This is a genomic window from Neobacillus drentensis (assembly GCF_036965425.1).
In the GTDB taxonomy this organism is placed as follows: Bacteria; Bacillota; Bacilli; order Bacillales; family Cytobacillaceae; genus Neobacillus; species Neobacillus drentensis_F.
The window spans coordinates 81,872-135,638 of the sequence record NZ_JBALPP010000017.1 but is presented as its reverse complement, the minus strand read 5'-3'; the positions used below and the strand labels follow the sequence as shown (position 1 = coordinate 135,638).

The 53,767-nt window shown below is 37.8% G+C and carries 49 protein-coding genes and 1 other annotated feature; of the genes, 17 read left to right on the top strand and 32 right to left on the bottom strand.

Translation table 11 applies throughout. From position 1 onward, the window contains the following. Positions 1-55: 55 nt before the first annotated feature. The 11 genes from V7161_RS04940 to V7161_RS04890 all read right to left on the bottom strand — a co-directional run bounded on the left by V7161_RS04940 (position 56) and on the right by V7161_RS04890 (position 13,850). Positions 56-1,381 (bottom strand): YheC/YheD family protein, encoded by a 1,326-nt coding sequence (locus tag V7161_RS04940; protein ID WP_335442740.1) that lies wholly within the window; start codon positions 1,379-1,381, stop codon positions 56-58. Next, on the bottom strand, positions 1,378-2,724 hold the full coding sequence (locus tag V7161_RS04935) for a YheC/YheD family endospore coat-associated protein (protein ID WP_335442738.1): 1,347 nt from the start codon (positions 2,722-2,724) through the stop codon (positions 1,378-1,380). Before V7161_RS04935 ends, V7161_RS04940 begins: the two co-directional genes overlap by 4 nt. Next, entirely contained in the window at positions 2,642-4,084 is a 1,443-nt protein-coding gene (locus tag V7161_RS04930; RefSeq protein WP_335442736.1) for a YheC/YheD family endospore coat-associated protein, read from the bottom strand. The genes V7161_RS04935 and V7161_RS04930 overlap by 83 nt, the downstream gene beginning before the upstream one ends. Next, positions 4,065-5,135, bottom strand: coding sequence for a YheC/YheD family protein (locus tag V7161_RS04925; RefSeq protein ID WP_335442735.1), 1,071 nt, complete (start codon positions 5,133-5,135; stop codon positions 4,065-4,067). Before V7161_RS04925 ends, V7161_RS04930 begins: the two co-directional genes overlap by 20 nt. 160 nt (positions 5,136-5,295) lie before the next feature. Further along, positions 5,296-6,000 carry a hypothetical protein gene (locus V7161_RS04920; protein ID WP_335442734.1) on the bottom strand — a complete coding sequence of 235 codons (705 nt, stop codon included), beginning with the start codon at positions 5,998-6,000 and terminating at the stop codon, positions 5,296-5,298. Between the two features lie 21 nt (positions 6,001-6,021). Next, positions 6,022-6,429, bottom strand: a complete 408-nt coding sequence (locus tag V7161_RS04915) for an NUDIX hydrolase (RefSeq protein ID WP_335442732.1) — start codon at positions 6,427-6,429, stop codon at positions 6,022-6,024. Further along, positions 6,416-8,287, bottom strand: a complete 1,872-nt coding sequence (locus V7161_RS04910) for a 2-aminoethylphosphonate aminotransferase (protein ID WP_335442730.1) — start codon at positions 8,285-8,287, stop codon at positions 6,416-6,418. Before V7161_RS04910 ends, V7161_RS04915 begins: the two co-directional genes overlap by 14 nt. Further along, entirely contained in the window at positions 8,280-9,410 is a 1,131-nt protein-coding gene (gene aepY / locus V7161_RS04905) for a phosphonopyruvate decarboxylase (protein ID WP_335442728.1), read from the bottom strand. The genes V7161_RS04910 and aepY overlap by 8 nt, the downstream gene beginning before the upstream one ends. After that, a complete protein-coding gene (aepX, locus tag V7161_RS04900; RefSeq protein WP_335442726.1) occupies positions 9,397-11,001 on the bottom strand; it encodes a phosphoenolpyruvate mutase in 1,605 nt (534 codons plus the stop codon). The genes aepY and aepX overlap by 14 nt, the downstream gene beginning before the upstream one ends. 28 nt (positions 11,002-11,029) lie before the next feature. Continuing rightward, positions 11,030-12,436 carry a Mur ligase family protein gene (locus V7161_RS04895; protein WP_335442725.1) on the bottom strand — a complete coding sequence of 469 codons (1,407 nt, stop codon included), beginning with the start codon at positions 12,434-12,436 and terminating at the stop codon, positions 11,030-11,032. Positions 12,437-12,449: 13 nt separating this feature from the next. Next, positions 12,450-13,850, bottom strand: a complete 1,401-nt coding sequence (locus V7161_RS04890; RefSeq protein ID WP_335442723.1) for a UDP-N-acetylmuramoyl-tripeptide--D-alanyl-D-alanine ligase — start codon at positions 13,848-13,850, stop codon at positions 12,450-12,452. A gap of 448 nt (positions 13,851-14,298) precedes the next feature. Between V7161_RS04890 and V7161_RS04885 the strand changes: the two genes are divergently transcribed. The 3 genes from V7161_RS04885 (at position 14,299) to V7161_RS04875 (ending at position 16,989) form a co-directional block, all read left to right on the top strand. Further along, positions 14,299-14,847 (top strand): hypothetical protein, encoded by a 549-nt coding sequence (locus V7161_RS04885; RefSeq protein WP_335442722.1) that lies wholly within the window; start codon positions 14,299-14,301, stop codon positions 14,845-14,847. Positions 14,848-14,913: 66 nt separating this feature from the next. Continuing rightward, positions 14,914-16,131, top strand: coding sequence for a hypothetical protein (locus V7161_RS04880; RefSeq protein ID WP_335442720.1), 1,218 nt, complete (start codon positions 14,914-14,916; stop codon positions 16,129-16,131). 189 nt (positions 16,132-16,320) lie between these two features. Then, positions 16,321-16,989: a DUF2642 domain-containing protein gene (locus tag V7161_RS04875; protein WP_335442718.1), complete on the top strand. Its 669-nt coding sequence runs from the start codon at positions 16,321-16,323 to the stop codon at positions 16,987-16,989. Positions 16,990-17,083: 94 nt separating this feature from the next. On the opposite strand, the gene V7161_RS04870 is transcribed toward V7161_RS04875, so the two are convergent. After that, entirely contained in the window at positions 17,084-17,731 is a 648-nt protein-coding gene (locus V7161_RS04870) for a phosphatase PAP2 family protein (RefSeq protein ID WP_335442716.1), read from the bottom strand. A 40-nt stretch (positions 17,732-17,771) separates the two neighbouring features. Further along, positions 17,772-18,845, bottom strand: coding sequence for an NAD(P)H-dependent flavin oxidoreductase (locus V7161_RS04865; protein WP_335442714.1), 1,074 nt, complete (start codon positions 18,843-18,845; stop codon positions 17,772-17,774). Positions 18,846-18,991: 146 nt separating this feature from the next. Here V7161_RS04865 and V7161_RS04860 point away from each other — a divergent pair, with 146 nt between their 5' ends. Further along, positions 18,992-19,387: a thiol-disulfide oxidoreductase DCC family protein gene (locus tag V7161_RS04860; protein WP_335442712.1), complete on the top strand. Its 396-nt coding sequence runs from the start codon at positions 18,992-18,994 to the stop codon at positions 19,385-19,387. A gap of 234 nt (positions 19,388-19,621) precedes the next feature. Here the strand turns inward: V7161_RS04860 and V7161_RS04855 are convergent, their stop codons facing one another. Both V7161_RS04855 and V7161_RS04850 read right to left on the bottom strand, forming a co-directional pair. Next, positions 19,622-20,032 (bottom strand): VOC family protein, encoded by a 411-nt coding sequence (locus V7161_RS04855; RefSeq protein WP_335442710.1) that lies wholly within the window; start codon positions 20,030-20,032, stop codon positions 19,622-19,624. A 141-nt stretch (positions 20,033-20,173) separates the two neighbouring features. Then, positions 20,174-20,725, bottom strand: coding sequence for a GNAT family N-acetyltransferase (locus V7161_RS04850; RefSeq protein WP_335442709.1), 552 nt, complete (start codon positions 20,723-20,725; stop codon positions 20,174-20,176). A 427-nt stretch (positions 20,726-21,152) separates the two neighbouring features. On the opposite strand from V7161_RS04850, the gene treP reads away from it, so the two are divergent. From treP to treR, 3 genes are all read left to right on the top strand, one after another. Next, entirely contained in the window at positions 21,153-22,577 is a 1,425-nt protein-coding gene (gene treP, locus V7161_RS04845) for a PTS system trehalose-specific EIIBC component (protein WP_335442707.1), read from the top strand. 74 nt (positions 22,578-22,651) lie between these two features. Next, on the top strand, positions 22,652-24,319 hold the full coding sequence (gene treC / locus V7161_RS04840) for an alpha,alpha-phosphotrehalase (RefSeq protein ID WP_335442705.1): 1,668 nt from the start codon (positions 22,652-22,654) through the stop codon (positions 24,317-24,319). A 14-nt stretch (positions 24,320-24,333) separates the two neighbouring features. Further along, positions 24,334-25,047: a trehalose operon repressor gene (gene treR, locus V7161_RS04835; RefSeq protein WP_335442704.1), complete on the top strand. Its 714-nt coding sequence runs from the start codon at positions 24,334-24,336 to the stop codon at positions 25,045-25,047. Positions 25,048-25,099: 52 nt separating this feature from the next. Here the strand turns inward: treR and V7161_RS04830 are convergent, their stop codons facing one another. Beyond that, positions 25,100-26,650, bottom strand: a complete 1,551-nt coding sequence (locus V7161_RS04830; RefSeq protein WP_335442702.1) for an ATP-binding protein — start codon at positions 26,648-26,650, stop codon at positions 25,100-25,102. 193 nt (positions 26,651-26,843) lie between these two features. Between V7161_RS04830 and V7161_RS04825 the strand changes: the two genes are divergently transcribed. Beyond that, positions 26,844-27,521 carry an SOS response-associated peptidase gene (locus V7161_RS04825; RefSeq protein ID WP_335442700.1) on the top strand — a complete coding sequence of 226 codons (678 nt, stop codon included), beginning with the start codon at positions 26,844-26,846 and terminating at the stop codon, positions 27,519-27,521. A 179-nt stretch (positions 27,522-27,700) separates the two neighbouring features. Next, the gene (locus V7161_RS04820; RefSeq protein WP_335442699.1) at positions 27,701-28,318 is read left to right on the top strand and encodes an RraA family protein; all 618 of its coding nucleotides are present in this window, start codon (positions 27,701-27,703) and stop codon (positions 28,316-28,318) included. Between the two features lie 39 nt (positions 28,319-28,357). Here the strand turns inward: V7161_RS04820 and V7161_RS04815 are convergent, their stop codons facing one another. Both V7161_RS04815 and V7161_RS04810 read right to left on the bottom strand, forming a co-directional pair. Beyond that, a complete protein-coding gene (locus tag V7161_RS04815; RefSeq protein ID WP_335442697.1) occupies positions 28,358-28,852 on the bottom strand; it encodes a GNAT family N-acetyltransferase in 495 nt (164 codons plus the stop codon). A 135-nt stretch (positions 28,853-28,987) separates the two neighbouring features. After that, on the bottom strand, positions 28,988-29,353 hold the full coding sequence (locus V7161_RS04810) for a c-type cytochrome (protein ID WP_335442695.1): 366 nt from the start codon (positions 29,351-29,353) through the stop codon (positions 28,988-28,990). A 215-nt stretch (positions 29,354-29,568) separates the two neighbouring features. On the opposite strand from V7161_RS04810, the gene V7161_RS04805 reads away from it, so the two are divergent. The 3 genes from V7161_RS04805 (at position 29,569) to V7161_RS04795 (ending at position 31,294) form a co-directional block, all read left to right on the top strand. Further along, positions 29,569-29,766: a hypothetical protein gene (locus V7161_RS04805; RefSeq protein ID WP_335442694.1), complete on the top strand. Its 198-nt coding sequence runs from the start codon at positions 29,569-29,571 to the stop codon at positions 29,764-29,766. Positions 29,767-29,862: 96 nt separating this feature from the next. After that, on the top strand, positions 29,863-30,261 hold the full coding sequence (locus V7161_RS04800; RefSeq protein ID WP_335442692.1) for a hypothetical protein: 399 nt from the start codon (positions 29,863-29,865) through the stop codon (positions 30,259-30,261). Positions 30,262-30,403: 142 nt separating this feature from the next. Next, entirely contained in the window at positions 30,404-31,294 is an 891-nt protein-coding gene (locus V7161_RS04795; protein WP_335442690.1) for an alpha/beta hydrolase, read from the top strand. A 742-nt stretch (positions 31,295-32,036) separates the two neighbouring features. Here V7161_RS04795 and V7161_RS04790 read toward each other — a convergent pair. The 12 genes from V7161_RS04790 to V7161_RS04735 form a co-directional block, all read right to left on the bottom strand. Continuing rightward, entirely contained in the window at positions 32,037-32,756 is a 720-nt protein-coding gene (locus V7161_RS04790) for a YebC/PmpR family DNA-binding transcriptional regulator (protein WP_335442688.1), read from the bottom strand. A gap of 155 nt (positions 32,757-32,911) precedes the next feature. Next, positions 32,912-33,109: a CLC_0170 family protein gene (locus tag V7161_RS04785; RefSeq protein WP_335442687.1), complete on the bottom strand. Its 198-nt coding sequence runs from the start codon at positions 33,107-33,109 to the stop codon at positions 32,912-32,914. A gap of 21 nt (positions 33,110-33,130) precedes the next feature. Next, the gene (locus V7161_RS04780) at positions 33,131-34,345 is read right to left on the bottom strand and encodes a Ger(x)C family spore germination protein (RefSeq protein WP_335442686.1); all 1,215 of its coding nucleotides are present in this window, start codon (positions 34,343-34,345) and stop codon (positions 33,131-33,133) included. Then, positions 34,326-35,435 (bottom strand): GerAB/ArcD/ProY family transporter, encoded by a 1,110-nt coding sequence (locus V7161_RS04775; RefSeq protein WP_335442684.1) that lies wholly within the window; start codon positions 35,433-35,435, stop codon positions 34,326-34,328. Before V7161_RS04775 ends, V7161_RS04780 begins: the two co-directional genes overlap by 20 nt. Then, positions 35,383-36,984 carry a spore germination protein gene (locus tag V7161_RS04770; protein ID WP_335442751.1) on the bottom strand — a complete coding sequence of 534 codons (1,602 nt, stop codon included), beginning with the start codon at positions 36,982-36,984 and terminating at the stop codon, positions 35,383-35,385. Before V7161_RS04770 ends, V7161_RS04775 begins: the two co-directional genes overlap by 53 nt. A 202-nt stretch (positions 36,985-37,186) precedes the next feature. Then, entirely contained in the window at positions 37,187-38,452 is a 1,266-nt protein-coding gene (gene ilvA / locus V7161_RS04765) for a threonine ammonia-lyase IlvA (RefSeq protein WP_335442682.1), read from the bottom strand. 84 nt (positions 38,453-38,536) lie between these two features. Continuing rightward, positions 38,537-38,805: a binding site (T-box leader), on the bottom strand. A 177-nt stretch (positions 38,806-38,982) separates the two neighbouring features. Beyond that, entirely contained in the window at positions 38,983-40,578 is a 1,596-nt protein-coding gene (locus V7161_RS04760; protein ID WP_335442681.1) for an amidohydrolase, read from the bottom strand. 152 nt (positions 40,579-40,730) lie between these two features. Next, positions 40,731-42,365 carry an ABC transporter substrate-binding protein gene (locus V7161_RS04755; protein ID WP_335442680.1) on the bottom strand — a complete coding sequence of 545 codons (1,635 nt, stop codon included), beginning with the start codon at positions 42,363-42,365 and terminating at the stop codon, positions 40,731-40,733. Positions 42,366-42,413: 48 nt separating this feature from the next. After that, positions 42,414-43,331 (bottom strand): oligopeptide ABC transporter permease, encoded by a 918-nt coding sequence (gene opp4C, locus V7161_RS04750; RefSeq protein WP_335442679.1) that lies wholly within the window; start codon positions 43,329-43,331, stop codon positions 42,414-42,416. A gap of 17 nt (positions 43,332-43,348) precedes the next feature. Continuing rightward, complete coding sequence (locus V7161_RS04745; protein ID WP_335442678.1) at positions 43,349-44,299, bottom strand: ABC transporter permease; 951 nt, start codon at positions 44,297-44,299, stop codon at positions 43,349-43,351. Between the two features lie 30 nt (positions 44,300-44,329). Further along, on the bottom strand, positions 44,330-45,322 hold the full coding sequence (locus V7161_RS04740) for an ABC transporter ATP-binding protein (RefSeq protein WP_335442677.1): 993 nt from the start codon (positions 45,320-45,322) through the stop codon (positions 44,330-44,332). Then, positions 45,319-46,335 carry an ABC transporter ATP-binding protein gene (locus V7161_RS04735; protein ID WP_335442675.1) on the bottom strand — a complete coding sequence of 339 codons (1,017 nt, stop codon included), beginning with the start codon at positions 46,333-46,335 and terminating at the stop codon, positions 45,319-45,321. The genes V7161_RS04740 and V7161_RS04735 overlap by 4 nt, the downstream gene beginning before the upstream one ends. Before the next feature lie 233 nt (positions 46,336-46,568). On the opposite strand from V7161_RS04735, the gene V7161_RS04730 reads away from it, so the two are divergent. Together V7161_RS04730 and V7161_RS04725 are read left to right on the top strand one after the other, a co-directional pair. Beyond that, positions 46,569-47,306 (top strand): response regulator transcription factor, encoded by a 738-nt coding sequence (locus V7161_RS04730; RefSeq protein ID WP_335442673.1) that lies wholly within the window; start codon positions 46,569-46,571, stop codon positions 47,304-47,306. Positions 47,307-47,319: 13 nt separating this feature from the next. Further along, a complete protein-coding gene (locus V7161_RS04725; RefSeq protein ID WP_335442672.1) occupies positions 47,320-49,089 on the top strand; it encodes a sensor histidine kinase in 1,770 nt (589 codons plus the stop codon). Positions 49,090-49,162: 73 nt separating this feature from the next. Here V7161_RS04725 and V7161_RS04720 read toward each other — a convergent pair whose 3' ends face one another. Together V7161_RS04720 and V7161_RS04715 are read right to left on the bottom strand one after the other, a co-directional pair. Then, complete coding sequence (locus V7161_RS04720; protein WP_335442671.1) at positions 49,163-50,350, bottom strand: M20 metallopeptidase family protein; 1,188 nt, start codon at positions 50,348-50,350, stop codon at positions 49,163-49,165. A 14-nt stretch (positions 50,351-50,364) separates the two neighbouring features. Next, the gene (locus tag V7161_RS04715; protein WP_335442669.1) at positions 50,365-51,552 is read right to left on the bottom strand and encodes a M20 metallopeptidase family protein; all 1,188 of its coding nucleotides are present in this window, start codon (positions 51,550-51,552) and stop codon (positions 50,365-50,367) included. Between the two features lie 192 nt (positions 51,553-51,744). On the opposite strand from V7161_RS04715, the gene V7161_RS04710 reads away from it, so the two are divergent. From V7161_RS04710 to V7161_RS04700, 3 genes are all read left to right on the top strand, one after another. Continuing rightward, positions 51,745-52,257 carry a gamma carbonic anhydrase family protein gene (locus tag V7161_RS04710; protein WP_335442667.1) on the top strand — a complete coding sequence of 171 codons (513 nt, stop codon included), beginning with the start codon at positions 51,745-51,747 and terminating at the stop codon, positions 52,255-52,257. A 343-nt stretch (positions 52,258-52,600) separates the two neighbouring features. Continuing rightward, entirely contained in the window at positions 52,601-53,086 is a 486-nt protein-coding gene (locus V7161_RS04705; protein WP_335442666.1) for a DUF2975 domain-containing protein, read from the top strand. A 1-nt stretch (position 53,087) separates the two neighbouring features. Further along, positions 53,088-53,315 (top strand): helix-turn-helix domain-containing protein, encoded by a 228-nt coding sequence (locus V7161_RS04700; protein WP_223590153.1) that lies wholly within the window; start codon positions 53,088-53,090, stop codon positions 53,313-53,315. Positions 53,316-53,767: the final 452 nt, after the last annotated feature.

Genomic DNA, 53,767 nt, shown 5'->3' with positions numbered 1-53,767 from the left:
AAATTATGCTGCCATAATTTAAGGGCTTTTAGAAAATATCATTTAAGAGAGCCTTTTACTTGAAGCCGGAAAATGCTTTTGCATAATCAAAAGGAGCCGTTACAACTTTTAAATACAATTGCTTATCTGAATTTATTAATGCTATATGATCTTTTAAAGGACTTATAGTTATCAGCCATAATTTCTGTGTCTCATCTAAAATTATGTGAATTCCCATTTCAGCGTAGTTCCCACCAGATTTCTCTAGATTTTTACAAATATAGATACAAAGCTCGATAATTTCCTGTTCCTTTAAAAAAACCTCTCTTTCATCCATTTGAAATAACTTCCTAAAAGCATCTCTGGCATTTAATGTAAATGCTGTTTTACTGGAAAAAGAAGGTGTACTTCCAATTTCACTAAATTGAGCAGCAATATAGGAACATTTCCAATCCATCCTTGCATTTTTTTGCATCATAACAATAAAATCCAGCCAACGTTGATCGTATCTCTTAACAGGAACAGCTTGCTGAACTAGATATCCTCCATTCGATAACACGGCGTTTAGAAATTCCTTAGCTTCATCACAGCTATCAAAATTATTTTCCAATGTAAAATAATCGATGAATCGATATCTTTCACCCGTTTTTACTACCTTAAAAAAATTTTGTCCCTTTCCTGCTTCGACCGGCTTAATATATGCGGATCCAAATTCTGCTAACAGCTCATCGAGGTTTTGTATGTCTTCTAATAACACAGTAAATGGCAAGTGTTCTAGAAGTTGTTTATCATCGTGAAGCCATTCCCATAATTCCCACTTATTACATAATTTCGTGGAAACTATAGAATCTCCGAAAATCGAAACCATTTGATCATAATCCGTTTTGTTTACATCAATATGAAGGTATAAGCAATCAGGAAATGGAAATGTACCAAACTTCCAGACAACTTCTTCTCCATTACCCTCCCCCTGGTAATAAAATCCCTCGATAGTTTGATTAGAATAATTAATGCTATCAGCTGCACAAATAAAAAGGAGGCCCTTAATATGGTCATAGCTTGTAAAATAATTTAAATATTGATTTAATGCCTCAATGTTCATATCCTGTTTTTCCCTAAAAGCAAGAAAACCAATGACAGGACCAAGGTGAATATTCCTGCCTTGAATTTTCATCTCATATTGAAGCTGATCAGGAAGTTCAAAAGGTAATATTAAAGCACTAGCCATTCCAATAACATAATCCGGCAAGTCTTTTTGGAACTCAACGTTAACCTCTTGTCTCCACTTACCTATGTTCACGATCATCCTACGATGCCGGGCTTCCCCGATTTTCAACAAAGCTTCAGGAAGAAGCATTAGTTTTTCGTTTATAGTTGACATTCTTTTTATATATTGACTCATGGCAAATCCTCCGGAAAACCAGCAAGTCTTTTTGCATATAACATATTCAGCCGTTTGATTTGATAAAAAAGTGGTCTGTCATTGATATCAAGAGCGAACAATGGACTAGGATTCAAGTTGTTCATTTCAATAATCCATATGTTTTTCGAGGTGTCAATCGCGATATCTACCCCTAAATTTCCACAATGTACCCCACATTCTTCAATTCGGTCCGCAGCCTTAAGTATGATTCTATTAATTTCTTTCCGGAACCTATAAACCTCTTCATCTGACAAACCGAATATTTTTTGAATCGTAATTTCTCCAATTTCAGCAGTACCTCCAGCAAGAATATTGGTTACTATGCTGCCTTGCTGTCCATATTTTGCAACCATACACATATCTTCCCAAACTCCAGATTGGTTTTTTACCATAACAATACGGAAATCAATTTTTCTGCCATCATAGGAGATTAAGTCAAGAGCCTGCTGGAGAATAATGGTTTTCCTCTTAAACTGGTCCTTAAAATAGGAGTCAAGCTCTTGAATGCTTGAAAATTGCTTTTCATACGGAACACCATTTTGATGATATTCTAACTTCAGTCCATTTATCTCATTTTTTGATACCTTAAATATCCGGTCACCCATGCTGCCATGAACTGGTTTAACAAAGATTTCATTATACATTCCAAGGAGATAATCAATATCTTCGGCATGGTTATAAATCATGGTTCTAGGCAGATAGGGAATTATCTCAGATGATTCACTTAACCATTTATACATCTCCCATTTGTTAAACACATAACTGTTAAAATAACGACTGCCATATACAGTTTGAAAATGATTTCGCCAATCTTTATTGAGATAGATAATTTTAAAGACAGATGCAGGATAAGTGTACACTCCTGACTCCCACTTTTTCATTTCCGGATTATATAAATAACCTTCGATCGTCTTTTCAATTGGATTGATCCCTTCGAGTGAGAAGGCTAAGGCAGCTCCTCCGATATGATAATAATCATATATATAATTGGATAAATACTGTACTGTTTCATCCAAACTCGACTTTTTAGATGCTGTAAGGATTCCGATAAAAGGCCCGAGTATTATTTCGTTCATCTCCCGGCGAATCTCATAACCGCAATTCAATGGGATTCTAAAATGTTCAATGACTTCAACTGAAACTTTCAACTCGTTTTCCTCTAAAAAAGAGGATGTTCTAAGCTTTATTTCCAAAGATTGAATACCAAATCGCAGAAACCATTTCTTTCGGGCTGAAATATTATTCCGTTTTGCCATATTCGGATGCATGGTTATGCAGTTTAGTGCATTCAGGTCCGGAATGATGTTGAATTTTGTTCTCATCTTGTACCTCCCTGCCAAAACCTGCCACCTTAGCAGAATATAGAATTGGTTCGTAGCAAATCCGCTGATAAATTCTCTCATCCAACTCTTTAAATCCTTTAAAAGCTGGTCGTACATTCGATTCTATAAACCAAAAATGTTTTTCCTGGTCAAGGGCTAAATCTAAACCAAATTCAGCAAAATGATAGCCTGTTTCATCCATTATTTTGCAATACTCTAGCGAGATTGAGAAAATTTCTTTTTCGATTTGATCTATATCCACTTCCGTACCAAACGCTAGTTCCAATGCCTCATTTAGATAAAGCGCCCTGCCTCCGTTCGAAATATTTGTAATCATTCTGCCCATAGGAGCAAGTCTGCACTCGATACCATTACATTGCCATTCATTGCTCGTGTTTTTTTGCATTACAACTCTGATATCCCATGGTCTTCCATCAATTTTAGCTAATTCAATATATGGCTGGATAATATACTCATTTTGCTGGTATATACCCTTACTTAAATATTCCTCTAATTGAGTATAATGAATAATAATATCGTTATATTGTTGATGATCGTGAATTTTTATCCATCCGTTGGGCTTCTCAGTAATTATTGATATGCCTCTGCCTCTAGAAAGATTTTTTGGTTTTAGTATCACATTTTTATATAGTTGTAGAAACCTTGAAAGATTTGATAAGTTCAATATTTCGGTCTCAGGGATTATGGGACTTAGGGATTCATTATCCTTTATTCGACTGTATAACTCCCATTTATCAAATCTAACGTCATTAAAAACCTTCCAATTTAACTCATCTTTATACTGATTTACAAAATTATTCCGAGAATTAAAACCTCTTCGATAAACGACAGAAGGTAAAGGCAATTTCCCATATTCCCATTTTTGAGTAACAAAATTAAAAAATTGGCCGTAAATACATTTTTCATTCCAATCAATTGAACAAAATCGGAACGCGATGAAGAGTCCACCTACTTGTTGATAGACTCCCATGGCATCCGTAAGCTCCTTCATTCTGCGGTGATGATAATAAAAATGCTGATCACCTAACAAGAAGCCAATTACTGGGCCAATGTGAATCGTCGAATCAGTATAATACATTTGATATGTGGCCGATGTTTGAAGTAGAAGTTCTTCCATCGTTCCTAGAGACATTTGAAAGATTGCTGGATTTTCAAAATGATTTCCTGTCGAAGATAAAACGACAGGATTTGCTTTTATCGTTATAGGGATTTCTTTTTGCCCAAAGATTAGTTTAGTCTTGGTTTTTAGTTTGTTAGCCATTTCAATTGAAGTGTAAATAATATGTTGGAATTGATTTGAAGTATCTGCAGCACCTCGCTCAACTTTGATCCAATCCATCTGGCTGCACCCTTTTCGTAACAAAATTATTCCTTTGATAATACAGATAATTAAATGAATTATTTAGAAGTGTTAATTGAGTTTCGAAATCTAGGAGTTGAAAGAAGTTTTGATCTTGTTCGAAACCGCTAATATGAATCAGATAGGGGCAATTATTTTCGTCAAAAATAAAGTCAAATGTATAACTTCCAATAAATGGGATGTAAAAATCTAAAAACCTGCCGATTTGGATCGAAATGTCTGATAGTTGTTCTTCGTTTACTGGACTTATTAAATCGCCTGTCGCATCGTTAGATTTAGAATAAGACAACTCTTTTCTCGAAAAAATCCCTTTTTTAACTGCTATAACTGTACTGCACCATTCGCCCTTCTCACTTTTCTGCAAAAGTATCTTTGTCTCTAATGGATCATTTCCGATTCTCAAATGCTCGATGCCTTTAAATATGATATATTTCTTTTTGTTTATCATTTTTTTTATATAACTAACCAAATCGTCCTCTTTTCGCAATTGCCCATTTTGTCCAATGTAAATCATATAGTCATTGTTCTGAAATTTTTTGATTACAACAGCTTTTGGCGGGAGAAATGAATTTTCCGGCAGAAGGAAAAATGTATCATATTTTTGATCATAATCGATGAAGGTAGAAGTATTAAATGATTTTGATGGCAAGAGATAAGGCCGAAAGGATGGACAAGATGCTAACATTTCGAAAATGATTCCTTGTATGAATCGATTTACTGGATTTATAACAGTAATAGCCTCCAATTTCCTTAAGTTGCGCATTTTATCAATTTTATCGACTGTTGAATGAAGAGCAAAATTATAAATATAAGCTGGTACTTTACATGGTCCTTGACTAATATTGTCACCTGCAATCATTGTACCGGTAACAGCCAGTTCTTCTAGATCCAAATGACCTAATGTAAAGAGAACAATTTTTATATTTTTACTTTTTGACAAATGTCTAAATTGATCGATCATCAGCTTAAAAAGCTGCTTTTGCTTTTTTTCATGATATATGAAACCAAAATCAGCAGTCTCGAGTTGCACGGTCTACACCCCTTTTGTTGCAACGGGTAACAAAGTAAATACTTTATTTTATGAAAAGGATTCATAAATGTATGCCCAAAACCCAAAACCATTAGCAAAATCTGTTAAATAAAATCTAGGACTTGATAACGTAGAGTAATTGATTGCAATAATCATATTATTAAGGCATGATTATAGGATTTTGAGGCGGTAGAACATAACTCTTCGGAATTACTGGCCCTTTATCTTTGTGACCAGAAATTTTCAAACCAGGGGTCCACGAGCCTTCCGGAAGTATTCGTTGGGCATTATAGAAATGCTTCCCATACCAGTGTTTATATTTACTGATAATCCCTATGGCCGTTGGTGCGCCTGTTGCTGTGCAGATTACAGTTGGTTTCCCGTCAATTTGCCCCATAAATATTCCAACATGACCGATGAAATATGTTCCGTCAGCTCTTTCCTTCCACCACGTTAAAATATCTCCCAACCGCAGATTTTCTACACCTTCTAGCCCCCAATATGAACCAACCAGTTTAGGATGGACACCTTCTACTCTTCGACCGATTTCAATTGATTCATATTTTTTGGAGACCCCCGATAATTTAAAGCCAAAATCACCAAAAACTAATTTGGCAAATCCAGAGCAATCAAGAACTCCGTGGGAGTGATAGGAATTGTAGCCATTTCCATACACAGTATAGCCATGATGCATATACCAGATCGCTCTTTCCACAACTTGGTCAGCCAGACTGCCTTTTAAATTTCGAAAGGTTTCCCTATATATATCTACCTTCACCAATTCTTGTCGGACATAGTCCTTGAAATTCTTGTTGTACTTAGCGATTGCTTCTTCCGTAGATAACAAGACATAAGAGACACTCATTTAATAACTCCTTGAAATGAATTAGGATTCGATAATAAACGGATGTGTATCTTCATTTAAGCATTTAATAATTCTTTCCTTATAGGTTTTCCAGGTTACTTTATTTAGTGCCTCTTCAATTAGAAAAAAACCAGCATCCAAGGCATCATCCCCTCCCCTTACCTCGCCGCGGAAGGGGCTGCCTAAAAAAAGAACCGTACATCGGCTGTTTTTTACATCTTGAATCAGTCCGCACATTTTCAACAACTGAATCTCGATTCCAGCCTCCTCCTTCACTTCCCTTATGGCTGCTGAATGTAATGATTCCCCATTATCTACATACCCTCCTGGGAACTCCCAGCCTCTTTTCCAATTTTTCACCAAAAGAATCTCATTTTGATTATTTAGAACTGCAACTGAAACAGCTAACCTATGTTTAGGAAATGCCATTTATCTCGTTCCTTTCAGGACAATAACCTATTTTTATTAAATATTGTTCGAGAAGATATATAAATTTTTCCATGTCATTACATGTAATTTCCCCAATATTTGCAACTCGAAAGGTATTCTGTCCTTCAATCTTTCCTGGATAGATTGTAAATCCTTGATAATAAAAATAATCATGCATATCTTCAAAACGATAGCTAGGGTTATCAGGTTCAACAATCGCAGTAATAATACGGGAATGATGTTCCTTTTTCACTAAATGAGATAATCCCAGCCTTTCTATGCCTTTCATAAGAACTTCCCATGTCTTGGTATATCTCTCATACCTTCTCTCCACTCCCTCAATGATCACTTCTATGATTGCTTGTTTAAGAGCATATAGTGTCTGAACAGGAGGAGTGAACTGCATTTGCTTGGTTTTTAAAAAATGGCGATACTGTGAATAAAGATGAAGATATAAGTTCCTTGGTTTAAGGTGCTGTATCTGACCCAAATCAGCCGTGTTGGCAATAACGAAACTTACACCAGCCATGCCTTGCAGGTTTTTATTAGACGAGGCGGCAAGATAGCTAATATTCATTTGCTCCATGTCGATTGGGATAGCCGCAAATGAGCTCATAGCATCGACAATCAATTGAATGTCATAAGTTCCGCAAATGCGTCCAATTTTCCCGATATCATTTAGCAGTCCTGTTGTGGTTTCGTTATGAACCACGCATAAATGAGAAATTTTCATAGTTGCTTTTTGAATGTAGTCCTCTAACTCAATTAAATCTATCTCTTCATGTGAACTACTTTTGTATTCAAGGTAATTCATCCTATAAACTTCTGCTATCTGACACATCCTTTTTCCGTAAGAACCGTTATTAATGATAAGCACGGCTTCATCACCAATTACAGAGCTTAATATCGACTCAACCGCTGCAGTTCCAGACCCACCAAATAATACGGCATTATAATTGGTCGGATCTGCAACCAATTTTGTAAGTTCAGTTGAGATTATTTCCATTACTTCACCGAATTCTTCTTCTCTAGGACAAATGTCTGGAACAACCTGGGCAAATTTTACAGTATCAGTTGTTGTAGCAGGACCAGGATTTAATAATATGTTTCTTTTTACGGGCGGAAAATTTTTTTCTTTCATTTTAATCATTGGATATATAAATTGTTTTGCACGAAGCAAATGCGTTTCATTGTCAATTTCACACCAGATTAAATTATCCAGCTTATCAACATATAATTTAATTTGTTTCGATATGCCAATTAATGCCGATTCATAATCCAATAATTCATTTTTTATAAAACTAGACTTGGCATAGTCACACATTGCGAGAAAAGTTTGATGGGAAATTTTTGAGATTCCCGTTAACTCTGCATCAATAGACTTTAGATCATCTCTTTTTTTAGACATATTTACTAAATGCTGATTTTCATCGATTTCAAGAAAAACTTCATCATTAGAATTTGTAAAACCACTTGCTAAGATGACGTCTGGCTTTTTTTGCTGAACTAAACGATCCAAAGCTTGTTTTTCATAGATAAGGTCACTTTCCAGAAGAAGGAAGTCCTCGAAAACATGCCCCCTCACGTTATAAAGAGTATACATACTGCCCGTTGTTCTATATTTATCATTCCGTACACAGTGAATTTGTGGATATTTTGTAGTCAGCTGCTCATAGAATTCAGACAAATGCCCAGTGCCTATGATAATCGTCTCTATACCTGACGCCAGTAACTTTAAAATAGATTGCTCAATAATGGGCTTGTCATCCAATTTTAGAAAACCTTTTGGCAGGTTTTCTGTTTTTTCACGGAGTCGGGTTCCCATACCCCCAGCTAAGATAACGGCCGTTTTAACCATCCAGGAACACCTTCAATCTCTCTTTTACTTCATGTGGCTTCATTTTTGGTCTGCCTAGATTTTCTTTAGATCCTTTTGCAATGTTAATATAAAGAAAGGTTAGTTGTTTGTCTTTCTTCCAAGCATTTATTTGGGCTTCTAATTCCGTCAGGTTATGGATGTGAATAGAATTTGAGTAACCGGAAGCTGCAGCAATGTCAACGAATTGTACATTGTGGGATACCGTTAGTTGTCCGCCCGTGGAATCATGAGTATTATTATCTAATAGAATATGAAGCATATTTTTGGGAGCGTAGTATCCATTTGTTGCAAGACTTCCCATCCGCATCAAAAGGGCCCCATCTCCTTCAATGACAACAATTTCATGATCCTTTTTAGTTATTGCAAGACCGAGGCCAATCGAACTTATACAGCCCATTGAACCAACCATATATAGGTTATTGGGTAAATCCTCAACTTCATAAAGCTCTCTTCCCGTTTTTCCTGTAGTCGCTAATTGTACAGTTTTTTCTCCTTTTAAAGAATTAATTAGCTTTAATGTTTCAAATCTTGTAGGAAATTCATTTTCTTTAGTTTTCATTATTTTGATATCATTTTGGTTTGAAAGTTGTTTTTGATCATTTAAGGGTTCCTTCTCAAACGTATTTTTTTTCACAACAAAAAAGAAAGATTGATTGTTTTCGAAAAAAGCATTTGCCCTAACTAATTGCTTCTTTGCCTCGTCGAAATCACTTGATAGATACTCCCATTTAATATTCATAAGGTCCAGCATTTCTGTCGTAATACAACCCATTAACTCATGTTGTGGTTCATCTGGAATACCTGGCTCCCCTCTTAGGCTGACAAAGCCAAGAACAGGAAGCCGGAAGGGGAAATTTAGGGATACCAATGGCGAAATGGCATTGGTTAACCCAGAATTTTGCATGAGAATAACTGGTTTTTTTCCACCGAGATAAGCTCCTGCAGCAATAGCAACTACTTCTCCCTCATTGGTTGCTGCAATATAATCACAATCATTAATCGCATAGTTAATTAAATTCTTTAAAAATGAACAAGGGACGCCTGTGAAAAAATCAAAACCATGCCTTCTTAATTCATTGCCAAATTCTTTAGTGCTTATCAAACAAATCACCTGCTTTATGGAGATCTTTGATCGTATCAATATCAAGCCATGAACCCTTAATATATTTCACGGCAATTGGATATGAAAGGCTAATGTGATTAAAGAGGTCCGCCATGGTCAGTTGTTTAAAGTTTTCTCTTTCAGATAAATCTGCAAGAGCTTTTTTTACAATGTTAGAACCGTTTTTGTTTACCTTCCAAAGACCGATAAATTCTCCATGGATTTCTTTGTCTTTTAAGTCACCGGACATTTTAGTAAATTTAACAGTACTGGAATATAGCTTTTTGGAGTATGGAGTGGAAGTAGATACTAAGTCGCGATCATTGGTAATGGTTTCTACATCTGCGTCTACAATGAGGGTAATGTCACTCATATCATTTAAGAGGTCGTTAAGAATATAATTTTTAAAAATAATATCTCCATAGCTTATGATCGTATTTTCTTTAATTTTTTCCCGAGCTAGATATAAGGAATATAGTTCCTTCGTTTCCGAATATAAATCATTATCAATCACTGAAAAATTGGCTGCAGTAACCCTGTCTTTCGCAAATCCCCTGACTACGGAAATATCTTTAATACCAACATTGTTAAATTCGTCCACCTGAATTGATAGAATTGGTCTTCCCCCGACCTCTAATAAGGTTTTTGGGATTTCATCAGTCAGATCTTCCATATCCCCGCGGCTCGCTGCCAAGATGACTGCATTTACGTTCTTTCCAGAGGCAGGTAGATATCTTTTTTCCGCTCTCTTCAGCTCATCCGCTCCCTGTATTCGAAATACTTCATCAACTGAAACAACCTGTTTTTCAATATTGATTAGACTTTCTTCTTCAAAGATTTGCTTTGTGGTTTTTTGCATGGCTGTTATCGCTGACCTAAGATTATGATTTGCCCATATAACAAGGTTAGCACCCAATTCTCTAAACTTTTGGGTTGGAACTGTATAGTATTTCGTTGGTACAAGTACGACGGGCAGTCTGCCGCCCCACTCCTTCATAAAGGCCTCAATCTCAGTTATATCGCTTCTCTTGCTATGCATTAGGATAGCATCGGTTCCGGCCTGGCGATATGCCTCGGCCCTCCTAAGCGCCTCACTAAGGCCCCAGCCGGCAATAAAGGCCTCAACTCTAGAGACGACAACAAAGTCATCATCCATTTGACTATCCTTCATTGCTTTAATTTTGCCACAAAATTCTTCTATATCGGCTAAGGGCTGTGTCTCTCCGCCGATAAAAGAATTAGTTTTTGGGAATAATTTGTCCTCAATACAAACTCCGGCAATTTGTCTGGACTCTAATTTTTTTACAAGTCTTCGCGCATTATTAAAGTTACCGTATCCTGTGTCGCCATCGAGAAGAATGGGAATGGAAGTTGCTTCACTCATAAAGTCCAGCGTGTCGAGAACTTGTGTCCATGATGCTTCGTTATTATCACGGACTCCCATTGAAGCTGATATGGATAACCCGCTCCCCCAAATTCCTTTGAAGCCCGCTTCTTCTACAATTTTTGCTGATAAACCATTGTGGGCTTCCATAATATATTCCAATTCGCTGAAATTAATTAGGTTTCTTAATTTTGTTGTCTTCTTCATTGCTATCTCCCTTTCAGTTGTAAACAATTCATTGGCCTTTATCCAGGATTTTTTGCTTTAACTCTTTGAAGGAGTCCTGGACCATGACTCGGTGGGGTATTTTCATCAGAAGGGCAGTATTTTGATTTAAATACGGTTCAATTAATTGATAAATTTCTATACCATTTTTGCAAAAATGGACTTTACTAGGATCCATGCCGATTTCAAGTGCTTTCCTGCCGATTTCTGCTGCTTCATCGCCTACAATTACGAGATGATCAAGGTTCGTTTCGACTGCTTTTTCTCCCATTCTTGCATACTGCTCCAGCGCATATTTACTCTCGCCCAACTGAGGCATATAGCCCAAAAAGGCGATTTTCATTTTTGTACTTGAAGTTTCTTGCAATACTTCGAGGGCAGACGCCATGGAAAGAGGAGCAGCATTCCATGTATCATCAATTACCGTGCATCCGCCTGCTCCAATATGGAATTCCAAATGTTCGTTCATTTGTTCAAATGATGACATTCTCTCACAACAATCCTTTACATCCATCCCTGCAGAAGAAGCAGCTGCAATGGAAGCAAGGGCATTATAGACATTGGGTTTGCCGTAGCCGGGGACAAAAACAGGAAAAGTTTGATTTTGATGAGCCAGTAAGAATTTCATTCCACTTTCTTCATATTGAACATCCTTAGCCTGAAAGTGACAGCCGTCGCTCAAGCCAAAATAAATGACATGCTGATAACCGTTAACATCCAACACTTTTTTTATGTTTTCATCGTCTGCGTTCAATATGATGATACCAGTTTGAGGATCCAGCCCATTAATGATTTCTGCTTTTGCCTTCATATAGGCTTCTGGTGTTTTGCTATCTGTTAAGTGGTATACGTCAATGTTTAGAAGGATTCGAATTTGAGGTTGGAAATATTGGATTGTATTAGTTAGGTAACCAGGTGAGGCAACAGGCATTTCAAATACGGCTGCTTCTGTTTCATCATCGATTCCAAGCAAATATTTTAAATTAAGGGCTCTTTGATTATTACTTAGAAATGTAGAATGGACTTTATAGCGATGTCTTAAGATATGTTTTACCATTTGTTTTGTTGTTGTTTTTCCGCATGTTCCCGTGATACCAATAACAGGTATCTGAAAAAGTTGGCGATAATAGGAAATGAATTTCCAGTATGCTTTTTCGATATTTGAAATTTTTATGATAATAACATCCTCTGACAAATCTTTGAACTTATCAGGGAGTTCAGTCACCACCACAACAGATTTGTATTTATTAAATAATTTCTTTTCAATTTTCATATCATGATAGCGATAAAAAAGTAGGGTAAAGTCTTTTATTTTTTTAGGTCGATAAACAACATTCCGAATCAAAGGGTTCCTCGACCCATTAACATTGGTACCGCCTATCTGTTCAAGAATATCTTGGAGAAATAGAGGTTTCATACCGTTCCCCCCCTCATGATTCAATGATTTTTGATTTTAGCTCTTGAAATGAATCTTGAATCATAACTCGATGGGGAAGTTTAAGAAGTATTATCGAATCCTGGTTCAAATAGGGTTGAAGAATTTGATAGAGTTCATTCCCATCGTTAGAAAAGAATACATTACTTGGGTCCATCCCAAGTTCTATTGCTCGACTTCCAATTTTTTTTGCCTGATCGCCAATAACAATTAGTAAATCCAACTTGGCATCTAATGCCCTGCCACCCATCTTGGCATACTCTTGCTGTGCATAATCTCCATCGCCAAGCTGAGGCATATATCCTAAAAGCGCAATTTTTCTTTTGGAACCTGATATTTCATCCAATACCTGAAGGGCTGATGTCATGGAAATGGGTGTTACATTCCACGTATCGTCAATGATCGTTGCTCCTCCCACCCCATTCTTGAACTCCAAATGTTCAATCATATGGTTGAACGTGGCCAATTCTTCGCAGGCCTCTTTTATTTCTACACCTGCGCTCGAAGCAGCAGCAATGGCAGCAAGTGCATTATATACATTATGTTTTCCTCTTCCAGGTACGAAGACAGGATAGGATTGATTCTGATGGTGTAGTGTAAACCGAATACCTTTAGAGTCGGAAGTCACGTTTTCCGCTCGGTAGTGACAGCTCTCACTTAAGCCAAAATATTGAATAATTTTTGTAAACTTACTTACATCAATCTTTTTTATGTTCGTATCATCACCATTTAGGATCAGTGTTCCATTCACTGGATCTAAATCATGAAGAATTTCGGCTTTTGCTTTCAAATACCGTTCAGGTGTTTTACAACCCACTAAATGATAGACATCAATGTTTAATATCATCCTTATATTCGGACGAAAATATTTCAAATAATCCAGAATATCACCAGGGTAGTCTACACCCATTTCAATAACAGCTGCTCCAGTATTCTCATTAATTCCAAGTAAATATCTGTGACTTCGATGCCCTCCATTAAAGCTTTTATAGGTTGCTTGGACTGTATAACGTTTTTCAAGGATATGTTTAAGCATTTCCTTCGCTGTTGTCTTTCCTGCAGTACCAGTAATTCCAATTATCGGAATACTGAAAAGACTTCGATAATAATCAATGAACCTCCAGTAAGTAGCTTCAATGTCATCCACTTTAATTATCGTAATTCCATCTCCAAAGCGGGAAAAATCCTTTGGTTTTTCTGTTATAACAATTACAGGAGTTGATTTACTAAATACATTAGAGTCAATTTTAGATTTTGTATATAGGTCGATGAGAAGGGTATTAGAGCCGACCTTTGAAGGTTTCGTAACTACATTTTTTATGAGAGGATTACCCTCTCCCTTTACCAATACACCACCAATTATCGGGCTAATCTCATTTAAATAAAGTTCTTTCATCTCCTGCTCCTTTCTTCATATTTTTTTATATAGTTTAAAATTATCCAATCATTCTTTATAAATATGAGAAAGAAGGAATGCTTATGAGCAGACGTTTTTTTATTCCTAAACAGAAGATATTCCATAGGAGTTCATTTTGTGTAGGAGAATCCTTTTTTTCTATAAATTAATTAAAATACTGTATTAGTTTATGACCGACTAATTACTGGCTATACTTGCTAACCAAAATCCAAAGAAAAGAATAAGTTTATTAATATCTCCCTTTTCCAATTAGAGATGACAAGCTCCATTTCTTGAATTGAATATATAGTTAAATATCATATACGTTTTTTTGCCTATTTTTTTCAAAATCGATAAAAAAAGGCTACTTGTTTAGTACAACAACACACCGTGATACATATTGATGTAGTGTAAATGTTTATTTAATTTAAAGGAGGAAAAAACTTTTATGAATAAAGACATGATGAAGTCTTTGGTCGGGAAAATAATTAAAATTGACCGGGGTGGTCCAGAATCTAGAATCGGAAAGTTAATGGACGTTTATGAGGATCACTTAGTTCTTCTCACAGAAGATGAAGGTGTCGTTTACTACAACACTCATCATATTAAAAGTGTGACGGAGAATGCAAAGGAACAGTTAGAATTTAACATTGAGGTGCCTGAAGGCTTCACGTTCAAAGAAGCAGACAGCTTCCATGGCCTGTTAGATGCATTAAAGTTCCAATGGGTCAAAATCAACCGCGGAGGTCCAGAAAAATTAGAAGGAGTCCTAAGCGATATTAATAATGATTTTGTTTCCTTAATCAATAAAGAGGAAATAGTTCGCCTTTCCATGTTCCATATCCGTAATATCAGCTATGGATTAAAAATTGAAAAGGCGGAGGAAGAAGCATCAGATAACCAAAGCAGCCAAGAAAAAATGTCTTCTTCTGATAAACAACAATCAAAACAACGTGTCGTAAAGTCTGAATCCTCAAAAAGCCAGTATGCAAAATAAAAAAAGATAACATCCTTGTCGCTTCTCGAAGGAGAAGCGACAACATTATAAAAGGAGGATTATTTAATGGGTACAGAAAATTTCTCGTCTACATTAGATTTATTACTGGGCTTCAACGTAAATCTATATGTAGGTGAAGAAGTATATAAAGGAAAACTTATTGGAGTCGAACCCGATCATGTCATTTTAGAAAATGAAAACAACTACATCTATTATTATAGTCTCGATCAGGTTCAAGCAATCACGAAGAATACGAAACAATTTCAAGGCGAGGAAACAGAAACTGAATTCTTAAAAACACAAAGCTTAACGGAAGTATTGAATTCATTGAAACAATCCTGGGTAACAATTTTGTGCTTAAACAAGCGGTCCTTTAACGGTATATTAAGCCATGTTAATTCTGATTATGCTACATTGATTAGTGGTGAAGAAAGGATTTTAATTAAGTTAACCCATATTTCAAATATTTTAAAAGGTTTTATCCAAGAAAATGAAAACTCCAACTCCAATCAATCTAAAAAACAAGATAATGTAAAAGAAAAACAGGATAATGTAAAAGCAGAAGACAATACAAAGGAAAAGAACGCGAAAGTAACCGCACAAGTGGCTTCCACCGAATCTTCAAAACAAACAGTGGCCTCTTCATCTAATGAAAGTAAAGAAGAGAAAAAATCCGAAGAGATCGTTAAAGTTATCTCCGAGGAAAAAGAACCACAAACAAAAGTTTGGTCTCAATCCATTAAGAATGTTACTAAAAAGTTAAATGAAGTAACAACTCAAAAAATCAACAATGAAATCAGAAAGAATAAAGAAGAACCAGTTCAAAACATCCAAAAGCAAGAAAAACAACGGGCAGTGGAAAACATCCAAAATCAGGAAAAACCACGAGCAGTTGAGAACAAAAACACCAACATCAAAGAAGAAAAACCTGCAGCCCAAAAAGTAGTAACAGAACCAAAAGTAGTAACAGAAGCCAAAGTAGTAAAAGAAGCAAAAGTAGTAACTGAAGCCAAAGTAGTAAAAGAAGCAAAAGAAGTTCAGGTGACGCAAAAACAAGAACCTAGTGCACCAGTTTATAAATCTAAAGAAATCGTAACTATACCTAAACAGGCTGCAGAAGAGAAAAAGAATGAACCCGCTCAGAATAAAAAGGATGAAACAAGAAAAGTGGAACAGCCAGTCAGAGGTTTCCGTTTTTCAGGTGAACCTGTAACACCAAGGGAAATGGAAAGAACTTCATTCTTCTCAGGATGGCCAAATAGAAGCAATAAGACAAGATTCTAACTCGCAGATTCATAGCTTATGAAACCATTTATGAAATATCCCAAAAATCACTACGATTTCACTGAACCTTTAAACATCCTAAGATATTTACAAAAAAAGAGTGGGTATGAAATATTTTCAATTCATCGCAAATCCGTTTCAACCCAGCTCTTTTTGTAAATTGAAATTTAGAGGAAAGGATGTGAGTTGATGAATTTAAAAGACAATATCGGTAAATATATTAAACTAGAAATCTCCGGAAAGAAATTTATAAGCGGAATACTCTGTGATATCGGCAGTGATCTATGGGTTGTTTTCAATGGATATGATTACCTTTACATTCCAACCATTCATTGTCAAAACTGGCAATTTTTGAAACAGGATGAAATAGATGAAATTAACCTGAATGAAGATTTGACGCCAATATACAATCATAATGAAGAAATTTCATTAAGAAAAACCTTAACAGCAGCAAAGGGCATTTTCACAGAAATTTATGTTACTAGTAAACAAGCACTCCATGGTTATATTATTAGCATTATGAATAACTATTTTGTTTTCTACTCCCCCATTTATAAAACGATGTTTATTTCCCTTAACCATCTGAAGTGGTTGATTCCATATACAAACAATCAACGACCTTATGGATTGAGCAATGCTAATCTTCCAGTAAACCCTAGCAACCTAACCTTTGCCAGATCGTTTGAAGTCCAAATTGAAAAATTAACGGGAGAGCTGATTGTATTCAATATTGGTGAAAATGAGAATGTAATAGGGAAAATCCAAGGAATCAAGAATAATTTTGTTGAATTAATTAGCGCAAAAGAAGACCCAGTTTATGTAAATCTCCAGCATATAAAAACGGTTCATATGACATAGAATCCTCAAATTATTTTTGGCACTGAATGAAACAAGCTTATTAATTCAATAACAAAAATAGAGTGTCTAAAACGACACTCTTTTTAAAGGAATTTTATTTGTTTTCCACATAAACGGTCTCGGACTTATTGGGCACACGTAAATATAAGCGTTCAAAGGATATTCCAAATAAAAAGGAAACCAGATACATAGAGCCAATCATGTCAAAAATAACATGCTGCTTGACAAACAGTGTCGAAATGATAATCAACCCACCTGTTATATGAATACATAAATTGTTTATCAGATGCTTATTTTTTATATGAAGTGAAGCAAGCATTACCGCAAATGTGGTAAGTACATGTATACTAGGGAAACAATTATAGGGACGGTCCTTCTTATAGATCCATTGAACCATACTGGTTAATAGATCATTCCCTTCAAGGCTGGGCCTCGGTACGGTTGTTTGGAAAAAGAAATAAATAATGAAGCAGATAAACTCCGCAACAACGATTAATATTAGGGTTTTGAGATACACCTTAGTATCCTTAAAACAAAAATAGACTAAATAACAAAAGATGTATCCATACCATAAAATGTACGGAATGATAAAAATCGATACGAACGGAATCGCATGATCAAGGGGTGTTGAAAGGTCCAGCCCCTTTTGCGCACCGAGATTTAATAATTGATATATTTTGGCAAGAAGCGGAATCACCAACAGGAAAAGCAAGTAGGGTGCTTTCTTCAAATATATTTTCACGCTGTCATCACCCCCAAAATTTGAAGTTTTTTTAAGCGATTTATAGTTTTGAGCGTACTATTTCCGCCTCATTTAGGATCTGATTGATCAGGTCACTAGCATGTAATTTCCGAGCCAGCCTCGGGCTTTGACCAGCCCAAAGGGACATATTTTCGGGATTTCCCTTTGCGCTTGAGCTTTTTCTTATCGCTTTAGTTAATTCATTTTGTATCGGATAGTCTGGCAATTCATCTTCATAACTGGACATTTTTTCAATGAAACGATTGTTTACCCCTCTAGCCATTTTTCCTGAAAAGGCTTTGGTAACAACTATTTGTTCTTCAGTTGCTTGGATAATCGCTTCTTTATGAATTTGGTTTGCACTGCTCTCTTCGCAAACAAGAAAAGCAGAACCCATTTGGACTCCAAGTGCACCAAGGGATTTCGCAGCAATCAATCCTCTTCCGTCCATGATTCCGCCAGCGGCGACAATCGGAATGCTAATTTGGTCAGCCACCTGCGGGAGTAAGGACATTAAGCCTATTAAGCTATGTTTATTTTCAGTATGAAAGGTCCCGCGATGCCCCCCTGCTTCTGTTCCTTGGACGACAACAGCATCCATTCCTGCCTTTTCATTGATAAGGGCTTCTGATACCGTTGTGGCTGTTCCGATTAAGACGACCCCGTTTTCCTTAAGTTTGTTAATCTCATCAAGCGGTGGAATGCCAAAAGTAAAGGAACAAATAGGCACCTTTTCATCCAAAATAACATTTAGTTGTTCATGAAAACTTTGTAGATCTTCCTCAAAGCTTGGAAGTACTACTGTATCCTCAACACCTAGTTCTTCCAATATTGGCTGTAATAAGGATTTGGCGTTATGCAGCCTTTCATCATCAGCTTCATATTTTGCAGGTACGAATATATTTACCCCGAATGGTTTATCAGTTAGCTGCTGAACTTCTTTAATCTGAAGCCGGACTTGTTCAGGACTCATATAGCCAGCCCCAATCATTCCAAGGCCGCCAGAGTTGGAAACGGCTGCCACTAACTCAGAAGATGTAATCCCCCCTGCCATTGGCGCTTGTATAATTGGATATTTAACCTTTAACAATCTCGTAAACTCATTTTCCCACAAGAATTTCGGCCTCCCTGATCTGTTTTTTCTGCTAATATTTCCCTAATTAAATTTTACCATTGTTTAAACGTGTAGCAAGAATAAAATCATTCAGGACTAGTATGATATTGTGATATGATGGAGCCATCTGAGATGAAGTTGGTGAAATGGTGGAACGGATTGTTTTATTTGATGGGGTCTGTAATCTTTGTAATAATAGTGTGCAATTTATTTTAATACGAGATACCAATAGATCATTTAAATTTGCTTCACTCCAAGGTGAAACCGGTCAAAAACTTCTGAAACAATACGGCTTAAATACCGCTATGAATAGCTTTGTACTCATCGAGAACAATAAACCCTATCTAAAGTCGACTGCTGCATTAAAAGTTTGTATGAAGTTGAGAGGTACATGGCGATTATTTTCACTCTTTATAGTCATCCCTAAGCCCTTCAGAGATTTCGTCTATGGGGTCATTGCCAATAATCGTTATAAATGGTTTGGTAAAAAAGAAAGCTGCCTGGTCCCTTTGCCGGAATGGAAAGACAGATTTTTAGATTGACCCTTTAATAAAGGCTCTTTTCGTAATCTTTGTTGCTCTTGGAACTTATTAGGAGTCGTTTACAAAGTTTCCAGGCAATTTTCGCAAATGTTCTTACGAAAAGATGCCACGAAGAATCATATTGTACGGGTGGATGAAACTTAACGATAAACAACATTCTTTGTGAAAATAGCCTTAAAAAAGAAATGCCATTCAAGAGCGAATGGCATTTCTTATTTGCTTTACATTTGATTTTTAAGATTTCGGATGATTCAAGTCCCAAATGATTCCGAATGCATCTTTCACTTTTGCATATTTTGCACCCCAAAAAGTATCCTGCAGTTCCATAAAAACGGTACCTTTTTCACTCAGTGCGTTATAAATTTTTTGAATTTCTTCTTCGCTCTCTAATTCAATTGCCAATGAGATATTGCTTCCGACTGTCACCGGATTGCCTGGAAAAGCATCGGAAGCCATTAAAAATAAATCGTCTTTTTTAAATTGCGCATGAATAATTCGGTTCGCTGCCTCAGGTGGTGTCGGGTAATCAGCTTCGCCATACGTTTGCAAGTTTAAAACTTCCCCGCTAAATACTTCCCGATAATATTCTAATGCTTCTTTTGCATTGCCATCAAACATTAAATATGGTGTAGCTTGTCCTTTCAAATTGAACACTCCTCTAAAAATTAATACTACTTTTATGATTCGATCAATATAAGTAAAATTCCTTTATTATCAGAACAAATGTTTTAAGTCAACAATATACTATTTTTTCTATTTGCCCATTTTTCTATACATAAATTCTTACTAAGAACCCTGATATGAAGCTTTATGAAATTGGCCTATATATTTAAAAAGCAGCTTCCCATCTGCATGTATTTCAGCATCATTCGATAACTTCAAAAACATCGCTTGGTACGGCTCAGGAACCCAAATGTAGTGATGGATGTAATTCGTTAGAATAAAGCCGCACTTTTGCCAAAAATGGATTCTTGCCAAATTCTCGGGTGTTGCCTCAGATTCCACTTCAATGACCAAACTATCGAAAGATCCTGTGGTTAGTGACCATTCCTTAATATACTGAATCGTTTTTAGTCCATACCCTTGATTTTGACAATCCTGTTGAACTGCCAAGTAATCAATCAGCATGGCTTGGGTACCCTTCAGCTTTCCAGTCAACGCCATCGATACAACTTGGTCACCGACCAAACCAATATGTAAAAAGCAAATTTCTTTCCGAAACATATTACGGATAATTTTTTCAGGTTTAGCTCCCTTCTCAGCAAATGCTTGATGATAGATAGGACTGACTATTTCCCATATCTTCTCATCCCAGTGATGAATCGATTTTAATTTCACAGGTGGCATTCCTCCAATAAATGAATAAAGCGTTATTGCTCATTTTACCAAAAGTCCCTGGAAGCAAAAAAAAACCTTTGAACAAAAGTCAAAGGTTCCAACGAGAACTTAGTGGTCAAGGCTAAGCTCTCACATTAGGAGGTCTAAACTCAGAAGAATTTAAACATCTTTATTTTACCATTTTCTTAATATTCTTTCAACACTTCAAAGCTGTAAAGAGTAAAAGTGGTTCAAAAGGCTTAATTGTTTTTTTCTTTTAAAAATAATTCGTTGACAAACTTGTATATACAAGTTAGAATGAAAACGTCATCAAAACTTGTATATACAGGTTGCTGAATCTTGATTTGAAAGGGTATTCAACATCTGTATATCTAAATAAAAAAATAATTAGAATTGGGATTATTCCCATTCACCAGGGGGAAGTCAAATGGCAAAGTACACAGATCCTTCAAAAGATTTATTGAAACACATTGGCGGTAAAGAAAACATAGCAGCCGTCACCCATTGCGTAACCAGAATGCGTTTTGTACTCAATGACCCAAGCAAAGCCGATGTAAAAGAAATTGAGTCAATTGGACTAGTAAAAGGTACATTTACCCAAGCAGGCCAGTTCCAAGTAATCATTGGAAATGAAGTCTCAAGCTTCTACAACGAATTTGTCAAAATAGCCGGTGTAGACGGAACTTCAAAAGAAGAAGCCAAAAAAGCAGCAAAGCAAAATCAAAACTGGATTCAGCGTATGATGGGTCATTTAGCGGAAATTTTCACACCATTAATCCCTGCCCTAGTAGTCGGAGGTTTAATCCTTGGTTTCCGAAATGTAATCGGTGACATCAAATTATTAGATAACGGCACGAAAACCATTATTGAAGTATCCCAGTTCTGGGCAGGTGTTCACTCCTTCCTATGGCTGATTGGGGAAGCAATATTTCACTTCCTTCCAGTTGGAATCACCTGGTCAGTTGCGAAGAAAATGGGTGCGTCTCAAATCCTCGGTATTGTTCTAGGTATTACCCTAGTATCACCGCAATTATTAAATGCTTATGCAGTTGCCGGTGCAAAAGAAATTCCTACTTGGGATTTTGGTTTTGCCCACATTAAAATGATTGGGTATCAAGCACAAGTTATTCCTGCCATTTTAGCTGGTTTAGTATTAGGCTTCCTGGAAACAAGATTACGTAAAATTGTTCCAAACTCAATCTCTATGATTGTTGTACCATTCTTTGCATTAGTTCCGACTGTCTTAATTGCTCACACGATTCTTGGCCCTATAGGCTGGTCTATCGGTTCTGGTATCTCTCATGTTGTTTACTCTAGCTTAACTTCAGCATTTGGATGGTTATTCGCAGCGATTTTCGGTTTTGCCTATGCTCCACTTGTTATTACAGGTTTACACCATATGACAAATGCGATTGACCTTCAATTGATGAGTGAACTTGGCGGAACAAACCTTTGGCCAATGATTGCCCTTTCCAATATCGCTCAAGGTTCAGCCGTTCTTGCCATGATCTTTATTAATCGTAAAAATGAGGAAGAAAAGCAAGTATCCATTCCAGCAGCCATCTCTTGTTACTTAGGTGTAACAGAACCTGCAATGTTCGGTATCAACTTAAAATACGGATTCCCATTCCTTGCTGCAATGATTGGTTCTATGATTGCGGGCGTTGTATCTGTAGCAAGCGGTGTAATGGCTAACTCCATTGGTGTCGGCGGTTTGCCTGGTATTTTATCAATCCAGCCAAAACATATGGCGATGTTTGCAATTTGTATGTTGATTGCGATTGTAGTTCCATTCATTTTAACGAACATCTTTGCAAAAACAGGTGTTAAAAAGTTTCCTTTAAAAAAATAAAACTCCATTAGGAGGGAGACAGACTCCCTCCTTTTTGACATTAGAATCAAAAAAATCTTAGGTGGGTGTTTGAAATGGCAACATCATGGTGGAAGAATGCAGTGGTATATCAAATCTATCCAAAAAGTTTTTATGATACATCAGGAAATGGTACAGGGGATATACAGGGTATTATCGAGAAACTCGACTATTTAAAAAATCTAGGTGTCGATGTACTTTGGCTCACCCCTATTTATCAATCTCCACAGCGTGATAACGGTTATGATATAAGTGATTACTACCGCATTCACGAAGAATATGGAACAATGGAAGATGTTGATCGGCTACTCGAGGAAGCTCATAAACGCGGGCTTAAAATCATTATGGATATTGTCATCAACCATACGTCAACCGAACATGAATGGTTTAAACAAGCAAGATCCTCCAAGGATAACCCCTACAGGGACTTCTATATTTGGAAGGATGGCGAAAACGGCATGCCTCCGACAAATTGGGAATCAAAATTTGGCGGTTCGGCTTGGGAATATGATAAGGCAACAGGGCAATATTACCTTCATTTATTCGATGTCACCCAAGCGGATTTAAACTGGGAAAACGAGCAAGTCCGTAGTGCTTTATATGAAATGATGCATTTTTGGCTTAAAAAAGGTGTCGACGGCTTCCGGCTTGATGTAATAAACCTTATTTCCAAGGACCAGCAATTTCCTCAGGATGCAAGTGACGGACGCAAATTTTATACGGATGGCCCGCGGATTCATGAGTTTCTTCATGAAATGAATGAAAAGGTTTTTTCAAAATACGATATCATGACCGTTGGTGAAATGTCGTCAACGTCCATTGATAACTGTATTGGGTATACCAACCCTGATCGTGAAGAATTAAACATGATTTTTAGTTTCCACCATTTAAAAGTAGACTATCCGAATGGGGATAAATGGACGAAGGCGGAATTTGACTTTCAGGCTTTAAAGCAAATTCTTTCTAAGTGGCAGCTGGAAATGAATGAAGGCGGCGGCTGGAATGCCCTTTTCTGGTGCAACCATGACCAGCCTCGTGTGGTATCCCGTTTCGGTGATGATAAAAAATATCACAAAGAGTCGGCCAAAATGCTGGCAACGGCTTTGCATATGATGCAAGGAACCCCTTATATTTATCAAGGTGAAGAATTCGGAATGACTAACCCAGACTTTGATTCGATTGACGAATACCGCGATGTTGAATCGATAAATATTTTTAACATCAAGAAAAATGAAGGCCTGGATGAACAAGAAATTATCGAAGTCCTTAAACAAAAATCCCGGGATAACTCTAGAACTCCTGTTCAGTGGAATGGTAGTTTTCATGCAGGGTTTACGGCGGGAACTCCTTGGATTGAAATAGCAGCAAATTATCCAGAGATTAATGCTGAGAACGCACTTCAGGATCCGACTTCCATCTTCTATCACTATCAAAAGCTAATTCACTTTAGGAAAGAATATGATGTGATCACGGATGGCAATTTCGAGTTAATTTTAGATCGCGATGAAGAAATATTTGCTTACGTAAGAGAAAACGGGCCGGAAAAATTACTAGTCATAAACAATTTCTATGGGAACGAAAAATTGATCACCCTCCCTGCCCATTTGCATCTTGATGATTATATTAGTGAAATGTTAATCTCAAACTATACAGATTCCCCTTCATTAAAAAGGGAAATCCAACTGCGGCCATATGAGTCGCTCGTGTATTACCTGAAAAAATGAACGGAGAGGTCAACATGACGAACAAGTATCTAACCATTTATAACACCATTGTCGAGCAAATAAAGAGCGGCGAAATTCCACCCCAGACGCTCCTCCCTTCTGAGAATGAATTATCCGAACAATTCAATACCTCCAGGGAAACGATTAGAAAGGCGTTGAATGTGCTGTCGCAAAATGGATATATTCAAAAAGTTAGAGGCAAAGGTTCGATTGTGATTGATCTTTCGAAGTTTGATTTTCCCGTTTCGGGCTTGGTCAGCTTTAAAGAGCTGGCACAAAAAATGGGCCGAAAACCAAAAACGATTGTAAATGAGTTTTCCTTAATCAAACCCGAAACCTATATTCGCCAGCAACTTCACCTTTCAAGCAAGGACCTCGTTTGGAAAGTTGTTAGAACGCGGGAAATGGGCGGAGAAAAAATCATTTTAGATAAAGACTTCTTAGGTAAAAAGTATGTTCCCCATTTAACGGAGGAAATTTGTGCGGATTCGATTTATCAGTATCTCGAAAACGACTTAAACATGACCATCAGTTTTGCCAGAAAAGAAATTGTCGTGGAAGAACCTACCAATGAAGATCGGACCCTACTGGATTTGGAGGGCTTTCATAATATCGTTGTAATCAAAAACTATGTCTATTTAGATGATGCAAGCCTTTTTCAATACACAGAATCAAGGCACCGTCCTGATAAATTCCGCTTTGTTGACTTTGCGCGAAGATCACGGTAAAACAAAAGGAGATCCCTAACCTTACAAAAGGGATCTCCTTTTTCATATATTTTTAGGCATTGTTCACTGCCAGATAATCTTTCAAAGCGAATTGTAGTGTCCCTTTGAAATCCGCAACCTGGTCCAAATTTATGCCCAAATGAATCAACATCTTGACGATTTCTCCACGTAAACCGGTTACGACCGTTTTACACCCCATCATCGCTATGCCATTAATAAGATTCATTAACGAACGAGCGACTTCTGACTCCATCTGAGCAACACCCGAAAAGTCGATAATGAGTGTTTGGATATGTGAATTTCCAATCTCTGAAATGGCTTTGTCTTCAATTGTTGAAACACGGTAGCTATCAATCTGTCCAATGAGCGGTAGAATACATATATTAGAGGAGATTGGGATGATCGGAACAGAGAGATTTTCTACTAATTTTCTTTGCGATTCTAGCAGTTCATCTTTATATTTAGTATAACTGATGAAAAAATAGTTTAGAAACTGATCAATCATTTGATTAATATTTTTTTCAAGGGTGAAGAATTCCTCTAAATCTGACATGGAATTCGTGCCTGTTTTGTAATTATAAAGGAAATCCCATAATGTTCTTCGAATGGCTTGAACCCACTCAAGCTTAAAAGCAATTGTTAAAGAATACCTTGCCCATGCCACACCTTCCTGTTTCGCAAAGGAGATTAATTCATGCTCTCGTCCTTCTACGACAAACATGGCTAGTTTATGTGCATTATTTAAAAGATTAATATTACCCAATGTATGTATTTCTTCAATTTTATCTCTCACATTAATAGCTTCATTTAATAAACAATTTTCAAATTTTGCTCGATTAGCGACAAAAAAATCCTTTAACGTGCTATTTTCTTCCACATCAAGCTCCAACCTTTTCACACCTCTTTTTTGTAAGTTAAATTGTTTGGGCAATCGAATTGTAAAGGTTGTCCCTTTTTTTTCCTCGCTGTCTATATTAATTTTCCCCCCATGCTGATAAACCACTGAAAATACTTGAGTTAATCCCATACCTGTTCCGTGATCCTTTGTGGTATAAAAAGGAGTACCAAGTAATGACAATTTTTCTGTTGGGATTCCAACTCCGGTATCTATAATACTGACTATGAGTTCATCATGAACGGCAAAATGGCTAATCGTTAACTTTCCCTTCCCTTCAATTGATTCAATGGCATTTTTTATCAGATTGAATAAAGCTTTTTTAAATTGATTTTTCTTCCCATAAATCGTACTGTCCGTATCTTTAAATTGAGTGACTACCTGAATATGGTATAATTTGTCTTGAAATAAATTAAGGATGGACTCAAGCTCTACTGCAAGGTGAAAAGATTGTTTTTCTTCTTCCTCCTGATCCGGCTTAGAAACTTGAAGAAGATTATTTAAAGTTGTTAAAGCATTATCCAATTCTGTTTGTGCAATATTTACATAATCTAGTTTGTTCTCATGTTCAAGGAGTTGTAAAAAACCCTTTACTGCCGTTAACGGATTTCGAACTTCATGGGCAATACCAGCAGCTATTTGTCCAACAGATGCTAGTTGGCTTAAATGATTCTTACTATCAACCTGCTCTTGATATGTGTCCTTCACAATCACAATACCCTTTCTTTTATGACAAATTTTCTAATGCCTTAAAACAAATTGAATTATTTAGTATTTTCTAAATGATTTTACCAAAATATTCAGAAAATTAATAGATTAAATTTTCCTAGTACTTGATAAATTTTGAAAAAAGTATCCTTATTTAGGTAAAATAATGGTAATTAGTTAAGGAGGGATGAGTATGTGCGGCCGGTTCACATTAACTGCAAGTGTCGAGGAAATTATTGAAAGGTTTTTGATCGATTCTTTTTTAGAAGAAGAATTATTTTCGCCCAGCTATAATATTGCCCCCTCCCAGTCCGTCTTGGCGGTCATTAATGATGGAAATTCAAACCGAATGGGATTTTTAAAATGGGGATTGATTCCACCCTGGGCAAAAGACATGTCCATTGCCAATAAAATGATTAATGCTCGAGCTGAAACCTTAGCTGAAAAGCCAAGTTTCAGAAATGCTTTTAAGAAGAAACGCTGTTTAATCCTCGCCGATAGCTTTTATGAATGGAAGCGTCATGAAGATAAAACGAAGACCCCGATGCGGATTAAACTTAAAACTGAGGAATTATTCGCGATGGCAGGCCTTTGGGAGCAATGGAAATCACCAGAGGGTAAAGCTATTTTCTCCTGCGCGGTTATTACCACCACTCCCAATGATTTAATGGCAGATATTCATGATCGGATGCCGGTGATTTTAAAGCCTGAGGATGAAAATACCTGGCTTAATCCCACTATTTCCGATCCTAACTTTTTAAATCAATTCCTAGTACCGTTTGATCAAAATCTTATGGAGGCTTATGAGGTTTCCTCACAAGTTAATTCTCCTAAAAATAACAGCATTGATCTTATACAAAAAATTTGCTAAAAATTTTTTTAAAATGGACATGTTCACTACATGCAAGTCCATGCTTGTTCATATGATGTATTACCCATAAAAGTTTTCCTTCTTTGGAAAGTGGTTAAGCCACTTTCTTTTTTTATTTTCCTCACAAAAAAAATCCCTTATAATGGATAAAGGATTTGAAAATGGAGAGGAGAATTTGGATGGATCAGTTCGTCGATAAATTTCGAAATATTCCTACAACGTGCATTTCAGACGCTATGGAGGGATTAAACAACCTGCACCCTTCAATTAAACCGCTTAAGGAAGAATATAAGCTGACTGGACGAGCCTTCACGGTTAAAATTCCTGTTGGCGACAACCTGGCTTTCCTAAAGGCAATTCGGGAAGCAAAGCCTGGCGATATTTTGGTTGTAGATGCAAAAGGGGATCAATATCGGGCGATTGCAGGAGATTTTGTCGTTGGTATGGCACAAACTCTGGGTATAAGCGGAATCGTTGTGGACGGTGTAATACGCGACATCGTTGGAATCAAACAACTGGACTTTCCTGTCTTCTCTAAAGGAACTGCCGTTGCTGCAAGCAGAAAAGCTGGAGTTGGGGAAATTAATGTTCCAATATCATGCGGCGGTACTGCAGTCAACCCAGGAGACATCATCGTTGGCGATGCCGATGGAGTAGTGGTTATTCCTCAAGCATTCGAACAGGAAGTATTAACAAAATCTCTTGATAAATTAAAAAAGGATCAAGCTAGAGAGACTGCTATTTCCGGCAAACGGGAAGCGATAATTAAATACTTGGATAAGATGTTATCAAAATAATATAAAACCCCTTTTCCTAGATGGTTAAGGGGTTTAAAACTATAATTTCATGTGCAAAATGTACATTGGTCCTTGCCGGCCCATAGCTCGTATTCCTTCATCAATAAAGCCGGATTTTTTATAGACATGCTGAGCGATGTTATTTATTTGGTTAACAGCAAGGATAATTTCATTTTTCCCTGGAAAATGCTCTTTCACGAATGCCGGCAATAATTCTAAAGAACTCTGAGCAATTCCTTTACCTTGAAAGGATGAATCCACTGAATATGCTCTCAATAACAGAGCCTGCTTATTATCAGAATAATCCTTCACCCCATTCCAACCATGGAGGACGAAAAAACCTGCAATCATATCTTTATAAAGAATCAATATGGGAACACGCTCTTCTTCATTTTCACATGCGCGAATGGCATCTATTGGATGTGCAGTGAATCTGGACTGTTCCTGAGACAAATAATAATTTTCAAACAAATGCAGATTCTCAGGTTGATAACATTCTAAACGAGTTATCCCCTTCGAAATGGATTGTTCCATCCCCTATTCCCCCCTTAAAAAGCATATCTTTCAATTTGATAGTATATCAAATTGAAAGATATATTGTTGTGATTTTGTAAAATAAATCAAAATAGTCCGAACCTTGTTCGGACTATACCACAACTTAAGTATTCATTATTTTTGATCCCATAAGTAACTTACTACAGCATCATATTCTTCTTTCGATAATGAAGCGGGGGCTGATTTTGGCATATTCTTTGAAATGAAAGCTTGTAAATCTTCCTTCGTTTTAAAATCAGTATGGATTCTGTTTGCATCGAGTACTTTTTGACCACCTGTAATGTCGCCAGAACTATGGCAGGTTATACAGCTTTTTTGAAATACTTCATCCCCTGCTAAAGCAGTCGCCGGTTTACTCTCTTCCTGTTTTGCAGATTCTTTCGCTGGTTCCTTTGCGCTTTCGCTGTCATCTTTGCTGCAAGCGCTGATTATACCAATCAAAAGAATAATAAAAATGGCAAATCCAAAAATCTTTTTCAAGCCGCCACCTCTATTCTTATAGATTCTTAGAATTGCAAAATAATCGGCAATTCATAAATTCATATTATTGTAAAAGCTGTGCAATTATTCCTTTGCCTATAGTAAAAAATGGACATAAATCTTTACGACAATAACAGGATGAAATACCTATATATTCCTTTGAAATGGGGATGTTAATACATGAAACCTAAACCAATGAAAATGGAGATGATAATTTGACTGACAGCAAACATGCTCACGAAGAAGCGCCTCTAGAGGCGGCAGACCAAATTAATAGTTTGCATACTTACAGCTTGGCAGCTAAAGATGATTCTTTAAACACTACCGACCACATCACTGCAAATACCCTTGCTGAACCCGCAAACGCAGCAAATGGTTCGGCGAAAAATATGGTGGAATCGAAAAACCAATAAGGTAAATGTAAAAATAAATCCTCACCTCCCAAAAATTGTCATAACCTTCAGAACTGAACATAAAATAGAATATACGTTCGTAGGGAGGCGAGGATTTTGGTTAAACAATCCTTGATTACAGGTGAGATGTTAGTCAGGTATTACGAACTCAATAAACAGAAAAAAGAAATCGAGCTCGAAATGAATGCATTAAAAGATGCTTTTCAAAGTTATTTCAATCATTTAGTTGGCATTGACCATAAAGGCGAGATCACCATCAGCGGCTATAAGCTGCAAAGGCAAATTCGGAAAACGGAGAAATATCATGAAGTGGAAACAATTAAAAGATTAGAAGAATTAAAGATGAATGACCTCATCCAAGTAGTGAAAAAGCCGGATGATGTGAAAATCAAAGCCGCTCTAAATTTAGGATTTTTAAAAGCCGATCAGTTGGATGGCTGTATTATTACCACTACTACCCCAGCGATTTCGGTTAAACCGTTAACACCAAGATAAATTTTATCTCAATAGAGGAATCTACGTCGTTAAACTGTAGGTTCCTTTTTTTGTGTTGTTAAATAATGGAGGATTTTTACGGATGATGGAGAAATACATATATGTAAACACTTACATACCTTTCGAAAGGGGCAATTAGGAAATGGCAAGTCAAGAAAGTTTGTTAGTAAGGCAATATTTAAGGTCTTTTTCGTCCAACAAATCGGCAGAATTTAATCTTGAAACAGCTAGAAATGGATTGGAGGCTTTATCTGGATTAACTCCGGTTGCATCCGATATTAGCGTAGAAAAAACAGAAATTGAAGGAATTCCGGCTGAATGGGTAGTGGCTCCAAATGCTGTTAGTGATCGAGTATTTCTTTACCTTCATGGCGGCGCCTACATTATGGGAAGCTGTAGCACTCATCGTTTTTTAGCTTCTAAGCTTTCAAGATCTACAGGGGCTCGTGTTTTAGTACCTGAATATCGACTTGCACCAGAAAATCCTTTCCCTGCAGCGGTTGAGGATGCGGTTAAAGTGTATCGCTCTTTAATTTCTGCTGGTATTTCTCCTGATCAAATCGTCATTGGCGGCGATTCAGCAGGCGGCGGTCTAACCTTATCAACACTGTTATCGTTAAAGGCTGAGGGAGATAAATTGCCAGCCTTGGCTGTTCTTCTGTCACCTTGGACTGATTTGGAAGGTACAGGTGAATCAATGGAAACTCGTGCAGCTGTTGACCCTTGGCTATCTCCTGATTCTTCACGCGTGGTCCCTGCTTTATATATTGGAGATTTGGATCGACGTCATCCACTTGTTTCACCAATCTATGCTGATTTATCTGGTCTGCCGCCGATGCTGGTCCATGTCGGCAATGATGAAATCCTATTAAGCGATTCAGCCCGCCTTGTTGACCGTGCCCGTGCTGCGGGAGTCGAAGTCAGCTTTAAAGTTTGGGATGATATGTGGCATGTCTTCCAAACCTTCCAAATTCCTGAAGGGCAGCAATCAATTGATGAAATCGGCGATTTTGTTATTAATCAATTAGGCTAGTAATAAAAGGAACGCTTGGATTTATTCCGAAGCGTTCTATTTTTTGTTGTATCAGTTGTAGGCTAAGTATTGGAACTTAAGTTGAATTTCCAGTTGTTATCCAGCAAATGTCGTAAATGTTAATAAATAAGTAGAAATTACGGGAATATAGGTCGTAAGTTGCTAATTATTCGTCATAAGTTTTCAAGGTTCGATAGGATTTCCAGTTAATATCCAATGAATGTCGTAAATTTTAAAAAATACGGAGTAATTGCGGGAATATAGGTTGTAAGTTGCTAAAAATACGTCATAAGTTTTGAAGGTTCGACAGGGTTTCCAGTTAATATCCAGTAAATGTCGTAAATTTTAAAAAATACGTAGTAAATGCAGGAAAATAGGTCGTAATTTGCTAAAAATACGTCATAAGTTTTGAAGGATCGAAAGGATTTCCAGTTAATATCCAGTAAATGTCGTAAGTTTTAAAAAATACGTAGTAATTGCGGAAAAATACGTCATAAATACAGAAAATTATGTAATAAGTATTTAAAAATACGTCATAAAAATCCGGGAATAGGTCCATAAAAAGGAAACTAAGGTTTTTTCCCTACAATTCAAACTCCCATGTTTCACTGACTAATTCTTGACCGAGGCTGTGATGATTTACTTCAGCGACCACAACGGTGAAAAACATAATCCGTTTGATAGGAGGAGCATTACATCAGAAATAAAAAACAGACCCATCAAAAGGGTCTGCAATTAAAGCTTATTCGCCTAAATCAACATTATGGAAAACTTGCTGCACATCATCTAAGTCTTCCAAAGCATCGATCATTTTTTCAAACTTTGCTTGTCCGTCCTCTGGCAGGGTAACGTCGTTTTGCGCCAGCATAGTTAATTCTGCTACCGTAAAATCAGTGATTCCCGCACTTCTGAATGCTTCTTGAACCGCATGGAACTGATCAGGCTCAGCATATACGATGACTTGATCCTCTTCTTCGATGATGTCGCGCACATCTAAATCAGCTTCCATTAATAGCTCAAGTACTTCTTCTTCTGTCTTACCTTCCACCCCAATAACAGCAGTCGCATCAAACATATAGGCTACAGAACCGCTGACACCCATGTTTCCGCCGTTTTTACCGAATGCCGCACGAACGTCTGAAGCAGTACGGTTCACATTATTTGTTAATGCATCGACGATCACCATTGAACCGTTTGGTCCAAAACCTTCATAACGAAGTTCGGTATAGCTCTCTTCTGAACCGCCTTTTGCCTTATCAATCGCACGATCAATAATATGTCTTGGTACATTGTATGTTTTTGCCCGTTCAAGGACAAATCGTAACGATTGATTGGATTCTGGATTTGGTTCACCTTGTTTTGCTGCTACATAAATTTCAACACCAAACTTTGCATAAATACGACTCGTATTTGCGTCCTTTGATGCTTTCTTTTCTTTAATATTGTTCCATTTACGACCCATTTTGAACACTCTCTTTCTTCTTGATTCAATGCCTATTCTATTGCCTATAAATCAATAAATTATACATGCTCCACTTGCACAGATATTATTATACAGTAAATAGGCCATTTGTTAAGTGATAAATATTTTAAAAAATAAAGGGTTGCCTATACAAATCATAGAAAAATATTGTAGACCCAATTGACACTCATTAAGGTAAACCCAAGAGAGATGTTTATCCAGCCTAAAACCTTCGATGCTTTTTGTTCTTTTTCTAGATTTGCATTCTTATATGCTTTAACATCCGTCAACAGAATTAAAGCGCCTGCGACGTAAAGTAACGTGATCACATATCCTAAGTAACCAATATTCAAAATTCAACTTCCTTCTCTCTGCTATTTTGCTTTCATACCAACTCGATGAATGTTTGTTTCTACATGAACATCAAAGGTTAAATCTTTATAAAACCTATCCCAATTTTCTTTTGTTTTAATTTTTCCATTCCAATAACTCGGTAGTTTTGCTCGAAAATGCTCCCCAAAACCAAAGATATCTGATTTAGTTTTTTGTGTTTTTTTAATTAAATCCCGGATGGATTTAGCGGTGTCTTTTGATGCCTGCTTATCGATATCTCTAATCATCTTAGATTTTAATAAGGAAATGGTTGGACTATACTTTTCATCAATTTCGCTCTCGTATCTAACCTTAATATCAACATGGGGGTTGCCGTCTTTTATTCTAACCTTAATTTTGGTATTTCTGGAAACAGCCCTTACCAATACCATTTCTTCCTTTCCTGGTATTTTTGTAAAAGCTCCATACCCGCCTTTTTTTATTCCAATGATAGACATATAAACTCCTATTTCCGAAGGGCTTGTCTTGCCGACCATGCGATCGCCATGAAAATATGCGAAGCCGTTTAATTGAATATTTGATCCTTTTTTGAGTGCTAAGTAAGGTAGGATTGGATCCTGACCTTTACTTGAAAGAATGGCCCAAAATAGTCCAATAAAACTTGGGGGGAATTTTCCAAGAGCTGTAAGATTATCAACCATGTCAGCCAAATAAAGTGATGGAACGCGTTCAAGTTCTGGAGACAATTTCATATATTTGGCTGCTGGTTCTTTTGAAACCACTAGCGAAGCCGTTCTACGTATTTCTGGATTGCGCTTAAGGAAATCATTAAACCGCTGTGTGCCTCTTTTCGCAATCTTTTCATTTAAAACGATTATCCGTAAATGTCCAAGAAATAATTTATCCGCTAACTCTTGCTGAAGATTAAGAATAGCATCATCTAACGTATGACCAACCACTTCCATGACTAATACGGGCTTTTCAGCACCGCCAGTTTGTTCTGGACCTAATGGTATCCGGCCAGGGATGGCAATTTGTGCAGTTAATTTAATCATTTGTTCGTTTGGAATTGGAAATTGATTCTTTAAATGGGAAATTTCATCTTCTTTTGGCGCCTTCGAATCAACAACGTCAATACCTATCGCCAATACAGTTGCGCGCTGCTCGATTTCTTGACTGTCCCAGCACCCTGATAATAAAGGGAAAAGAAGGAAAAAAAGAATAATCAGCCGAAGCTTACAATTGTTGTGAAACACTTTTCTTCTTCCTCCAGCCCTTTATGAAATCTATCAATAATAACGAGCCAGGATAAAAAATAGTGATCAATAAGCCTGCTCTGCCTACGTATTGGATAACCTCATACAATTGTAATATGTCTTTGGGAACCATGGCCAAAATAAAAACAAAGGGGAGAATAAAGTAACTCAGCATTTTATGATCCTTAAGATGACATATTTCCTTGATGGAATGAATGGTAAAGAAATAACTCGAAAAAAGTGTCGTGAAAACGGCAGTTACCCATACCGCTAGAAAAATGACATCCAGCCTCTGCAAAATATTGCCTGGCACTGTGGTTGTTCTGGCCAACTCCAATGTAGGCCAGAAAATTTGTTTGATCTCTTCAGGACCAAACACAGCAACTGTCGCAATGACCAATAAGAGGTATAAACCACCAGAAATAGATATGCCCCAAAAGCTTGCCTTCAACGCTTTATTAGGCGTTTTCATTGAAGGAATAATCATCGTAATGATGAAAGTACCTTGAAAAAGCGCAGAGATTGTTAACATGCCCGTAAACATATCATAAAAATTTGTGCCAATAAGAGGACGTAAATAAAGGACATTGGCATTCTTTAATGACAAAACAACTACAATCATGGCAGGTGCCAATATCATTGGAACATAAAAATTGTGAATATACGAAAATACGTTAATGTTGTTTCGACAGCTTAAACAAGCAAGCAAAAGCATGACTATGACGGTAACCTCCAATGGTGTTTCTCTTAAGACTGCAGAAACCACAACTTCCCCAAATTCACGCGAGGCAAGTCCAGTTAAAATTAAAAAAAAGAAAATAACAAATAAACTGCAAAATCTCCCCATCCATTTACCTAATATTTCCTGGCTGTATGTGATGATGGTTTTTTCTGGATGACGCATTCCCAGTACAGTGATTATAAATAACCCAATAGCTGCCAAAGCTATACCGGATAATGTAACAAGTGGAGCACCTGTATCACCTGCTCTCACAGCAAATAAGGGCAGTGGAAGAACTCCTACCCCAATAATGGTACTAATTAAGATTGTCGATGTTTGAAGTGTTGTGATTTCTTTCGGATCCCCCATTATTCAAACCCTCCCGTTGATCATTGCCAATCTTACTGTGTTTTAAGACTGTGTTATTATTTTTTTTAAGTCTATTCCGATTATCAGGGTGGAGAAAATTCGGTCTTTTTGGCATCCACCATAAAGGACTTCGAAAGACTACATCTTTTACGCCTTGATAATCCTCTGGGGAAACAGGAGCCATATATGGTACACCAAAAGATTTTAACGACAGCATATGGTTAAAGATAAAGATAATTCCAATCACAACTCCGTATAAACCGAAAATTCCAGCCATAATCATAATTGGAAACCTGAGCATTCTTAGGGCAAAGGCGGCTGAATATGCTGGAGTTGCAAACGAACCAATGGTAGTTATGGCAATGACGACTACGGTAATCGGGCTGGATAACCCCGCTTCAACTGCCGCCTGCCCAATAACTAAAACACCTACAATTGATAATGCACCGCCTACTTGCTTAGGAAGACGAACTGTAGCTTCCCTTAATACTTCCATCGCAACTTCAATTATCAAAACTTCAAAAACCGCTGGAAATGGAACTCCTGCTCTTCCGCCAGCCACAGCAACGGCAAATTCGGTTGGCAGCAATTCCGGATTAAAAGAAATTAAGGAAACATATAGGGATGGAAACACTAATGAGAAAACTAAAGCTAATATCCTTGCCATTCTGACAAAGCTGCCCATCAAAAACCTGGAAGAGTAATCCTCCGTTGTTTGATAAAATTGGTTAAACACAACAGGAACCATTAAGGCAAAGGGTGAACCATCCACAAGAATAGCCACCCTGCCTTCTATTAAATTCGCCACTGTCCTATCAGGCCTTTCCGTACTTTGCGTTTGCGGAAATGGCGAAAAAGGATTATCCTCGATAAATTGTTCTAAATAGCCAACATCCATAATCGCATCAATATCAATTTCAGATAATCTTTTTTCAACTTCCTTTATGACTGTCTCGTTAGCAATACCTTTTAAATAGCAATAAGCTACAGTTGATTTGGTAAGCCGACCTATATTCATTGTTTTTACTTGGAAATCTGCTGTAGGGAGTCGATATCTTAGTAAGGCAATATTCGTTGCTATATTTTCAATAAATCCTTCACGAGGACCCAAAATAACTTGTTCTGTTTCCGGCTGGGCAATGGATCGCTTTTCAATGCTCCTTGTTCCGATATGAATGGCTTCTTGAATACCATCGATGCAAATTACTGTTTCACCGCGCAACAGAACCTCAATTAATTTTTCAATATTAGATTCTATTCGTGCTTGACAATGATATAAAGCTTCATTGAGAATCAAATCAATTAATTGTGGGAGCGGCTTCTCTCTGCCTATCAAATGTTCAGGAACATACATTAAGGGTTTTAAAATATCGATATTGATGATTTCGATATTAACTAGATTAGGGAAATAGAAAAGTGCTGCATTGTATTGTCCGAAAATTTTGAAATATTTTATATCAAGGTCATCATTTTCACCCAAAATTTCCTTTATTAATTCCTCTGTCTCTTTTAATGAACTAGAGGTTGGGGTGTCACTGTGCTCCTCCATTACTTTACTTGGAACCAGAGGTTTTGCTTTTATTTTGTTTAATTTTCTTTTCTTAGTATTTCGAAATAAAGACACATCACCACCACCCTTTTATAACTTTTACCAATTTAATATAAATATTCCAATAAGGATGCTATTTGGGTGTGGTTAAATAAAAAAAAGTGGTTCAGTTTATACTGAACCACTTTTTTCAGGATTATCGCTATACAAGCATTTGAAATAAGGTGCTATCTTTGTTGACTTCCCGATAAACGAATCCCTTTGTTTTGATCCGGTCAATTAATGGATAGTAATCGTCTTTATCTTTCAACTCAATTCCAACCAGAGCCGGGCCGGTTTCACGATTATTCTTTTTCGTATATTCGAAATGGCTAATATCATCATTTGGACCTAGGACGTCTAATAGAAATTCACGTAATGCCCCTGGCCGCTGCGGGAACTGGACAATAAAATAATGCTGCAGGCCTTCATATAGCTTTGAGCGCTCTTTAATTTCCTGCATTCTTCCGATATCATTGTTTCCGCCGCTGACGATACAAACAACCGTTTTGCCTTTAATTTCATCTGCGTATGTATCTAAGGCCGCAACGGAAAGTGCTCCTGTTGGTTCTACAACAATAGCATTTTCGTTATAAAGAGTTAATAGGGTCGTACATACCTTTCCTTCTGGAACAACAATGATATCATCAACAATTTCTTTACAAATGTTGAAGGTATTAGTTCCCACTGTTTTAACCGCGGCACCATCAACAAATGGATCAATTTTTTCAAGTGAAGTTACTTCACCCTTTACGATTGATTCCTTCATTCCAGGTGCACCTTCAGGCTCGACACCAATTAAACGGGTCTCAGGAGAGATGTGCTTTAAGTATGTTCCTACCCCGGCCATTAGCCCGCCGCCGCCGATTGCACCGAATAGATAATCGACTTTTTCTGGACAATCATTAAGAAGTTCAACTGCCACCGTACCTTGACCCGCGATGACGTCAAAGTCATCAAAAGGATGAATAAAGGTTCGGTTTTCAGCACGGCTGCATTCCATCGCCTTTTCAGAAGCATCATCAAAGGTATCTCCAACTAATACAATTTCAACACTATCCCTGCCCCAGAATTTCACTGAGTTTACCTTTTGTTTAGGGGTTGTGGTTGGCATGAAAATTTTGCCGTTAATTTTTAATAGATGACAAGAGTAAGCCACTCCTTGGGCATGGTTGCCTGCACTTGCGCAGATAATTCCGTTTTGCATTTCTTCAGGACTTAGCTTTTTAATCCGATTATAGGCCCCGCGAATTTTAAAGGAACGGACACTTTGCATGTCTTCCCGCTTTAAATATACGTTACAGCCATACCGTTCAGATAATAAATGGTTAAATTGCAGAGGAGTTGGCGAAATCACGTCCCTAATTGTGTGACTTGCAATGATGATATCCTCTACATTCAGCGTTTTTTTATCTACTTGTTGACTCATTTTCTCGGTTCCTCCTCATATTCAAACATCAATCTTTTCTCATGTGATGATGGTTTATAAACAACAAAAAACCCGTCCCATATGGATAGGGACGAGTTGTTCTCGCGTTACCACCCTACTTCCGCAGCAAATCTTTCGTTGCGGCTCTCGATAGACGTACAGCACTTTACTCTTAGCTTCTCGTACTTGTACGCATTCCAATATAACGGCGGAATTTGCCGGTATAGCTTACTGATTCCGTTCAGCTATACATCTCGGAGATGATCTTCAGAAGGTCCTGCTATCGACTCCCACCACACGTCGACTCTCTAGGAAACAAGGAGCAATCTTACTCTTCTCGTCACTGATTTAAGATTAATTTTTTATTAGGTTACCACCGAAAAAAAACCCTGTCAATATTTTTTGACTATTTTTTATATTTAGACAATTTATAAAGCGCTTACATTTTAAAAAAGACATTTGTCCTCTCCAGGAGGACAAATGTCCACGAATGGTGCCTGACACCATTGATAACACCATTGATAACACCATTAATGGTATTTTATTTCGCCGTTTATGATGGTCATTTCGATCTCAGTTGTGAGGAGTTCATCTGGGTTTTCCATTGTCATTAGGTTTTTGGAATAGACAGTCATATCGGCCAGTTTACCTCGTGAGATGGTTCCTTTTATATGTTCTTCATTGGTGGCGTAGGCTCCGCCTATTGTAAACAATTTAATTGCTTCCAACATAGATAACTTTTCATTCGCATTCCAGCCTTCATGTGTTTGTCCTGGAGCTCTCCGGGTTACGGCTGCATGGATACCAAGCAAAGGGTCAACAGGCTCTACTGGTGCATCAGAACCTCCCGCACACAAGACGTCTGCAGACAATAAAGTTTTCCACGCATATAAATATTGCTCCCGTACCTCTCCTACTCTTTCGCGTACCCATGGATAGTCCCCTACGACAAATCTTGGCTGGATGTCAGCAATTCGACTCCTGTCCGCTAATCTCCGGATTAAATCCGGACGAACCAGAGAGGTATGAATGATGCGGTCACGATGGCCCACTGTCGGAAACTGGTCGAGGATGTCTAAAACATTTTCCAACGCTTTGTCTCCAATGGTGTGTACGGCAATAGGCATGGAAAAGTCTCGGGCCTCCTTAACAATCTCATATAGGGCATCCTGATCAAGCATCGCATCCCCAAATTCGCTTGGAGCGTCATGATACGGTTCAGAAAGCAGTGCTGTTCTCCGGCCGAAGGCCCCATCAGCAAAAATTTTGATAGCCCCTATTTGGAGCCTCTCATTACCAAAGCCAGCATGCATTTCTCTTTCTTTCAATCGTTTAAGAAAAGGATAATCAATGAGGAGATTACTCCGTAATCCAACTTGCTCCTGGTTCAGTAACTCATCATACAATCGATACGTTTGATCAAGCCCTCCTAAATAAGCAGGGTCATTGGTATGTACACTAGTTAACCCCTTCGAAATGGCAAAATTCATGGCATTTCGCAAACCACTTTTTAATTCCTCGTAAGTTTTATCCGGAATGTTTTTCGTCACGAGCTTGGAGGCAGATTCCAACAGAAGACCATTCGGCTTTTTCGAAACTGGATCCATAACTACGGTTCCACCAACCGGCACTTCAACAGAAGGATGGTACCCGCTTATTTCTAATGCCTTGCTATTCACCAAAAATGCATGGGTGCATATTCGCTTTAGGTAAATGGGACAATGCGGTGCAACATAATCCAGCTCCGCGATGGTCGGAATGGTGCCCTCAGTGAAAAGATTTTCATCCCAGCCCATACCAACAAGCCAGGTCCCTGGAGCAACGGTTTTCGCCCGTTCCTCAATTTTCCTAAGCATTTCGCTTTTGGACTTCACTCCTGTTAAATTGAGGTCTAAAAGATTAAAAGCAACACCTGAGAGATGCAAGTGGCTGTCAATCAGACCTGGTGTAACTGTTCTGCCCTGTAAATCAATGATTTCAGCATCGTCTCTTCCCCATTGAAGAACCATATCGTGATGACTTCCTAAATCAATAATTCTGCCATTTTCAATCACAACTGTTTCCACTAATGGCAAATTCGAATCAAGCGTATAGATTTTTCCATTGGTAAAAATCATTTTTGACATTGCCGCTCCCCCTAGCCATAAAAATTGTTTGACATATTTCTTCTATATATAATACCAAAGATGATTGATTACTCGACAACTTCATTTAAAATATAGTTAAACTAAAAAAAGAGACCACATTCATTAAGGAAAGTAGTCTCTTCCTAATGCTATTATTTTTGTACTACCCAATCTTGAACATTATAGAACATACCAAATTGTTTTGGTAAACCTACTTTTACCTTTTTAGATACGGCTCCCATCAAGTAATCGGAATAAAGGGAAATAGTAGGCACGTCTTCATGTAAAATTTCTTGAACTTTATTGTAAATGACTCTGCGATTTTCAGGATTTGGTTCTAATTTTCCTTTATTCAACAATTCATCCAACTCTGGATTGCTATAACCGGCAAAGTTATAAGGTCCGCCTGTTCCATAGAAGGCACTTACATCAGGATCCACTTGATAAGGTATTCCAAGGAACATTAAATCAAAATCATGTTTTGCCCCTTTTTGCATATGGGTAGGGAAATCAAATTTTTGGATTTGAACATTTAAACCGACTGCTTTTAAATTCTCAGCTATAATAACGGCTGATTGTTCACGAACTTGGTTGCCAATTGGAACATTGACGCGAATTGGCTTACTCTTATCCCAGCCTGATTCCTCAATAAGCTTCTTTGCCTTCTCCGGATCATATTCATAGTTCTTAATATCTTTATCAAAATAAGGGTGGAGTTTTGTATACGGCCCATCAATGATCTCAGCCTTACCTTTTAATAGCTTGTCAACAATTTGAGGTCGGTTAATCGCATAGGCAATAGCTTGACGCATCTTCGGATCAGTAAATGTTTTAGTATTCATGTAGATTTCTTGATAATCATAGCCTTTGCCGTCTACAGCCTCGACATTCGCCATATTTTTCACCTTTTCAACATCTTGGATGGCAATGGCTCCAGTGGATGGGTAATTCAAATGAATTTCACCCGTTTGCAGCTGTGCAGTCATATTGGCTTGAGGCACAACTTTAAAGAAAAGCTTTTCAGTCTTCGGTGCCCCTCGGTAATAATCAGGGTTCGCTTTATATTCCACCTGTGTTTCTCCTTTGAAATTTACAAGTGTATAAGCACCATCTGTTACAGTCGGTTTCAGCATAAATGGATCTTGATGAAGCTTTGCAGGATCTTTATCTTTTAGGATATGGCTCGGAATGGTTCGGATATTGATTAGGTTCCCTTTAATATAGTTAGGGTCAGTCGGTTTTTTTGTATGAATGATAAACGTTTTCTCATCGACTATTTCGATACCTTTTACCGTTTTTTCCCCTTTAGGCAGCTGCCCATTATCATCTAAACCTTCAATGATATTAAGAGTTTTCAGGCCAACGCTTTGAACAGCAGGATTTGCTAAAGTGTCGAAGGTGAATTTAACATCCTCTGTTGTAACAGGCTTTCCATCCGTCCAATTTGCTTTTGAATTAAGTTTAATTGTAAAGGCTTGATTATCTTTTGTTTCAAAGCTTTCTGCTAACTTAAATTGGAATTCCATATTTTCGTTTAGCTCAAAGAAAGGGTCGAATAGAATCGATGATAGAGTCATAGCTCCTAAATCACGGGCGTTGATCGGATTAAGTGTACCTATGGCGTTTGAAACCCCCACCACAATGGTATCACCCAAACTTGCAGCTGTATTCCCCTTTCCTTTGTCCTTTGATGAAGACGATGTTTCATTTGCACCAGAACATGCACTTAAAAATAGCAGCAAAGCAATGGAAAAAATGGTTAAAAACCTTACCTTCCCTATTCTCATCTCTGTCCCTCTTTTCCTTATAAAATATTTGATTAGCTTTATACAGAACTATTTCAATGTTTTCGGATCAAGTGCATCACGCAGCCCGTCTCCGATAAAATTGATAGCTAAAACAACTAGAACAATCATTATCCCTGGAGGAACCCAAAGCCATGGCTGCGAGGTTAATACCGTTAAGGATTGGGCATCAGTCAGCATATTTCCCCAGCTCGCTGTTGGCGGCTGTACCCCCATGCCCAGAAAACTAAGCGATGCTTCTACAATGATAGCAGCCGCTATTCCAAACGTTGCCTGGACAAGAATAGGTGCAATCGCATTTGGCAATATATGCTGAAATAAAATCCTTGGAGTACTTAACCCAAGCACCACCCCAGATTTCACAAAATCAACATGCTTTAATGAAAGAACGCTGCCCCGGACAAGTCTGGCAACGGACGGCCAGCCGAGAAGTCCCAATATCCAGATAATATTTAACAAATTAGGTCCGAGAATACTGACGACTACAAGGATTAACATCAGGCTTGGGAATGACATGAAGACATCGGTTAAGCGCATTAACACGATATCTACCCATCCTCCAAAGTAGCCTGAAACCGCCCCGACAATCGTACCTATGATACTATAAATCAAAACGGCACCAAGGCCGACAACCATCGATACCCGGGAAGCATAGATCAAGCGGGTAAAAAGATCCCGTCCAACTTGATCGGTGCCTAACCAGTGCTCCGCGGATGGCGGCGCTGAAAATTCATCATAAACCTGAAAGGGTTCCTTTGGTGCAATCCAAGGAGCAAAAATGGCAACGAGGATAATGAAAAGCATAAAAATACTCCCCGCCACCGCTAAACGATGCTTCATAAAGCGTTTTACGATAAGCTGTAAAGGTGTTTCCTCCTTCCCCAGCTCTGTATTGGAAATGGGTGGTATTTCCACTTCATTTTTGATACCAGTTTCCAGCATCGGCATAAACGATCCCTCCTCTCCTACTTATATTTAATCCGTGGATCCACAAACGAATAGAGTATGTCCGTAAATAGATTTGCAAATAAAACCATAAAAGCTGTTAAAAGATTGAGCGCCATCAGAGTTGGATAATCCCTCGACATGATGGATTGGATGGTAAGTTGTCCCATTCCTGGCCACTGAAAGACCTGTTCCGTAATAACCGCCCCTCCAAGTAAAAAAGGAATTTCAAGACCGATAATCGTGATAATCGGAATGAGTGCATTTTTTAAAGCATGTTTATTGGTTATGACGATTTCTTTTAATCCCTTAGCCCTGGCAGTCCGCAAATAATCCTGTCCCAGTACCTCTAGAAGACTTGCTCTGACATAGCGGACGTATTGACCGGCAATTCCGACCGCCAAAACCATAACCGGTAGGATGAGATGCTTGATCTTATCGAAGAAATCATCTTCACTCCCGAGGGTCGACATCCCTCCTGCAGGCAGCCATTGTAATTGTACAGCGAAGATATAAATAAGACCCAAGCCAAGGAAAAAATGCGGAATGGAGATCCCAAAAAAGGAAGTACCGGTCGCCAAATAATCAATTTTGCTATATTGCTTTACTGCACTCATAATTCCGATTGGCAACGCAATAATTAACCCTATGATAAGGGCAAGAAACGTTAATTGAAAAGTAGGGCCAATCCTTTCTAAAATCACTTTCGAAACAGGTTCATAGGTAGAAAACGAGTAGCCCAAATTGCCCTGCACCAGATTACCCAGCCAATGAAAAAATTGAACCCATAAAGGGTCATTCAAGCCTAATTGTTCTTTCCGTAAATTGAGAAGCTCTTGTGAAGTGTTTGGGTCAACATACATATCAACCGGGTTCCCTGGCGCCATATTAATAATGATAAAGTTGACAATCGTAACCCCAAATAAGACTGGAATCGCAATTAATAGCCTGCGAATTATATATGGAACCAAATTTGCCCCCTCCTTCTAAAACGTATCTTCTTACGCTTCATTAATGGCAAAGCATGCAACGCTATGTTCCATCCCTTTAAGAACCGGACTTTGCTCCCGGCAAATCGCGGTTGCGATGGGGCACCGTGTATGAAAACTGCATCCGCTCGGCGGATTTGCTGGGCTCGGCACATCGCCAGGTATGATGATTCTTTCTTTCGACCTTAGTTCAGGGTTCGGAATAGGATAGGAGCTTAATAATGCCTTAGTATAAGGATGCTTTGGATTACGAAAAATTTCTTCTGTTTTCGCTACTTCAACGATTTTCCCTAAATACATGACGGCAATTCGATCACTGATGTATTTCACGGCACCTAATCCGTGGGCAATAAATAAATACGTAAGGTTAAATTCCTTTTGCAAATCCTTTAAAAGATTTAGGATTTGAGCCTGAATCGAAACATCCAAAGCAGAAACGGGTTCATCACAAATGATCAATTTTGGATTAAGAGATAAGGCTCTAGCAATTCCAATCCGCTGCCTTTGACCGCCGGAAAATTCATGAGGATAACGATTTTTATAACTCTTAGGTAATCCGACCAATTCAAGAAGTTCATCCACTCGTTTATGGAGGTTTTCTTTCTCCACTACTCGATGAATTTTCATCGGCTCCTCTAATAGATCCTTAATTCGCTTCCTAGGATTTAAAGAAGAATATGGATCTTGAAAAATTATTTGCAGGTCCCTGCGAATACTTTTCATCGTTTCACTATTTGCTTCCGTAATTTCCTGCTCCTGAAAGAAGACTTTGCCCTCTGATGCATTTTCAAGCCTTACAAGTGTTTTTCCAATGGTTGATTTACCACAGCCAGATTCCCCTACCAATCCAAGTGTTTCACCGGATTTAATGAAAAAATCGACCCCATCCACTGCTTTAACATGTCCAACCGTTCTAGAAAGGATCCCTTTTTTAATAGGATAATAGGTTTTTAATTTTTCTACTCTTAATAGAGGATTTGTTCCCTTTTCCATCGTGATGGTCATTTGACTAATGCCTCCTTTGGCATTCCAGTAATCATACCCGGTTGAACATCCTCGATTAACCAGCATCTCACTTTGTGCCCTTCCTGAATTTGCTCAAGTCTAGGCTGCTCCTGCTGGCATCGCTTTGTGGCATTAGGACATCTAGCATGAAATCTGCAGCCTTGCGGCATATTCTTCAAACTTGGAACTGAACCAGGAATCGAGGCAAGCCGCTGTTCATTTTCATATTCCAAATGAGGGATGGACGCCATTAACCCTTGTGTATAAGGATGCTTTGGTTCCTTAAAAAGCGTGAATACATCGGCCTCCTCCACGACCTGCCCTGCGTACATGACAATGACTCGATCGGCAGTCTCGGCAATAACTCCAAGATCATGGGTAATGAGCATGATAGCCGTATCTGAATCCTTTTGTAAGTTTTTCATCAAATGTAAAATTTGTGCCTGTATCGTTACATCCAGTGCTGTTGTTGGTTCATCCGCGATAAGAAGCTTCGGCTTACAAGCCAAGGCCATGGCGATCATCACCCTCTGCCTCATCCCTCCCGATAACGCATGCGGATACTCCTTCATGATTTCCTTTGCCCTCGGAATACCAACCTTTTTTAACATTTCCACAGCATATTCCTTTGCTTCCTTACTATTCATTTTCAGATGAAGCTTAATTCCCTCTATCATTTGATTGCCAATGCTGAAAACAGGATTTAGGGAGGTCATCGGTTCCTGAAAAATCATAGAAATTTCATTCCCCCTGATTTCTCTTAGTCGTTGTTGTGTTACCTGTGTCAGATCTTCATCACCGAAAAAAATATGTCCATTTTTTACTTTTCCGTTTTTACCGAGCAGACCCATAATCGACAATGAAGTAACACTTTTACCGCAACCAGATTCACCCACAATCCCAATAGTTTCACCCGGTTTGACTGAAAAACTAACCTCTTCAACCGAAATCACTTCTTCCTTGTCCGACTCAAAGGCAATTTTTACCTGATTAACTTCAAGCAAAGGTCTCATCCCCTCACCACTCTTCCAAAGATATAATATTAAAAATATTCAGTCTTTTCACAAGCTGTTTCATTACCGTTTAACTTGATTAACACTATTTAATCAAAGTATTGTAATGAAAAAAAGGGACTTGGATTGACATTTCGTATCATTAATTGACAAGCAAAAAAGGATTCCTCTTGTTGAACTATTAAAAATATTGTATATTTTGAATATTATAAAATTTGCCAGGAGGTGTACGCATGTATAATTTGGTGATTGCTGATGATGAATATGAAATCCGGCATGGATTAGTAAACTTTTTCCCATGGGAAGAAATTGGTTTCGAAGTGATTGGACAGGCATCAAATGGTAAAGAGGTACTGGAGCTGATTTCCGAGGGCAATACTGATGTATTACTCTGTGACATACAAATGCCAATCATGACTGGCATTGAGGTGATAAAAGAAATTCACCAGCAGAATTCACCTGTAATGACTATTTTTCTAAGCGGTTTTCAGGAATTTCACTATGCTCAGTCAGCCATTAAATATGGGGTAAAGAATTATATTTTGAAACCGACTAAATTTTCGGATTTAACAGAAGCGTTTACTCAAATCAAGAAAGAACTCGATCTAAGAAATCCCTCCCCTCCCCTATCGGAAATTGCAACAAACGTAAAAGATGAGGACCCTATTATTCAAAAAATAAAAGATTATGTAAAAATCAATTATAAAAACGCCACCTTAGAAGATGCCGCACAAATTGTTTTTATGAACCCCCATTATGTAAGCAAGTATTTTAAACAAAAAACTAAAGAAAATTTCTCTGACTTTGTCTTTCAAATAAAAATGGAAGAAGCAGCGAATTTATTAAAAACGATGCAATATAAGGCCTATGAGGTCAGCGAAATGGTCGGATACAGCAACGCCAAGAATTTCACGAGAGCTTTCCGTAAATATTTCGGTATTAGTCCGAAAGAATATAGACTCATAAATTAAGGACTCATGATACATGGACTCACTTAAACGCTCCTTTTATATTAAAAATTTAATCAAACTTCTCATTCCAATGCTCATTCCTATCTTCATTCTAGGATCTGCTGCGATACCCTTAATTCATTTCAATTTAAAGGAAAAAATTAATCAGGAAAATCTGAACCTGCTTAATCAAATTCAAATGAATGTGGAAATGATCTTTGATGAATTGAATTCGATCAATTTAACCATTGCCGCTAGTGCAGTTGAATTTATTGATCTGCAAAACATGCTAGAAAAAGAATGGCTTGACCAAGAGGATTATGTAAAGCTGGCATCAATCAAAAATACGATTGATTCCCCTGCTATTGCACATCCCTATGTTGATTCCATTTACATTTACATAGAAAATGACAAAAATCGATTTTTAACCTCTACAACCGGCGGAGTGGTCGACCTTAATACTTTTGAAGACACTTCTTGGTACGAGAGTTTAATTAAAGAGAATAGTAGTGATAAAGTATGGACAAAGAAAAGAACCATCGTTCGTAAGCCAGAAAATTTTCCCGCTAAAAAAATAGAAGTCATTTCCGTATATCGAAGTTTTACTCTTGCAAATGGCGATCTTGGTTACATTGTCTTGAATGTAAACACAACTTATTTGAAAGATTACCTAAATAGTTTATATAAAATGCCAGGACAAAATATTTTGGTGATGGATATGACTAACCAGGTTCTCTTTGAAAACCATCCAGTCCATTTAACCTCTTCTGAGATTGAGAGAATGGTTACTACACAAAATGAAATCGACACCCTGAAAATTCAGAACGAAGCTTCTATTGTTTTTAAATTGGAATCTGAAAAATATAGTTGGTTGTTTTTTTCATCTATTCCGAAGAGTTCTCTTTATAAACTCCCGTATCAATTGATTATGGTTACAATAATTCTACTATTCTTGTCAATCATAGTTGCGGGAATTTCAGCTTATTTCTTAACGAAAAGAAATTTCGCCGACATCCGTTCCATTATCACCATTTTAAATAAAGCAGAAAAAGGAGAACCTCTCCCACATTTACCAACCGTGATAAAGGATGTTCACAGCTTTATTATTCATAAAATCGTGACAAACTTTATGGAGCAATCCTATATGAAAGTTCTTCTTTCAGAACGAAAGTATAAAATGCAAGCACTGGAACTATCTATGCATCAATCACAATTAAATCCTCATTTTTTATTTAATACACTGGAAACGATTAATTGGAAGGTTATTAGTCTTACGAAGAGACCAAATGAAATTAATGATATGATCGATCATTTGGCAAATATCCTTCGTTTTTCTTTAGATGCAAATGATGATTTAGTGGTATTAAAGGATGAAATTAAACATACGAAAAGTTATGTGGAAATTCAAAAGATAAGGCACAAAGATCAATTTACATGTGTATGGGAATTGGATGAGGGTATTGAAAAATATTATGTTGTAAAACTCTTTCTGCAGCCCCTTATTGAAAATTCGCTCGAGCATGGCATGACGGGATTGGAAAGAACTCTTTCCATAAAGGTGCGAATCAAAAACAGTGCATCATTCCTAAATGTATCGGTCATTGACAATGGTACGGGAATTGGAGCGGAAAAATTAATGGATATTCGCTCAAAATTGGAGTCAGCTTATTCCTCTTCTGATCATATCGGTCTTTATAATACGAACAAGCGGTTACAATTAACCTATGGAGAAAAACACGGAATTACCATTCGAAGTAAGCTCGGATGGGGAACGATAGTGGATGTGAAGATCCCAATCAATTAAATTTAGAATCTATAAAAATGAAGCAGGCGATGGGCAAAACAAACTGCCCCGCCGGCTTCTTTCCGCTTCATGATTAATTTTCATTTAAAAATTTTAATGAAGTCCGTACAAAATAATGAACCCCAAGAATCAGAGCCTCTTCTTTTACATCAAATTTTGGATGATGATGCGGATAATTTTCAGCAGGATTTTCGCTTCCTGCGCCCAAGAAGGCAAAACAGCCTGGAGCAACCTCGGCAAAAGCTGAGAAATCTTCACTTCCCATCAAGGCTTGGGAGCGGACAAAGTTGCTTTCCCCAAAGGTTTCCACAATCGTATGTTCTACAAGAGAGGTAATATTTTCTTCATTTATAGTTGGACTATATCCAAAGTTATAGTCTAATTGATAGGTTGCATCGTGAGCCGCTGTCAGCCCCTTCGTTAACTTTTCAATCCAAACTGGAATTTGCTTGCGAATTTCAGGGTCAAACGTACGGACGGTTCCCCCGATCGTCACACGATCAGGTATGATGTTATTGGCAGTTCCTCCATGGAACTGGGTAACTGAAATAACGGCACGCTTGCTTGCATCCACTTTGCGGGAAATAAGCTGATTGATCCCATTCACAAGCTGTACTCCAATCGCTATGGGATCAACCGTTCCATTGGGTTCTGAACCATGTCCCCCCTTGCCCTGAACTAAGATATCAAAATCATCACATGCTGCTGTAACATCTCCATAACAAAGGGAAAATTTCCCTAATGGACCTTGAGAACCAAGGTGAAGCCCAATTACGCCATCGATCCCCTCTGCTGCCCCTGCCTTGATCATCTCTTGTGCACCGCCAGGGGACAATTCCTCCGCATGTTGAAAGAAAAATCGAATTTCCCCATTTATTTCGTCCTTTAACTGGGAAAGGACTTTTGCAGCGCCCAGCAGAATGGCCGTATGCCCATCATGTCCACAAGCATGCATGACCCCATTTTTTTGCGAGGCAAAGGGCAAACCCGTTTCCTCTTGAATGGGCAAAGCATCCATATCGGCTCTCAAGCCAATCACCCTGCCTGGCTGTCTGCCAAAAAGGCGTCCCATAACACTTGTAGGAGTTACCCATGAAACCTCAATATTTCCGAAGGATTGCAGTTTTTCAAATACGTATTTAGAGGTTTCGACCTCTTCAAATGAAAGCTCAGGATTTTCATGGAAATGCCTGCGCCATTGGACCACCTCCATTTCAACGGATTCTACCAAGTTTTGAATATCAACGATTTTTTCAATCACAATTTTAGCCTCCTCTATTTTTCATTCAAAAATTTTAAGGCTGATTGCACGTAATACTGTACACCAAGAATCAGTGACTTTTCTTTCACATCGAATTTAGGATGATGATGCGGGTAATTCTCTTCCGGTTTTTCACTTCCTGCACCTAAGAAAACAAAACAACCTGGGGCAACTGCCGAAAATGCTGAGAAATCCTCTCCTCCCATAATGGCTTCGGCAATCACGCGATTGCTTTCTCCAAACGTTTCCACAATGGTTTGATCCACCAATGCAGTGATCTTCTCCTCATTCACAACGGAAGAGTATCCAAACTGATAATTCAATTGATAGGAAGCATCATGGGCTTCGGTTAGCCCTTTGGTAATTTGTTCAATCCAAACTGGAATTTGACTGCGGATCTCCGGATCAAAGGTACGAACTGTCCCGCCAAGGGTCACGCGGTCAGGGATGATGTTATTGGCTGTTCCTCCATGAAATTTTGTAACCGAAATGACTGCACGTTTACTGGCATCCACTTTTCGAGAAATAATCTGATTGATTCCATTCACAATCTGAACACCAATTGCAATAGGATCTACAGTTGCAAAAGGTGCGGACCCATGTCCACCTTTACCTTGGATCTCAATATCAAAAGCATCCGTTCCAGCTGTTACAGGACCATAGCATACAAAAAATTTGCCAGCAGGAATTTGCGACGCAAGATGGAGTCCAATTACTCCATCTATTCCTTCTGTAACACCAGCTTTAACCATTTCTGCTGCGCCACCCGGGAAATGCTCTTCAGCATGCTGGAAGAAAAATCTGATTTCCCCTTTTAATTCGTCTTTTAATTGAGAAAGGACCTTTGCGGCTCCTAAAAGCATGGCAGTATGTCCATCATGACCACATGCGTGCATGATATCCTTGTTTTTGGAGGCGAATGGCAGACCTGTTTCCTCTTGAATTGGGAGCGCATCCATATCTGCTCTTAAGGCCACTACTTTGCCTGGATGGCTGCCAACGATCCGTCCCAATACACTTGTAGGAGTTACTTTTGAAACTTCGATACTACCGAAGGCTTGGAGCTTTTCAAAAACGTAGTTGGATGTTTCAAACTCTTTAAACGAAAGCTCAGGATTTTCATGGAAATGCCTGCGCCACTCAACTACTTCCTCCTCAACGGCTTCAACCAATTTCTGAATATCAACGACTTTCTCAATCATATTCCTTTACCTCCTCCAAATTCTGTATTCAAGATAATTTTAGAGAAAAAAGGTGGATGAAAACAACAAAAATTTAGAATATTCGCATAGTTGCCAATTAAAGAGTATTTTTCTTAAAACAAGAGACCTTTTTTAGTATTCTTTATGCTATATTGAATTCAGAAGATTCTAAATACATAGGAGAGATGAAAAATGAAGATTCCATACAATGGGAAATCCCCTTCGATTCATGAATCTGTATTTGTCGCACCAGGGGTTTATTTGGTCGGGGATGTGCAAATTGGGAAGGATTCAACCGTTTGGTTTAATGCGGTATTAAGGGCCGATGAAGGTCCAATTATTGTCGGAGAAAGATGCAGCATCCAGGATAACACCACCATCCACTTATATGAAGGGTTTCCCGTCATCATTGAGGATGATGTTACCGTTGGCCATAATGTTATTTTGCATGGATGTAAAGTTGGCAGGAATTCGATTATCGGAATGGGCTCTACACTATTGGATAATGTCGAGGTTGGTGAGGAATGCATTATTGGCGCCAATACACTCCTAGCTGGCGGAATCAAAATCCCGCCCCGCTCCCTTGTGGTCGGCTCACCAGGAAAAGTGGTACGTGAGTTAAACGAGAAGGACTTGCAATTACTGAAAATGTCCAGTGAATCTTATGTTCAAAAAGGCAAGGAATATAAAGAAATATTGGAATAATGTAAAAAAGAGGTGCGGAATAGTAACGGGTTCTCTTTTGGGGTGCAAAAATCAATTTCACAATACATTTTTGCGTGAATTTCACAGGAATTCACGCTTTTTATTTTCTTGATATTATTATACTCTTTGATGTTATCTTTCATTGTTGATTTACTTTGTTAAACAAGTTATTAATTTTAAAGTAAGAGCATTTCTTTGTGATGAGAAATGCTTTTAATTTTTGTCCAATTGAAAGGAGATTTGAATAACAATAATAATATAATAAAAGACAATACTAATTTATTGTAATACAATAAATCGTGTGCTAAAATCATGTTGTTATTTAATAAGTGAGGTGTTTTATATGAATGGTAAACGAGGTTCAACCATTTTCTTAAAGGTAATTATTTTTCTGGCTGGAATTGCAGTGCTTGCTTTATGTATATTTTTCGTACCCCGTTTGGCGAATTTTGCAGCAAATTTATATCCAAATATTGCCCCATTGAAATATCTCATTTTCATCTTGATGTATGGAGCGGCTGTGCCTTTTTACTTTGCTCTCTATCAGGCTTTCAACCTTTTACGGTACATTGACGAAAACACAGCGTTCTCGGAATTATCGGTAAAGGCATTAAAGAACATAAAATGCTGTGCTTTTATAATCAGTGGTTTGTATTTATTAGGTTTGCCACTCTTTCATTTTATAGCGAAGAAAGTTGACCCTCCTATTGGATTAATGGTAATCATCATCGTTTTTGCTTCGTTGGTTATCGCCGTTTTTGCTGCTATCCTCCAACGGCTTCTCCAAGAAGCAATTAACATAAAATCAGAAAATGATTTGACGGTCTGAGGTGGAGGATATGACAATTATTATTAATATTGATGTTATGTTAGCAAAACGGAAAATGAGCGTAACGGAGCTTTCAGAGAGGGTTGGAATTACTATGGCGAATCTTTCTATTCTGAAAAATGGGAAAGCAAAAGCGGTTCGTTTTTCAACATTAGAAGCGATTTGTAAGGCTTTGAATTGTCAGCCAGGTGATATATTGGAGTACAAAAGCGACGAAGACACTCAATAAAAACAGACAACAAATTTTTAAAGCGGGAGTAGATAGATAATTTAAGGGATAGCTATTATGCTATCCCTTCTTTGCGTTTATTGATGTTATTTACTCAGAGAATTCCATTAATAATTGCATTGATATTTGTGACAAAAAATATGATGTCATTTGCAATGTTTGCACCTCAAAAGGGAACCCGTTAGCGGGATAGCATCACTTTTGATTTGTTTTGAATAGTAGCGAGCTTTCATTTACCTTGCGAGTTTTGTTTTCTTCGTTTCGGTAAATGAACTAGGCTTTCATTTACCTTGAAAGCACTTTTTCCCTCGTTTCGGTAAATGAACCGATCTTTCATTGAACTTACGAGCTCTATTTTCTTCGATTGGGTAAATGAACTGGACTTTCATTTACCGTGGAAGCACTTTTTCACTCGTTTCGGTCAATGAACTAAGCTTTCATTTACCGTGGGA

Coding starts and splice junctions, on each gene's coding strand:
- opp4C (WP_335442679.1), bottom strand. CDS start 43,331: ATGCCGATGCTGGAAACTGGTATCAAAAATGAAGTGGAAATACCACCC.
- V7161_RS04895 (WP_335442725.1), bottom strand. CDS start 12,436: ATGAAACCTCTATTTCTCCAAGATATTCTTGAACAGATAGGCGGTACC.
- ilvA (WP_335442682.1), bottom strand. CDS start 38,452: ATGAGTCAACAAGTAGATAAAAAAACGCTGAATGTAGAGGATATCATC.
- V7161_RS04725 (WP_335442672.1), top strand. CDS start 47,320: ATGGACTCACTTAAACGCTCCTTTTATATTAAAAATTTAATCAAACTT.
- treP (WP_335442707.1), top strand. CDS start 21,153: ATGGCAAAGTACACAGATCCTTCAAAAGATTTATTGAAACACATTGGC.
- V7161_RS04770 (WP_335442751.1), bottom strand. CDS start 36,984: ATGGAGGAGCACAGTGACACCCCAACCTCTAGTTCATTAAAAGAGACA.
- V7161_RS04795 (WP_335442690.1), top strand. CDS start 30,404: ATGGCAAGTCAAGAAAGTTTGTTAGTAAGGCAATATTTAAGGTCTTTT.
- V7161_RS04880 (WP_335442720.1), top strand. CDS start 14,914: ATGGGTACAGAAAATTTCTCGTCTACATTAGATTTATTACTGGGCTTC.
- V7161_RS04710 (WP_335442667.1), top strand. CDS start 51,745: ATGAAGATTCCATACAATGGGAAATCCCCTTCGATTCATGAATCTGTA.
- V7161_RS04860 (WP_335442712.1), top strand. CDS start 18,992: ATGGTGGAACGGATTGTTTTATTTGATGGGGTCTGTAATCTTTGTAAT.
- V7161_RS04875 (WP_335442718.1), top strand. CDS start 16,321: ATGAATTTAAAAGACAATATCGGTAAATATATTAAACTAGAAATCTCC.
- treC (WP_335442705.1), top strand. CDS start 22,652: ATGGCAACATCATGGTGGAAGAATGCAGTGGTATATCAAATCTATCCA.
- V7161_RS04735 (WP_335442675.1), bottom strand. CDS start 46,335: ATGAGACCTTTGCTTGAAGTTAATCAGGTAAAAATTGCCTTTGAGTCG.
- V7161_RS04775 (WP_335442684.1), bottom strand. CDS start 35,435: ATGGGGGATCCGAAAGAAATCACAACACTTCAAACATCGACAATCTTA.
- V7161_RS04760 (WP_335442681.1), bottom strand. CDS start 40,578: ATGTCAAAAATGATTTTTACCAATGGAAAAATCTATACGCTTGATTCG.
- V7161_RS04885 (WP_335442722.1), top strand. CDS start 14,299: ATGAATAAAGACATGATGAAGTCTTTGGTCGGGAAAATAATTAAAATT.
- V7161_RS04890 (WP_335442723.1), bottom strand. CDS start 13,850: ATGAAAGAACTTTATTTAAATGAGATTAGCCCGATAATTGGTGGTGTA.
- V7161_RS04915 (WP_335442732.1), bottom strand. CDS start 6,429: ATGGCATTTCCTAAACATAGGTTAGCTGTTTCAGTTGCAGTTCTAAAT.
- V7161_RS04910 (WP_335442730.1), bottom strand. CDS start 8,287: ATGGTTAAAACGGCCGTTATCTTAGCTGGGGGTATGGGAACCCGACTC.
- V7161_RS04715 (WP_335442669.1), bottom strand. CDS start 51,552: ATGATTGAGAAAGTCGTTGATATTCAGAAATTGGTTGAAGCCGTTGAG.
- V7161_RS04740 (WP_335442677.1), bottom strand. CDS start 45,322: ATGACCATCACGATGGAAAAGGGAACAAATCCTCTATTAAGAGTAGAA.
- V7161_RS04825 (WP_335442700.1), top strand. CDS start 26,844: ATGTGCGGCCGGTTCACATTAACTGCAAGTGTCGAGGAAATTATTGAA.
- V7161_RS04920 (WP_335442734.1), bottom strand. CDS start 6,000: ATGAGTGTCTCTTATGTCTTGTTATCTACGGAAGAAGCAATCGCTAAG.
- V7161_RS04820 (WP_335442699.1), top strand. CDS start 27,701: ATGGATCAGTTCGTCGATAAATTTCGAAATATTCCTACAACGTGCATT.
- treR (WP_335442704.1), top strand. CDS start 24,334: ATGACGAACAAGTATCTAACCATTTATAACACCATTGTCGAGCAAATA.
- V7161_RS04705 (WP_335442666.1), top strand. CDS start 52,601: ATGAATGGTAAACGAGGTTCAACCATTTTCTTAAAGGTAATTATTTTT.
- V7161_RS04935 (WP_335442738.1), bottom strand. CDS start 2,724: ATGAGAACAAAATTCAACATCATTCCGGACCTGAATGCACTAAACTGC.
- V7161_RS04790 (WP_335442688.1), bottom strand. CDS start 32,756: ATGGGTCGTAAATGGAACAATATTAAAGAAAAGAAAGCATCAAAGGAC.
- V7161_RS04940 (WP_335442740.1), bottom strand. CDS start 1,381: ATGAGTCAATATATAAAAAGAATGTCAACTATAAACGAAAAACTAATG.
- V7161_RS04930 (WP_335442736.1), bottom strand. CDS start 4,084: ATGGATTGGATCAAAGTTGAGCGAGGTGCTGCAGATACTTCAAATCAA.
- aepX (WP_335442726.1), bottom strand. CDS start 11,001: ATGAAGAAGACAACAAAATTAAGAAACCTAATTAATTTCAGCGAATTG.
- V7161_RS04730 (WP_335442673.1), top strand. CDS start 46,569: ATGTATAATTTGGTGATTGCTGATGATGAATATGAAATCCGGCATGGA.
- V7161_RS04755 (WP_335442680.1), bottom strand. CDS start 42,365: ATGAGAATAGGGAAGGTAAGGTTTTTAACCATTTTTTCCATTGCTTTG.
- V7161_RS04815 (WP_335442697.1), bottom strand. CDS start 28,852: ATGGAACAATCCATTTCGAAGGGGATAACTCGTTTAGAATGTTATCAA.